This is a genomic window from Rhodococcus sp. 077-4 (assembly GCF_047782425.1).
In the GTDB taxonomy this organism is placed as follows: domain Bacteria; phylum Actinomycetota; class Actinomycetes; order Mycobacteriales; family Mycobacteriaceae; genus Rhodococcoides.
On sequence record NZ_JAJPWC010000001.1, the window covers coordinates 1,245,202 to 1,300,082 of the forward strand.

Annotated in this window: 60 protein-coding genes (1 of these 60 running past the window's edge); 38 read left to right on the forward strand and 22 right to left on the reverse strand. The window is 64.7% G+C overall.

Translation table 11 applies throughout. The annotated features are described in order from the left end of the window. Positions 1-403 carry the 3' portion of a gluconokinase gene (locus ACNEOT_RS06045; protein ID WP_415972949.1) on the forward strand. The gene continues 158 nt to the left of window position 1, outside the view, so 403 of the gene's 561 nt are visible here — the last part of the coding sequence; its start codon lies off the left edge, out of view; its stop codon occupies positions 401-403. A gap of 238 nt (positions 404-641) precedes the next feature. Continuing rightward, the gene (locus ACNEOT_RS06050; RefSeq protein ID WP_415972951.1) at positions 642-944 is read left to right on the forward strand and encodes a WhiB family transcriptional regulator; all 303 of its coding nucleotides are present in this window, start codon (positions 642-644) and stop codon (positions 942-944) included. Here the strand turns inward: ACNEOT_RS06050 and ACNEOT_RS06055 are convergent. After that, on the reverse strand, positions 917-1,498 hold the full coding sequence (locus ACNEOT_RS06055; protein WP_415972953.1) for a GNAT family N-acetyltransferase: 582 nt from the start codon (positions 1,496-1,498) through the stop codon (positions 917-919). The two genes, ACNEOT_RS06050 and ACNEOT_RS06055, sit on opposite strands and share 28 nt — an antisense overlap. Before the next feature lie 165 nt (positions 1,499-1,663). Here ACNEOT_RS06055 and ACNEOT_RS06060 point away from each other — a divergent pair, with 165 nt between their 5' ends. Further along, a complete protein-coding gene (locus ACNEOT_RS06060) occupies positions 1,664-2,398 on the forward strand; it encodes a dienelactone hydrolase family protein (protein ID WP_415972955.1) in 735 nt (244 codons plus the stop codon). Between the two features lie 34 nt (positions 2,399-2,432). Here ACNEOT_RS06060 and ACNEOT_RS06065 read toward each other — a convergent pair whose 3' ends face one another. Next, positions 2,433-2,936 carry a sugar O-acetyltransferase gene (locus ACNEOT_RS06065; protein WP_415972957.1) on the reverse strand — a complete coding sequence of 168 codons (504 nt, stop codon included), beginning with the start codon at positions 2,934-2,936 and terminating at the stop codon, positions 2,433-2,435. Between the two features lie 123 nt (positions 2,937-3,059). On the opposite strand from ACNEOT_RS06065, the gene ACNEOT_RS06070 reads away from it, so the two are divergent. From ACNEOT_RS06070 to ACNEOT_RS06080, 3 genes are all read left to right on the forward strand, one after another. Further along, positions 3,060-3,998: a LysR family transcriptional regulator gene (locus ACNEOT_RS06070; protein ID WP_415972959.1), complete on the forward strand. Its 939-nt coding sequence runs from the start codon at positions 3,060-3,062 to the stop codon at positions 3,996-3,998. A gap of 283 nt (positions 3,999-4,281) precedes the next feature. Then, on the forward strand, positions 4,282-5,019 hold the full coding sequence (locus ACNEOT_RS06075) for a DUF2637 domain-containing protein (protein WP_415972961.1): 738 nt from the start codon (positions 4,282-4,284) through the stop codon (positions 5,017-5,019). A 22-nt stretch (positions 5,020-5,041) separates the two neighbouring features. After that, positions 5,042-5,554 carry a DUF427 domain-containing protein gene (locus ACNEOT_RS06080; RefSeq protein WP_415972963.1) on the forward strand — a complete coding sequence of 171 codons (513 nt, stop codon included), beginning with the start codon at positions 5,042-5,044 and terminating at the stop codon, positions 5,552-5,554. A 3-nt stretch (positions 5,555-5,557) separates the two neighbouring features. Here the strand turns inward: ACNEOT_RS06080 and ACNEOT_RS06085 are convergent, their stop codons facing one another. From ACNEOT_RS06085 to ACNEOT_RS06095, 3 genes are read right to left on the reverse strand one after another with little or no spacing between them, the layout of a single operon-like run. Then, a complete protein-coding gene (locus ACNEOT_RS06085) occupies positions 5,558-6,607 on the reverse strand; it encodes a hypothetical protein (protein ID WP_415972964.1) in 1,050 nt (349 codons plus the stop codon). Then, positions 6,604-7,227, reverse strand: coding sequence for a 5,6-dimethylbenzimidazole synthase (gene bluB / locus ACNEOT_RS06090; protein WP_415973670.1), 624 nt, complete (start codon positions 7,225-7,227; stop codon positions 6,604-6,606). Before bluB ends, ACNEOT_RS06085 begins: the two co-directional genes overlap by 4 nt. Positions 7,228-7,238: 11 nt before the next feature. Further along, positions 7,239-9,512, reverse strand: a complete 2,274-nt coding sequence (locus ACNEOT_RS06095; protein WP_415972966.1) for a putative bifunctional diguanylate cyclase/phosphodiesterase — start codon at positions 9,510-9,512, stop codon at positions 7,239-7,241. Between the two features lie 134 nt (positions 9,513-9,646). On the opposite strand from ACNEOT_RS06095, the gene dinB reads away from it, so the two are divergent. Continuing rightward, positions 9,647-10,867, forward strand: a complete 1,221-nt coding sequence (gene dinB / locus ACNEOT_RS06100) for a DNA polymerase IV (protein WP_415972968.1) — start codon at positions 9,647-9,649, stop codon at positions 10,865-10,867. On the opposite strand, the gene ACNEOT_RS06105 is transcribed toward dinB, so the two are convergent. Further along, positions 10,868-12,265 carry a cytochrome P450 gene (locus tag ACNEOT_RS06105; RefSeq protein ID WP_415972970.1) on the reverse strand — a complete coding sequence of 466 codons (1,398 nt, stop codon included), beginning with the start codon at positions 12,263-12,265 and terminating at the stop codon, positions 10,868-10,870. Between the two features lie 96 nt (positions 12,266-12,361). On the opposite strand from ACNEOT_RS06105, the gene ACNEOT_RS06110 reads away from it, so the two are divergent. Both ACNEOT_RS06110 and ACNEOT_RS06115 read left to right on the forward strand, forming a co-directional pair. After that, positions 12,362-12,931: a TetR/AcrR family transcriptional regulator gene (locus ACNEOT_RS06110; RefSeq protein WP_415972971.1), complete on the forward strand. Its 570-nt coding sequence runs from the start codon at positions 12,362-12,364 to the stop codon at positions 12,929-12,931. A gap of 22 nt (positions 12,932-12,953) precedes the next feature. Further along, positions 12,954-13,268, forward strand: coding sequence for a DUF2277 domain-containing protein (locus ACNEOT_RS06115; RefSeq protein ID WP_415972973.1), 315 nt, complete (start codon positions 12,954-12,956; stop codon positions 13,266-13,268). Here ACNEOT_RS06115 and ACNEOT_RS06120 read toward each other — a convergent pair. Further along, positions 13,265-13,684, reverse strand: coding sequence for a helix-turn-helix domain-containing protein (locus ACNEOT_RS06120; protein ID WP_415972975.1), 420 nt, complete (start codon positions 13,682-13,684; stop codon positions 13,265-13,267). The genes ACNEOT_RS06115 and ACNEOT_RS06120 overlap by 4 nt on opposite strands. Before the next feature lie 292 nt (positions 13,685-13,976). On the opposite strand from ACNEOT_RS06120, the gene ACNEOT_RS06125 reads away from it, so the two are divergent. Further along, positions 13,977-14,648, forward strand: coding sequence for a hypothetical protein (locus ACNEOT_RS06125; protein WP_415972976.1), 672 nt, complete (start codon positions 13,977-13,979; stop codon positions 14,646-14,648). 22 nt (positions 14,649-14,670) lie between these two features. Here ACNEOT_RS06125 and ACNEOT_RS06130 read toward each other — a convergent pair whose 3' ends face one another. Beyond that, positions 14,671-15,834, reverse strand: a complete 1,164-nt coding sequence (locus ACNEOT_RS06130) for a globin domain-containing protein (protein WP_415972978.1) — start codon at positions 15,832-15,834, stop codon at positions 14,671-14,673. 230 nt (positions 15,835-16,064) lie between these two features. Between ACNEOT_RS06130 and clpB the strand changes: the two genes are divergently transcribed. From clpB to pyrE, 5 genes are all read left to right on the forward strand, one after another. After that, entirely contained in the window at positions 16,065-18,611 is a 2,547-nt protein-coding gene (clpB, locus tag ACNEOT_RS06135) for an ATP-dependent chaperone ClpB (protein ID WP_415972980.1), read from the forward strand. 81 nt (positions 18,612-18,692) lie between these two features. Continuing rightward, complete coding sequence (locus tag ACNEOT_RS06140) at positions 18,693-19,652, forward strand: DUF5666 domain-containing protein (protein ID WP_415972982.1); 960 nt, start codon at positions 18,693-18,695, stop codon at positions 19,650-19,652. Between the two features lie 243 nt (positions 19,653-19,895). Further along, positions 19,896-20,837, forward strand: coding sequence for a hypothetical protein (locus ACNEOT_RS06145; RefSeq protein WP_415973672.1), 942 nt, complete (start codon positions 19,896-19,898; stop codon positions 20,835-20,837). Between the two features lie 57 nt (positions 20,838-20,894). Continuing rightward, positions 20,895-21,479 (forward strand): LemA family protein, encoded by a 585-nt coding sequence (locus tag ACNEOT_RS06150; protein ID WP_415972984.1) that lies wholly within the window; start codon positions 20,895-20,897, stop codon positions 21,477-21,479. Positions 21,480-21,544: 65 nt separating this feature from the next. Continuing rightward, positions 21,545-22,093: an orotate phosphoribosyltransferase gene (gene pyrE / locus ACNEOT_RS06155; RefSeq protein ID WP_415972986.1), complete on the forward strand. Its 549-nt coding sequence runs from the start codon at positions 21,545-21,547 to the stop codon at positions 22,091-22,093. Between the two features lie 23 nt (positions 22,094-22,116). Here the strand turns inward: pyrE and ACNEOT_RS06160 are convergent, their stop codons facing one another. The 3 genes from ACNEOT_RS06160 to ACNEOT_RS06170 form a co-directional block, all read right to left on the reverse strand. Then, complete coding sequence (locus ACNEOT_RS06160) at positions 22,117-22,614, reverse strand: class F sortase (RefSeq protein WP_415972988.1); 498 nt, start codon at positions 22,612-22,614, stop codon at positions 22,117-22,119. A gap of 97 nt (positions 22,615-22,711) precedes the next feature. Continuing rightward, a complete protein-coding gene (locus ACNEOT_RS06165) occupies positions 22,712-24,562 on the reverse strand; it encodes a hypothetical protein (RefSeq protein WP_415972990.1) in 1,851 nt (616 codons plus the stop codon). 306 nt (positions 24,563-24,868) lie between these two features. Beyond that, on the reverse strand, positions 24,869-25,468 hold the full coding sequence (locus ACNEOT_RS06170) for a hypothetical protein (protein WP_415972991.1): 600 nt from the start codon (positions 25,466-25,468) through the stop codon (positions 24,869-24,871). Between the two features lie 134 nt (positions 25,469-25,602). Here ACNEOT_RS06170 and ACNEOT_RS06175 point away from each other — a divergent pair, with 134 nt between their 5' ends. After that, the gene (locus ACNEOT_RS06175) at positions 25,603-26,238 is read left to right on the forward strand and encodes a lysoplasmalogenase family protein (protein ID WP_415972993.1); all 636 of its coding nucleotides are present in this window, start codon (positions 25,603-25,605) and stop codon (positions 26,236-26,238) included. Here ACNEOT_RS06175 and ACNEOT_RS06180 read toward each other — a convergent pair. Further along, positions 26,209-26,661 (reverse strand): DUF3592 domain-containing protein, encoded by a 453-nt coding sequence (locus ACNEOT_RS06180; RefSeq protein ID WP_415972995.1) that lies wholly within the window; start codon positions 26,659-26,661, stop codon positions 26,209-26,211. The genes ACNEOT_RS06175 and ACNEOT_RS06180 overlap by 30 nt on opposite strands. 90 nt (positions 26,662-26,751) lie before the next feature. On the opposite strand from ACNEOT_RS06180, the gene ACNEOT_RS06185 reads away from it, so the two are divergent. The 4 genes from ACNEOT_RS06185 (at position 26,752) to ACNEOT_RS06200 (ending at position 30,147) form a co-directional block, all read left to right on the forward strand. Continuing rightward, positions 26,752-27,540: an SDR family oxidoreductase gene (locus ACNEOT_RS06185; RefSeq protein ID WP_415972996.1), complete on the forward strand. Its 789-nt coding sequence runs from the start codon at positions 26,752-26,754 to the stop codon at positions 27,538-27,540. A gap of 86 nt (positions 27,541-27,626) precedes the next feature. Next, on the forward strand, positions 27,627-28,262 hold the full coding sequence (locus tag ACNEOT_RS06190) for a DUF6636 domain-containing protein (protein ID WP_415972998.1): 636 nt from the start codon (positions 27,627-27,629) through the stop codon (positions 28,260-28,262). Positions 28,263-28,270: 8 nt separating this feature from the next. Beyond that, positions 28,271-28,948 carry a TrmH family RNA methyltransferase gene (locus ACNEOT_RS06195; protein ID WP_415973000.1) on the forward strand — a complete coding sequence of 226 codons (678 nt, stop codon included), beginning with the start codon at positions 28,271-28,273 and terminating at the stop codon, positions 28,946-28,948. A 62-nt stretch (positions 28,949-29,010) separates the two neighbouring features. Next, positions 29,011-30,147 (forward strand): glycoside hydrolase family 76 protein, encoded by a 1,137-nt coding sequence (locus tag ACNEOT_RS06200; protein ID WP_415973002.1) that lies wholly within the window; start codon positions 29,011-29,013, stop codon positions 30,145-30,147. A gap of 21 nt (positions 30,148-30,168) precedes the next feature. Here ACNEOT_RS06200 and ACNEOT_RS06205 read toward each other — a convergent pair whose 3' ends face one another. Next, positions 30,169-30,855, reverse strand: a complete 687-nt coding sequence (locus ACNEOT_RS06205) for a DedA family protein (protein WP_415973004.1) — start codon at positions 30,853-30,855, stop codon at positions 30,169-30,171. Between the two features lie 37 nt (positions 30,856-30,892). Beyond that, positions 30,893-31,597, reverse strand: coding sequence for a VTT domain-containing protein (locus ACNEOT_RS06210; RefSeq protein WP_415973674.1), 705 nt, complete (start codon positions 31,595-31,597; stop codon positions 30,893-30,895). Positions 31,598-31,898: 301 nt separating this feature from the next. Between ACNEOT_RS06210 and fbaA the strand changes: the two genes are divergently transcribed. After that, positions 31,899-32,939: a class II fructose-bisphosphate aldolase gene (gene fbaA / locus ACNEOT_RS06215; protein ID WP_415973005.1), complete on the forward strand. Its 1,041-nt coding sequence runs from the start codon at positions 31,899-31,901 to the stop codon at positions 32,937-32,939. 64 nt (positions 32,940-33,003) lie between these two features. On the opposite strand, the gene ACNEOT_RS06220 is transcribed toward fbaA, so the two are convergent. Continuing rightward, a complete protein-coding gene (locus ACNEOT_RS06220) occupies positions 33,004-33,852 on the reverse strand; it encodes a hypothetical protein (protein ID WP_415973007.1) in 849 nt (282 codons plus the stop codon). A 149-nt stretch (positions 33,853-34,001) separates the two neighbouring features. Here ACNEOT_RS06220 and ACNEOT_RS06225 point away from each other — a divergent pair, with 149 nt between their 5' ends. The 3 genes from ACNEOT_RS06225 (at position 34,002) to ACNEOT_RS06235 (ending at position 36,547) form a co-directional block, all read left to right on the forward strand. Beyond that, positions 34,002-34,418 (forward strand): DUF3151 domain-containing protein, encoded by a 417-nt coding sequence (locus ACNEOT_RS06225; protein ID WP_415973009.1) that lies wholly within the window; start codon positions 34,002-34,004, stop codon positions 34,416-34,418. Positions 34,419-34,470: 52 nt separating this feature from the next. Then, the gene (locus tag ACNEOT_RS06230; protein WP_415973676.1) at positions 34,471-35,538 is read left to right on the forward strand and encodes an FUSC family protein; all 1,068 of its coding nucleotides are present in this window, start codon (positions 34,471-34,473) and stop codon (positions 35,536-35,538) included. Between the two features lie 79 nt (positions 35,539-35,617). Then, the gene (locus ACNEOT_RS06235) at positions 35,618-36,547 is read left to right on the forward strand and encodes a cation diffusion facilitator family transporter (protein WP_415973010.1); all 930 of its coding nucleotides are present in this window, start codon (positions 35,618-35,620) and stop codon (positions 36,545-36,547) included. On the opposite strand, the gene ACNEOT_RS06240 is transcribed toward ACNEOT_RS06235, so the two are convergent. The 3 genes from ACNEOT_RS06240 to ACNEOT_RS06250 all read right to left on the reverse strand — a co-directional run bounded on the left by ACNEOT_RS06240 (position 36,537) and on the right by ACNEOT_RS06250 (position 38,557). Further along, entirely contained in the window at positions 36,537-37,004 is a 468-nt protein-coding gene (locus ACNEOT_RS06240; RefSeq protein ID WP_415973011.1) for a pyridoxamine 5'-phosphate oxidase family protein, read from the reverse strand. The genes ACNEOT_RS06235 and ACNEOT_RS06240 overlap by 11 nt on opposite strands. A gap of 117 nt (positions 37,005-37,121) precedes the next feature. Next, on the reverse strand, positions 37,122-37,895 hold the full coding sequence (locus ACNEOT_RS06245) for a site-2 protease family protein (protein ID WP_415973013.1): 774 nt from the start codon (positions 37,893-37,895) through the stop codon (positions 37,122-37,124). Continuing rightward, positions 37,892-38,557 carry a hypothetical protein gene (locus ACNEOT_RS06250; RefSeq protein ID WP_415973015.1) on the reverse strand — a complete coding sequence of 222 codons (666 nt, stop codon included), beginning with the start codon at positions 38,555-38,557 and terminating at the stop codon, positions 37,892-37,894. Before ACNEOT_RS06250 ends, ACNEOT_RS06245 begins: the two co-directional genes overlap by 4 nt. 202 nt (positions 38,558-38,759) lie before the next feature. On the opposite strand from ACNEOT_RS06250, the gene ACNEOT_RS06255 reads away from it, so the two are divergent. The 9 genes from ACNEOT_RS06255 (at position 38,760) to ACNEOT_RS06295 (ending at position 45,415) form a co-directional block, all read left to right on the forward strand. Next, on the forward strand, positions 38,760-40,049 hold the full coding sequence (locus tag ACNEOT_RS06255; protein ID WP_415973017.1) for an adenylosuccinate synthase: 1,290 nt from the start codon (positions 38,760-38,762) through the stop codon (positions 40,047-40,049). A 416-nt stretch (positions 40,050-40,465) separates the two neighbouring features. After that, positions 40,466-41,014 carry an alternate-type signal peptide domain-containing protein gene (locus ACNEOT_RS06260; RefSeq protein ID WP_415973019.1) on the forward strand — a complete coding sequence of 183 codons (549 nt, stop codon included), beginning with the start codon at positions 40,466-40,468 and terminating at the stop codon, positions 41,012-41,014. 9 nt (positions 41,015-41,023) lie between these two features. After that, positions 41,024-41,584 carry a hypothetical protein gene (locus ACNEOT_RS06265; protein ID WP_415973021.1) on the forward strand — a complete coding sequence of 187 codons (561 nt, stop codon included), beginning with the start codon at positions 41,024-41,026 and terminating at the stop codon, positions 41,582-41,584. After that, entirely contained in the window at positions 41,581-42,183 is a 603-nt protein-coding gene (locus ACNEOT_RS06270; protein ID WP_415973023.1) for a signal peptidase I, read from the forward strand. The genes ACNEOT_RS06265 and ACNEOT_RS06270 overlap by 4 nt, the downstream gene beginning before the upstream one ends. Then, on the forward strand, positions 42,180-42,422 hold the full coding sequence (locus tag ACNEOT_RS06275; protein ID WP_415973024.1) for a hypothetical protein: 243 nt from the start codon (positions 42,180-42,182) through the stop codon (positions 42,420-42,422). Before ACNEOT_RS06270 ends, ACNEOT_RS06275 begins: the two co-directional genes overlap by 4 nt. Continuing rightward, the gene (locus ACNEOT_RS06280) at positions 42,419-42,688 is read left to right on the forward strand and encodes a hypothetical protein (protein ID WP_415973026.1); all 270 of its coding nucleotides are present in this window, start codon (positions 42,419-42,421) and stop codon (positions 42,686-42,688) included. Before ACNEOT_RS06275 ends, ACNEOT_RS06280 begins: the two co-directional genes overlap by 4 nt. Further along, positions 42,685-43,281 (forward strand): SipW-dependent-type signal peptide-containing protein, encoded by a 597-nt coding sequence (locus ACNEOT_RS06285; protein WP_415973028.1) that lies wholly within the window; start codon positions 42,685-42,687, stop codon positions 43,279-43,281. The genes ACNEOT_RS06280 and ACNEOT_RS06285 overlap by 4 nt, the downstream gene beginning before the upstream one ends. Before the next feature lie 83 nt (positions 43,282-43,364). After that, positions 43,365-44,885 carry a S24/S26 family peptidase gene (locus tag ACNEOT_RS06290; RefSeq protein WP_415973030.1) on the forward strand — a complete coding sequence of 507 codons (1,521 nt, stop codon included), beginning with the start codon at positions 43,365-43,367 and terminating at the stop codon, positions 44,883-44,885. A gap of 89 nt (positions 44,886-44,974) precedes the next feature. After that, positions 44,975-45,415, forward strand: coding sequence for an LGFP repeat-containing protein (locus tag ACNEOT_RS06295; protein WP_415973032.1), 441 nt, complete (start codon positions 44,975-44,977; stop codon positions 45,413-45,415). A 67-nt stretch (positions 45,416-45,482) separates the two neighbouring features. Here the strand turns inward: ACNEOT_RS06295 and ACNEOT_RS06300 are convergent, their stop codons facing one another. Then, complete coding sequence (locus ACNEOT_RS06300; protein ID WP_415973033.1) at positions 45,483-46,118, reverse strand: methylated-DNA--[protein]-cysteine S-methyltransferase; 636 nt, start codon at positions 46,116-46,118, stop codon at positions 45,483-45,485. Between ACNEOT_RS06300 and ACNEOT_RS06305 the strand changes: the two genes are divergently transcribed. Then, positions 46,099-47,580: a PLP-dependent aminotransferase family protein gene (locus ACNEOT_RS06305; RefSeq protein WP_415973035.1), complete on the forward strand. Its 1,482-nt coding sequence runs from the start codon at positions 46,099-46,101 to the stop codon at positions 47,578-47,580. The two genes, ACNEOT_RS06300 and ACNEOT_RS06305, sit on opposite strands and share 20 nt — an antisense overlap. Before the next feature lie 83 nt (positions 47,581-47,663). On the opposite strand, the gene ACNEOT_RS06310 is transcribed toward ACNEOT_RS06305, so the two are convergent. Further along, positions 47,664-48,740 (reverse strand): CaiB/BaiF CoA transferase family protein, encoded by a 1,077-nt coding sequence (locus ACNEOT_RS06310; RefSeq protein WP_415973037.1) that lies wholly within the window; start codon positions 48,738-48,740, stop codon positions 47,664-47,666. Positions 48,741-48,836: 96 nt separating this feature from the next. On the opposite strand from ACNEOT_RS06310, the gene purT reads away from it, so the two are divergent. Further along, positions 48,837-50,033, forward strand: a complete 1,197-nt coding sequence (purT, locus tag ACNEOT_RS06315) for a formate-dependent phosphoribosylglycinamide formyltransferase (RefSeq protein WP_415973039.1) — start codon at positions 48,837-48,839, stop codon at positions 50,031-50,033. Between the two features lie 37 nt (positions 50,034-50,070). After that, on the forward strand, positions 50,071-50,553 hold the full coding sequence (locus ACNEOT_RS06320; protein WP_415973040.1) for a DUF456 domain-containing protein: 483 nt from the start codon (positions 50,071-50,073) through the stop codon (positions 50,551-50,553). A gap of 15 nt (positions 50,554-50,568) precedes the next feature. Here the strand turns inward: ACNEOT_RS06320 and ACNEOT_RS06325 are convergent, their stop codons facing one another. Next, positions 50,569-51,315 (reverse strand): amidohydrolase family protein, encoded by a 747-nt coding sequence (locus tag ACNEOT_RS06325; protein ID WP_415973042.1) that lies wholly within the window; start codon positions 51,313-51,315, stop codon positions 50,569-50,571. A gap of 54 nt (positions 51,316-51,369) precedes the next feature. Between ACNEOT_RS06325 and ACNEOT_RS06330 the strand changes: the two genes are divergently transcribed. Further along, on the forward strand, positions 51,370-52,239 hold the full coding sequence (locus ACNEOT_RS06330; protein ID WP_415973044.1) for an SMP-30/gluconolactonase/LRE family protein: 870 nt from the start codon (positions 51,370-51,372) through the stop codon (positions 52,237-52,239). 67 nt (positions 52,240-52,306) lie between these two features. On the opposite strand, the gene ACNEOT_RS06335 is transcribed toward ACNEOT_RS06330, so the two are convergent. Further along, a complete protein-coding gene (locus ACNEOT_RS06335) occupies positions 52,307-53,692 on the reverse strand; it encodes an FAD-dependent oxidoreductase (RefSeq protein WP_415973046.1) in 1,386 nt (461 codons plus the stop codon). A 295-nt stretch (positions 53,693-53,987) separates the two neighbouring features. On the opposite strand from ACNEOT_RS06335, the gene ACNEOT_RS06340 reads away from it, so the two are divergent. Then, positions 53,988-54,848, forward strand: coding sequence for a TauD/TfdA dioxygenase family protein (locus ACNEOT_RS06340; protein WP_415973048.1), 861 nt, complete (start codon positions 53,988-53,990; stop codon positions 54,846-54,848). The last annotated feature ends 33 nt before the right edge of the window (positions 54,849-54,881 follow it).

Genomic DNA, 54,881 nt, shown 5'->3' on the forward strand with positions numbered 1-54,881 from the left:
GATGGCGTCGGGTCAGCCGTTGACCGACGAGGACCGCTGGCCGTGGCTGGACGTCATCGCCGAGTGGATCACCGATCACACCACCGCGGGTCGATCGGGGATCGTGACGTGCTCGGCACTGAAACGGTCGTACCGAGACGTGCTGAGCGCGGCATCGAGGGAGGGCTCGGAGGTGATTTTCGTGCATCTGGCGGGAACCAAGGATCGAATCAGCGGTCGACTCAACGCTCGGATGGACCATTTCATGCCGTCCTCGCTGCTCGACACGCAGATCTCGACCCTCGAACCATTGGGCGACGACGAAAACGCCATCGTCGTCGACATCGGTCCGCCGCCGACCAAGATCGCCGAGCACATTCTCCTCGAACTCGAAAAACGGGCAGGGATGTCCGAGAGTCACTGAGTCGAGGCTCCGGCAGGACGGGATCGATGTGGATTTCAGTCGCTCGTAGTGCGGCAATGGGCCATTCATCCGCACCGAGGGTCGAAACGGGGCGGGCATCTGCGATCGGATGCCGAGTAAGTGCAAGTTTCAAGCAAGCACGCTTGCTTTTAAGTACTACGAATGGACGAAAGGGCTTGTAAAAGTATGACGAATGCGAGAGGGTGAGCTTGTTCACTTTCCAGTGAGGAGACAGCTCATGGTGCGAGGCGCACCCGCCAGGCCGGTTCAACTTCCCGTCCCGAACGCCGACGTCTGGGACTGGCAACTCGACGGACTGTGTCGCGGATTGGACTCGTCGGTGTTCTTCCACCCCGAAGGTGAACGAGGCCGCGCCCGCACCTCGCGAGAGAAGACCGCCAAGCAGGTCTGCGGCCGCTGCCCAGTACTGGAACAATGCCGCCAGCACGCCCTCGAAGCGAACGAGCCCTACGGCGTGTGGGGCGGAATGTCGGCACACGATCGCGCCGACTTCTACCGCGGAGCGATCCGGACCGCTTGATCGCGATGCGGAGTCGATGTGGAGATCTCGTAGATGATCTCCAGGCCGTCTTCGTCATCCCATTGTTCACCCATCTCGACGAATCCGAAGCTCTTGACGAGAGTCGACGAAGGCGCGTTGCCCGGTGCGACGGTGGCGCGAACGGTAGTCACTTCGTGGCGGCTTTGCGCAACGGCGAGAAGGGTTTCCACGGAACGCCGGGCATAGCCTCGGCGACGAAGCTCCGGGTCGACTCGATACCCGATCTCCACCATCCCCCGCTCGTCGGGCGCGCCGTGGAAGCCGGCCACACCGACCGGCAGCATGACGTCCGGATCGACCATCAGCCGCGTGATCCACGGTGCATCAGCAGGGGTGTCGTCGATCTGCTTGCTTCTCATCCGGCACAAGCTGCGGCATTCGATCCCCGCGATGTACGGCGAAATACCCTGCGCTGCAAGTGCACTCGGCCGGTCCGATGCCAGCTCGTGAACAACGATCGACGGCACCACGTCCAGATGCAGTCGTGACTGCTCGGGCCGGGGATGATGCCATGGAGTGCTCGTCATCGTCATTGCCGAAAGCCTGCCACGATGAAACTCGTTCTTGCTCGATCTCCGCAGCACTGGTGTCGGTCACCCGGGAGGCATTAGCCTTCGGTCATGCTCACCGGGATGGCATCGCGCCACGCACGGATCGGTGACCCGGCGCTCTTTTGAAACAATCGCGCAGGAGAGTTGATGCTCACCAGGACCTTCGACATTCCCACGGCGGATGGTCGTGCCGACGTCTTTGCTGCATTTCCCGAACACGACGGGCCGCTTCCAGGTGTCCTCATGTATCCCGACGCCTTCGGTATACGGCCCGCGCTGCGAGCCATGGCGGAAAAACTGGCCGACCATGGTTACTACGTGCTCGTCCCCAATCTCTTCTACCGACACGGTCGAGCCCCATTGGCCGAGCTCCCGGACCATATCGGGGAGGAAACCAGGCCCGCAATCGTCGACCGATTGATGCCTTTGATTCGTCAGCACACAGCCGAGCGCGTCGTGAGCGACGCCGATGCCTTCCTTCGATTCCTCGCGGCGCAACCCGAAGTGAGCGACGGCTCAGTCGGGGTGATCGGCTATTGCATAGGCGGCTTGGTCGCCACGCGAACAGCTGCCGCCTACCCCGACCGGGTAGCCGCGACGGCCGCGTTTCACGGCCCGGTGGGGGCAGACGGAACCGACGAGCTCGCGAAGATCACCGGCCGAATGCACTTCGGCCACGCCGCAAGTGACCTGACACCGGACGAGTTGAGCAAGCTGAACGACGCGCTCGATGCCGCGCATTTGGATTACACCTCGGAGATCTACCCGGGCACGGTTCACGGCTTCACGATGTCCGATACCGACGCTTTCGACGAAGCCGGGTCTCGGAGACATTGGAAGCGGCTGCTCGCCCTGTTGAACAGCACGCTCACGCCCGTCTGACTCTCGTCGGTGGGGTGCCGGTCCCAGCGCGCCTTCACTCGATTATCTTGACCACAGTCGCCGGAACCCCGGCCACCAGTGTTCGTGGGGGAACGTCGCGAGTGACAACAGCACCCGCACCGACTATGGCATCGGCACCTACGGTGACGCCTTGCATGATCAGTGCTGACGTTCCGATCCAGACGTTCCGCCCGATAATGATCGGTGCCGAGGTGATCCCCGACCGTCGTCCGACGGGTTCTGTCGGATGCCCTGAGGTAATCAGGCTGACGTTGGGGCCCAGCATCACGTCGTCGCCGATGTCGATCCCACCGAGGTCGTTGAAGCGGCAGTTCTGATTCACGAACACATTTCTGCCGATACGTATGTTGGTCCCGTGGTCCGAAAAGACCGGTGGAATGAGGTGAAAGGCGTCGTCGACGGTCTGTCCGGTCAGTTCCCGCCATCCCTCACGAATGGCCTGTTGATCTGTGTACGGGAGGGTGCTGAGTCTTCCTGTGAGCAGGATTGCGCGCTGCACTCTTTCGGCGAAGTTCATGGAGGTCCTGTCATCGAACATCTTTCGGATGGGCAAGTCGAGCAAACTGCACTCGTCGGTGCTCGACAAACAACCTCGGTGGCGGCGAGCCACAACCGATGGTTGTCCGTATAGGGTGCGAACGTGGATACGGAGGCTGTACGGACGTTCGTGGCAGCCGCGGACGGAGGTCAGTTCCAGGCGGCTGCCGACGAGTTGGGGCTGACTCAACAAGCTGTATCCAAACGTATTGCGGCACTGGAAAGAAGCCTCGGTGTCTCGCTCTTCGTTCGGTCCGGAAGAGGCGCCCAGTTGAGTGTGGACGGACAATCTTTCCTGCCCCACGCGCGCGAGTTGGTGAGAGGCGCACAGCGGGCCGCCGATTCGGTGGCGTTGGGCAACAGGGCATTACGGGTTGATGTCCTCAACCGCCGCACGGCTCCTGCGGCTTCACTGCAGGCATTCCACAGAATTCACCCGCACATCGATCTGGACGTCGTCACGCTTCCCGACGCGAACACCGACGTTGCCCTCGCCGCCGTTACCGCGGGCAGTGTCGACGCTACCTTTCGCGCTCTCGGTCACGTTCGTAAACAACAGCTTTCGGCTGATCTGCGATCCGCGCGCGTCATCGACGATCGCCACCAACTGCTCACGGGACCGAAGCATCCACTCGCGCACGCTGCGACCGTGACCCTTGCCGACCTGTGCGCACATCGGATCTGGATGCCTGGCATGCGCGCCGACTCCCAATGGAGTGCGTACTACGACGAGCTCGGCCGCACGTTCGGTATCCGAATCGACACGATCGGACCCAGTTTCGGGGTCGACGTATTACTCGAAGAACTCGCGACCTCCGCCGATTTGTCCACCCTGGTCGGGGAAGGGTCTCGATATCTATGGCCCGAATCTTACGATTTGCGCAGGATCCCGATCGTCGACCCCAGCCCGATCTATCCGCATTCGATTGTTTGGCGCGATGACAACCGGCAACCCGCACTACGTGCATTCCTCGAATATCTACGCAGCACGCAGGACAATACTGCCGTCGGCCCGACCTGGACGCCGCCTTCTTGGGCTTGAGGGCCCGCAAGGTCGCCGAGGCATGCACGTATTGGCCAGACAGGCACATTCGGCATTTGCGACTCGTAGTCGGAGTGCGCAGATGTGTTCCATTTTTTGGACCGTGCTCAGCACATCACTGGGCAAACACTCCGTATCAACGGTGGCGCATTCACGACGCGATAGCCCGGTGCATCGGGGAGTGGTCTGTCGTTCGTTCCGCCCTGGGTCGTTCCGCCCTGGGTCGTTCCGCAGGCTCCACTCCATGCGAACTTGTCGGTGGGCTCGTGTTTCATGACGTTCCATGAACAAGGTCCTGCGTGCGACGCTCGTCAGTGCGGTCGTCATCACCACCGTCATCGGAATCGCGTCTTTCGTGCTGAGTTTCGCTGCTCTGTGGGATCTCGCCACGATGGCAGGTGTCCCGCGCTCGTTGTCGTGGTTGTGGCCGGTGATCGTCGACGGCACCATTCTGCAGGCCACGATCTCCGTCATCGCGCTGGCCCAATTCGAGGACCAACGCAGTGGACGACGCTTCTTCTGGGGTGTGTTGATCACTGCAGCTCTGGTGAGTATCGGCGCAAATGCCATGCACGCCTTCATCTCCGACGCCGGAACACTGCATCCGGCATTGTCGGCGGCCATCGCGACCGTCGCCCCGGTTAGCCTGTTGGCTGCGACCCACGGACTCGGCATCCTCGTTCGCGTACCAGCGGAGCTGCCGAAAACCACGAACATCTCCGACGCCGACGAACTTATCGCCGACAAACCTGCTGCCAATGAGCCCGCCTCCAGTGAACCTGCCGAGGAGCCGACAGTCGCCGTCCAGAGAGCTGAACCGGCCAGACTCGCAGCCACGCCGCCCACACCCGAGATACCTGCGCCCGCTCCCGAGGAACGCGTCGAACCGGTCCGCACCGAGGACTTCGCCCCCGAATCGCGGCTCACGACGGTGCGTACTGTCGAACCTCTCGACGAGGTCGATCGCTGGATTCTCGACGAGGAACGGGTGGACGATCTCTATCCCGTCGACGCCCCATGACATCCGGTGGCACCATCGAAGTATGAGTTCACACCTGCCGAGATCCGTCGTTCCGGAGAAGCCGAAGCCAGGCCAGGAATCGGTCTGGGATTACCCCCGTCCGCCGCGGCTCGAGTCCTCCAATCGCTCCCTCGTCGTCCGGCTCGGCGGCGAGGTGGTCGCCCGCACCACCGCCGCGTACCGAGTGCTCGAGACGAGCCACCCACCGACCTGGTACATCTCACCCGCAGACGTCGTCCCGGGCGCGTTGACAGCGTCGGAGGCCCGGTCGACGCACTGCGAATGGAAGGGCGCGGCGACGTACTGGGACGTCCACGGTGGGGATGCCGTCGCGCCCGCCGCGGGGTGGAGTTACGAGAACCCGACCCCACAGTTCGCCGCCATCGCCGGATACCTCGCCTTCTCTCCGAGCCGCCTCGACTGCGAGATCGACGGCGAGGCGGTCCGGCCCCAGGAAGGCGGGTTCTACGAGGGCTGGATCACCGACGACGTCGTCGGTCCGTTCAAAGGGATCCCCGGCTCCTACGGCTGGTGACGTCTAACCGCCTGGCAGCTCTGCGCGGGTGATGATCTGAATCGAACTGGTCGCGCCCGGGTCGCTGCCGGTCACCACCACGTTTCCGGTTCGCGGATCGACCGCAACGGAATTGGCCTGCGTCACCGTCGGAACATCGCCGAGGGGGCGCGGGGCCGCAGGATTCGAGACGTCGACCACCCTCAGAAGATTCGATGCGGTCAGCGTCACGAACAGCAACCGGCGGTCGCGGTCCACGGCCAGCCCGTACGGGTTTCCGGGCGCGTCGATCGAGGAGATCTGCCGAATCTGCACGTTGCCCCCAGCCGACTCGACCGAGGCAACAAGCACCGTCCCACCGTCGGTGTCGGCGAATCCGGCCGTCATCTCGTCCACCGTCACGGCATGGGTGAGCTTGACGCCGATCGGGGCCCGTGCCACCTCGCGTTGCGCCATGCCGTCGTAGACCCACACCCCGTTGCCCTGCACATCCGCGACGGCAGCATAGGGCCCGACAGCAGCGACACCACCGGGTTGGACAGGCCCCGGGGGTAGCTCCGACAGCACCAAACCGTCTCGTAGGAAGATCACTCCGCCACCCATTTCGTTGGTGGCCACGATGGTTCCGTCGGAGGTCGAGACCGCGTCGTGTGGTTGCCGGCCGACGCCGGTGGCGGTCGACAGGATTGCGCCGTCGGCGAGTGAGACCTCGAGCAGTTCGTCACTGCCCTCGAGGGGAACCAGTACCGGGCCGTCGGGACCGCCGAGCGAGAGGTGCCGCGGCGCACCGGTTGTCGGGACCATCTGCCGGACGACGCCGGTGGCCGCGTCGAACAGCACCACGCCGTCGGGTTCGCGGACTCCGGCGGCTGCGATTCCGGACGTTCCCACCACGACACCCTCGGGGGCGCCGGGAAGGGGAACGACGGTCCCGATCGGGTCCTTCGATTCCGGGGCCTGCGCGGGTTCGGCAGCGGGAGTCGTTGCGGGAGAGGCCGGCTCGTCGACGGTATCCGTCGAACATCCGACCAGCAGCACGCAGGCCGTGAGCGCCGCAGCGAGGCGAACCCTCATGATCGACGGTACTGCTCGAAGTGCAGGGCATCGTCGAGTGGTCGTCGGGTGCGCCAGCCGAAACGCTCCAGATCGGGTACTTCCTGGAACGACTCGACCGGGCCCACGCACAGCCACGCGATCGGCCGGACCGGTGCGGGGATGTCGAGTAGTTCGGTGAGGTATGCCTCGTCGTAGAACGAAACCCACCCGACGCCGACGTTCTCCGCTATCGCTGCGAGCCACAGGTTCTCGATGGCGAGCACGGCGGAGAACAGTCCGGTGTCGTCGACGGTGTCGCGGCCGAGGACGTGCCGTCCGCCGCGGTTCGGATCGTAGGTGACCACCACTCCGGTTCCGCTGGTCTCGATTCCCTCGATACGTATGGGATCGAACGTCTTTCGTCGTTCCTCGTCGAGCTTGTCGGCGAAGTCCTGGCGACATCCGGCCACGTGTGCTGCGAATGTGGCCAGCGTGTCGGGCTTGCGAACCACCACGAAGTCCCAGGGCTGGGTGTTGCCGACGCTCGGGGCCTGATGCGCTGCCCCAAGAATGCGGCGCAGTGTCTCGTCGTCGACGACGGTTCCGTCGAACTCGGCGCGGACGTCGCGGCGTGATCGAATCGCTGCGTACACCGACAGGGCTGCCTCGGTCATGATATCCGTTCTCCTGTAGCAGTTTTCAGACGATCGTTGAGATCGGCGACAAGGGCGGGCAGTCGGTCTGCCGAGGTGGGTCGGCCGAGGTGGTAGCCCTGTGCTCGCCCGCACCGTAGCTCGCGTAGTTCTCTCATCGTCACTTCGTCCTCCACGCCCTCTGCCGTCACCGACAGACCCAGCGTACGGGCGAGTTCGACGGTCGAGCGCACGATGGCGGCGTGCGCGGGATTGTGGGCCATGCCGGCGATGAACGTGCGGTCGATCTTGAGCTCCTGCACCGGCAAACGCTCCATGTAGGCCAACGAGCTGTAGCCCGTGCCGTAGTCGTCGATGGCGAGTTGCACACCCATCGAATGCAGAATCGACAGCGTCTGCGTTGCGCCCACCGGGTCGGTCATCGCCGACGTCTCGGTCACCTCCAGTGTCAATTGATCGGCAGGGCAGTCGAACTCGGTCAGCGCTGCGCGCACCTGCTCGATCAGGGTGTCGTCGAACAGGTTGCGGGTGGAAATGTTGACCGCGGTGCTCAACTGCAAGCCGTTCGCCGTCCACTCCTTGCGCTGCGCCAGAGCGCGGCTGAGGACGTAGCTCGTCAGCGGCCGGATCAGCCCGGTGCGTTCGGCGGTGGGCAGGAACGCGCTGGGGGACAGGACGGAACCGTTCGGGTGGTGCCACCGCAGAAGTGCCTCGACGCCGACGACGGTCATCGAGGCGAGATCGATCTGGGGCTGATAGTGCAGTCGCAGCTGATCGGATTCGAGCGCTGTGCTCAGCTCACCGAGCATGATGAGTTGCTCGCTCTTGTCCCGGTCCATCGACCGGTCGTAGAACGCGACGCGCGACTGAGCCGCCTTTGCGGCCTGAACGGCGAGGTCGGCGCGCTGCACGAGGCGATCCGGTGTGGTCTCGTCTTCCCCGTCGGCTGCCGGTGAGTTCGATGCGACGCCGACACTCGCTTCGATGAGCAGTGTCATGTTTCCGACCTCGAAAGGTGTGGCGAACTGGAGTTGGATCTCCTGGGCCAAGGCAATCGGGTCCATCGATTCCGACTCCCCGCACAGGGCGAACTCGTCGCCGGCCAAGCGCGCCAACAGAATCGAGTCGTCGACGACGCCTCGCAGTCGCTCGGCGACCACCACGAGCACACGGTCGCCGAGGCCGCGTCCGAATGTGTCGTTGATCTCCTTGAACCGATCGATATCGACTGTCAGCAGGGTCGATTCACCGGAATTGCCCCAGATTCGGTGGTCGAGGGCGCGCAGATTGGCCAGGCCGGTGAGGTGGTCGGTGTCGGCGACGGCACGTAGTTGGACGGTCTGCGTGTGCAACAACCGGAGCAGGTCGGTGATGCGAAGCATCACCAGGATCACCAACGTGCCCGCGCAGAGCAGCACCGCCCAGCCCCACTGGGCGATCGGCTCGTCGCGAACGACCTCGATGAACATCACTATCGGTGCGGTCAGGGTGGCCGCGGTCAGCACGACGACGGTGGGAGTGGTGAACGACGCCATCAAGTGGGCGTCGGATTCGATGGTCGGGTTGGTGATGCGCCGCATCGACGGGTGCAGCGCGGCGACGCCTATGAGGACGTACGACATGGTCCATCCGAGGTCGATCAGCGACCGATCCGACGAGGACTCCGACATGATCTCGAAATTGTTGACGGTGTCGGTGACGACGAGCAGCGCAACGGCCACCGTCAGCAACCGGTACGAGAGCGCTCGCCACTGCCGTGAGCCGACGAAGTGGGCGAGCAGTCCCAGCAGGAAGATGTCCATCGCGGGATACGCGACGTCGACGAGACCTGCGATTCCGGAAATGCCTGCACCGCCGAGCGACGGCTGTACGGCGAACACCCAGGTGAGCAGCCCGAACGCCACCATGATGATGGCGCTGTTCGCGACATGGCCGCGTTCGCTCGGCCGCCATTTGTGGCGGGCCAGCAGGAACAGACCGAATCCGTACACCGGATAGCCGACGAGATAGACGGCGTCGGCGAGCGACGGATACGGGACGCTGTCGCGAGTGACGTAATACCACTCGAAGACGATGTCGCCGAGCACCCACAGGGCAGTACCCACCGCGATGGCCAGCCATGCTGTGCGATTTCGCGGCCGGTGCATCCTGGTGCCGATCACGGTTGCGGCAACGGCAGAGGCTCCGACGAGGACGAAGATCGAGTGGGCCCAGAACACACTCGGGACAGCGAAATAGGCCACGCAGCCGAACACACCGAGCGCTGCGTACCACCGCCACCAGGCCGTCACGATTTTCTCCAGCCGTTCACGCCGATCCGACGGCTTCAACAATGGCACACTCGGTGATCTGGGTCACTTCGTCCACCCTGATTGCTCGGGTTGTGCATCGAGGGAGTGTCGGTAGCACGTGCGAGCATAGATTCGTGGAGTCGAACAACCGAAATGCGGCGAGCATCATGCACGCCGACCTCGACTCCTTCTATGCCTCGGTGGAACAGCGCGACGACCCTCGGCTGCGGGGTAAGCCGGTCATCGTCGGCGGCGGAGTGGTGCTCGCCGCCAGCTACGAGGCCAAGGCATTCGGAGTACGCACGGCGATGAGCGGCGGCCAGGCCCGCTCGGTGTGCCCACAGGCCATCGTGGTTCCGCCGCGTATGGAGGCGTACTCGCAGGCGAGCAAGGACGTGTTCGACGTCTTTCACGACACCACGCCGCTGGTGGAGGGGATTTCCATCGACGAGGCGTTTCTCGATGTCGGCGGACTCCGCAAGATCGCGGGCAGCGCCTCGGAGATCGGGGAGCAACTGCGACGCGACGTCGCCGAGCAGGTGGGGCTGCCCATCACCGTCGGGATCGCCACCACCAAGTTCCTGGCCAAGGTGGCGAGCGCTTTCGCCAAGCCCGACGGTCTGCTTCTCGTTCCGCCCGGCGGCGAACTCGAGTTCCTGCATCCGTTGAACATCGAAAGGCTCTGGGGCGTAGGCAAAGTGACCGCCGAGAAGCTACACGTCCTCGACATCAGGACGGTAGGCGACATCGCGGCCTACGGCGAGCGGTCGTTGGCCTCGGTGTTGGGCAAGGGTGCGGGTGCCCATCTGTACGCGCTGTCCATGGGCCGGGACCCACGACGCGTCCAACCCGGAAAGTCGCGCAGTTCCATCGGCGCGCAGCGAGCTCTCGGTCGCGGTAGGCACGACGCGTCAGAGGTGGAGGCATCGTTGATCGGCCTCGTCGATCGAGTGACGCACCGGATGCGAGGCGCGCAGCGAACGGGTCGAACAGTCATGCTGCGCTTGCGTTTTGCCGATTTCACCCGTGCCACGCGGTCGCAGACACTCGATCGTGCGACCGCCGACACCCGAGACATCCTCGACGCCGCACTCGAACTGCTGCACGACGCGGCCCCGCTGATCGCGGAGAAGGGCATCACCCTCGTCGGTGTCACCGTCTCGAGCATCGACAAGGGCGGAGCCGAGCAACTCGAGCTGCAGTTCGACGCACCGTCGGTGCGCACGCCGCCGGAGGCGTCGGCTCTCGACCGGGCGCTCGACGGGGTGCACAAGAAGTTCGGATCGACCTCACTGACCCGCGGGGTACTGCTCGGACGTGATCCGGGAATGTCGGTACCGCTGTTGCCGGACTGACTATCGTCGAATCGTCGGTCGTACCTCGAAGCCGTCGGGCATCATCGTCAGGCGTTCGGTGACTTTCAGCCGGTACGACGGGTCGGCCTGCAGATCGAAGCGCTGCAGAATTGTGCCGAGTACCAGTACTGCCTCGTGAATGGCGAATTGTCTCCCGATGCAGGCACGTTCGCCGGTCCCGAAAGGTTTGTAGACGTGAGCGGGGCGGGACTTGATGCGCGCGGGCAGAAAGTTGTCGGGGTCGAACTCGTCGGGGCGTTCACCCCATACCGGATCCCGGTGCAGTGCTGTCACCAGCACGATCGCCCAGTCCCCGGCCGCCATGCGGTAACCGTCGCCGACGACTGTCTGCGCGCGTGCTCCACGTCCGAACGCGGGAACCGTCGGCCACAGGCGTAGTGATTCGTCCAGGACTCGGCGGACGTACCGCAGTTTGGGGACCTGGCCGAACTCGGGCTTGCCTGCGCCCCAGACTTCGTCGACCTCGGCGCGGGCCCGCTCGAACACCTCCGGATGCGTCGAGAGGTAGTAGAGCGCGAACGACAGTGCGCCGGAGGTGGTTTCGTGCCCGGCGATCAAGAACGTCAGGATCTGGTATCCGATGTTGGCCTCGCTCAACGCATTCGGATTGTCGGCCTCGCGGGCCGCGTCCATCATGATCTGCAGCAGGTCGGTGAACTCTTCGGTGGATCGGCGTCGGGTGCGGACCACATCTGCGAGGACGTCGGCCAGGTACTGCTTGTTGTGCGCGTACTCGCGGTCCGATCGGGCGAAGAAGGGCTTGGCGAACGCGGGAATTTTCAACAACGCCCGCCGTTGGTTGTACGTCAGTGCGCCGACCATGGCGGAGACGAAGGGGTGCGGCTCGGCTCGCTCGAACGAGCCGAAACTGTAACTGAATCCGGTGCGGCCGATGGTCTCGAGCGTCAGCTTCGTCATGTCCGAGGACACGTCGGTCGTGGCACCGGTGCGGGCGCGGCCCTCCCAGTGCTCGATCAGATCGTCGGCGACATCGACCATGATGTCGTGGTAGCCGCGCATGGCACCGGCAGTGAACGCCGGGCGCAACAGATCGTGTGCGCGTTGCCAATTCGGCTCGTGGTTGTAGGCGGTGAACAGCCCGTCGGCACCGATGTCGCGCAGATTCTCGACGCCGGGGGGCAGGAACTTCTCGAATCGCTTCTCGTCGCACAGTTCGCCCACGACGTCGGCACCCGCGGCGAACACGAAGCGTCGGCCGAGGACGTTTCGCTCGAACATCGGGCCGAGTCGGCCGGCCATGGCAGTCGAGTCCTGGACAGGGGTGCGCGGGTCGACGCCGAAGATGTCGCCGAGCACGGGGACTCGGTACGGGGGATGGGGTAGCACGCCGTCTCGTACCGCGAACTCTGTAGACATCGCCACTCCATCGTCTCGAGACCGGCTCTTGTTGAATCGGTGTCAAATAGTGACCGTACTCACTGTTGAACTCGTGTCAAGTAGCATTCGAGGCCCATGACCCGTAAGCGGATGACCCCAGCACAACGGCGTGCGCAGTTGATCGACATCGGATCTGCACTGTTCGCCGAGCGGCCATACGAGGACGTGTGGATCGAGGAGGTTGCCGATCTCGCCGGCGTCTCGCGCGGGCTCATGTATCACTACTTTCCTTCGAAGCGAGAATTCTTCGTCGAGATCGTGCGCGTCGAATCCGAGCGCAACCTCGACCTCACCGCGCCGGACACCTCGCTGCCGGTCCTCGAACAGATCGCCGCCGGACTCGACGCCTACATCGCCTACACCGACGAGCATGCGCACGGCATACGGGCGGTCAACCGCGGATCGTTGCTCGGGGACCACCGAATCGACGACATTCTGACGCGAGAGTTCGAGATCCAGCAGGAGCGGATCCTGGCCGCCCTGCCCGCGAGATTGCACGACGACGAGATGGTGCGCACTGCGCTGCGAGGCTGGGTGGCCTTCGTGCGTGCGGTGTGTCTGGACTGGGTCGAACGCAGAACCCTGGACCGCGAGCAGGTCCGTGAACTGTGTCTTCGCGCTGTGGCAGGCCTTCTCGAGGTGTGAGCTGCGGGGTTATCGTCGACGTATGTGCCGAAACATCACCACCCTGCGCGGGTTGGAACCACACGCAACCGACGAGGAGATCGAAGCGGCCGCGCGTCAGTACGTCCGCAAGATCAGTGGCGTCCAGAAGACGTCCGACGCCACCCGTGACGCGTTCGAGCTGGCCGTCGCCGAGGTGACAGCCACGACGCATCGGCTCCTCGACGCGCTACCGGAGCGGCGCCAGCCACCGCCGACGGTGCCGCCGCTGAGACGTCCTGAAGTTCAGGCGAGAATAGCGGCGGCGGGAGTGGAGCCTGCGGAACGACCCAAGGTGGCGGCGAAAGCGGGGTCCTAGAGAGTGCTGTCCGGCGGCACTGCGGGGAGGCCCTCGCTCACGCGCAACTTCTCGGCCATCGAGCTGAGCAGGTTCTGCGATTCCTCGGACAGATCGAATGCTCTGGCAGAGAGGCGGCGTAGGCCGTAGCCCTGCAGCTGAGTGAGCAGATCGAGGTCGTGATCGACCTTGGATGCGTAGATGTTGTCGAAGAAGTAGTCGGGCTTGACCTTGAAGAACGCCGCCAGTGCCGTCACGGTGTCCGCGGATGGATTGGCCCGCTGCCCCGATCGCAGTTGCGAGATGTACGGCTTGGAGATCTGGTGCCCGCGCAGGGCGAGGGCGTCGGCGACCTCGGCGTTGGTGTGTGGCTTGCGTCCGGGCGGGTGGATCGTGGAGAACAGATGATTCAGACGTGCGGCGAAATCAGCGGACATCGGGGATGTGTGTGCCTTCCTGATACAGCCGCTGCCCACCCGGGCAGATCGGCCCGCCCCGGACCGAACCGGCTCATACTAGCCGCTGCTGAGGCTCCGACGAACCATGGCTGACCTGCAGAAACTCATCCGAAAATCGTACTGATCGGTTTCATGCAGGCGTCGGACGCGCAGGGCGGGTGCGCACAGGGCGACACCTCGGCGGTTGGTTCGAACGAATGGTTTTCCGCAGATTCGGACGCGTGATTCGAGCCCCGGTGGCAGACTGTATTGCCAGGCGAAGGGGGTGGAGATGACCGATCGTCGACGACGAACGTTCGATTCACGAGACGGTGACGCGGAGGTGGTCGAGCCGCTGCTCCGCGCTGTGCTGTCCTATGCGCCGCGCGACGAAACGCCCATGCCGCACCCCTCCGAGGGCATCACCCTGCGGGCCGAGAACGGCTCCGGCATCGTTCGGCTCGAACTCGCCATCGCGGGCGATCTGGGCGCGGGCATCCCCGGACCGTTCGGGTCCAGGTTCTACGAATGTGGTTCGTACGAAGTCGTTGTCCCGCAACGTGATCCCCGAGACGGTGCGCTGCTGATGATCCACCTGCTCGACGCGCGGGCACCGCACCGGTTCGAATTCGCAACGTCGATGCCGCCCCGGTGGAGCCTGCGGCTCGAACGTGACGGTTCTGTATCGGTACTCGACGAACGCGGCGATGCAGTGGTGTTCATCGGCCGCCCATGGGCTTTCGACGCCGATCTGCATTCGGTTCGCGTGCACTACACCATCGAGAACGGCCTCCTGGTACAGAACATTCGCGCAACCGCAGACACTGCATATCCCATCCTGGTCGATCCCGACCCCGACGCGATCATCACCGGAGACGGCCGGCTCATCACCGAGACCTGGACTCCGCGACTGGTGACCGGCGGGGTCGTCGAAGACATGCCACCGAAATCGCTGTCCACCTGATTGCCCTGCAGCGCAGAGTGATTCAGAACGGATCGTGCTGAATGTGCTCCAATGGCGTCCCCACCTTGCGGAGGGCGTAGACCGTCGTGCGAACCATCGACGGCGACCCGCAGATCTGAATCTGTCGATCGGCCCATGAGCCGAATCGGGTCACCACCTTGCCCACCGCACCGTGCAGACGGTGGTGCATGCCCCACGGAAGCTCGCGCGGCTGACCGGAATACCACCACGGGTTCTCGAGTTCCTCGGTCACCGGAACGACCGTGAGCCACGGGTTCGACAGCGACAACTGCCAGAGGGTGTCCAAATCGTAGAGGTCGCAGGGATACGTCCCGCTGACGAACAGATGCACTCGCGGATTGTTGCTGCGCTGCGCCATCTCCATGACCTGTGCCCGCAGTGGGGCCAATCCGGTGCCTCCAGCGATCATCAGCACGTCCTCGCGAATTGCGCGATCGACATGCATTCCGCCCAGCGGCGGACTGATGGACCAGCGATCACCGACCGCGGTCTCGGTCACCATCGCCGGCGACACCCAGCCCCCGGAGACGCGTCGAACATGGAACTCGATCTCCCCGTATGGGTTGCTCGGGATGGCCGGGGACAGATATCGCCACAGCTTGGGTCGCTGCGGAATCTGCACGCTGACGTACTGCCCGGGAAAGTACGGGATCTCGCCGTCGGTCTTGAGTCGCACCACCGCGAGATCGTCGAGAACCCGCTGATGTTCGACGACGGTGGCGCTCCAGAACGGCGGTAGTTCGTCGTTGTCCGCTGCGGTGGCCATTGCATCGCTGACCACCGTGAGAGCGTCGGTCCAGGCCTTCTCGACCTCGTCGGTCCACACCTCGTTACCGGCGAAGGCCCGGAACGCGCTGATCAAAGCCGAGCTACCTGCGCGGAAGTGTGCGCCCGAGATTCCGTGCTTGCGGTGGTCCCGGCCGAGTTGCTCGAGGAACGGCTCGACGCGGTCGGTGTCGTCGAGATGCTCGAAGACGTAGCCGAGTGCCAGGACGAAGTGCTCGCGCAACGCGTCCATCGACGCGGGGAACAGGGCGCGGAAGTCCGGATACTCGGCGAAGAGGTGGGCGTAGAAAGACCTGGACAGCCGTGCCGGACCGAATTCGGCGGCCACGACAGACTTGAATCCGGTGCGAACCAGGGAGATCGTGCGTGCGTCGAGCATCGATCCACCTCCGCCCACCGATTGCCCCCACCGTTCACTGCTGTCGACCGTCACCAAAGTAGACCGATCGAGGGTATCGCGCACGTGGGGCTTCGCCCCCGTGCGCGTTTTGCGTACTTCTGGCTACGCAAAACGCGCACGACGAAATCAGGGTTGAGCGGAACAGACTCAACTTGTCTATGGTTGTACCCAGCGACAAGCAAGAACCGATCCGAGAAAGAAGGTGACCGGTGGACAGTTTCACTCCCACCACGAAGTCGCAGGCAGCACTGTCGTCTGCTCTGCAGGCCGCATCCGCGGCCGGCAACCCGGATATCCGTCCGGCACATTTGTTGGTGGCGTTGCTCGATCAGACCGACGGCATCGCCACACCCTTGCTGAAGGCCGTCGGCGTCGACCCAGCAACGGTGCGTCGAGAAGCGCAGAACCTGGTCGACCGCCTGCCCTCGGCATCCGGCTCGACCACCACTCCGCAACTCGGCCGTGAAACCCTCGCCGCGATCACAACAGCACAGCACCTGGCCACCGAACTTGACGACGAGTTCGTCTCCACCGAACACATCATGGTGGGCCTGGCGACAGGAAGCGACGACGTCGCCAAGCTGTTGAGCGGCCACGGAGCCGGACCCAACGAGCTGCGCGACGCCTTCCAGGCCGTTCGTGGCAGCGCCCGGGTCACCAGCGCAGATCCCGAGAACACCTACCAGGCGTTGGAGAAGTACAGCACCGACCTGACCGCGCTGGCCCGAGAGGGCAAGCTCGATCCCGTCATCGGCCGCGACACCGAGATCAGGCGCGTCGTGCAGGTTCTGTCGCGACGCACCAAGAACAACCCGGTGCTCATCGGCGAACCCGGCGTCGGCAAGACGGCCATCGTCGAAGGGCTTGCGCAGCGCGTCATCGCTGGCGATGTTCCCGAGAGCCTGCGGGGGAAGACCGTCGTCTCCCTCGACCTCGGTTCGATGGTCGCGGGCGCGAAGTTCCGTGGTGAATTCGAGGAGCGGCTCAAGGCCGTACTCGACGACATCAAGAACTCCGCGGGCCAGGTCATCACGTTCATCGACGAGCTGCACACGATTGTCGGAGCAGGTGCAACCGGTGAATCGGCGATGGACGCGGGCAACATGATCAAGCCGATGCTCGCCCGCGGCGAACTGCGACTCGTCGGTGCGACGACTCTCGAGGAGTACCGCAAGTACATCGAGAAGGACGCCGCCCTCGAACGCCGCTTCCAGCAGGTCTACGTCGGTGAGCCGTCGGTCGAGGACACCGTCGGCATCCTGCGCGGACTCAAGGAACGCTACGAGGTGCACCACGGCGTCCGGATCACGGACTCTGCTCTGGTCGCCGCGGCAACCCTGAGTGACCGGTACATCACGGCCCGGTTCCTGCCCGACAAGGCGATCGACCTCGTCGACGAGGCTGCATCGCGTCTGCGTATGGAGATCGACTCGCGCCCCGTCGAGATCGACGAGGTCGAACGCGCCGTGCGTCGCCTCGAGATCGAGGAGATGGCCCTGGCGAAGGAGACCGACGACGCGTCGAAGGCCCGGCTCGACAAGCTTCGCCAGGAACTGGCCGATCTACAGGAGAAGCTGGCCGGACTGAGCACGCGCTGGCAGAACGAGAAGAACGCCATCGACTCGGTGCGGGTACTGAAGGAGGAGCTCGAGAACCTGCGCGGTGAGTCCGACCGCGCCGAACGCGACGGCGATCTGGGCAAGGCCGCAGAGCTTCGCTACGGACGCATCCCGACTCTGGAAAAGGAGCTCGCCGCCAAGACGGAGGCCTCACCCGCCCAGGGCGACGTGATGCTCAAGGAAGAGGTGGGCCCGGACGACGTCGCCGACGTCGTTGCAGCCTGGACCGGAATTCCCGCGGGCCGAATGCTCGAGGGCGAAACCGCCAAACTGCTCCGCATGGAAGACGAACTGGGTAAGCGAGTCGTCGGGCAGAAGGACGCAGTACAAGCGGTGTCCGACGCCGTCCGACGCTCCCGCGCCGGGGTGGCCGACCCAAACCGTCCGACGGGCTCGTTCCTGTTCCTCGGACCCACCGGTGTCGGCAAGACCGAGCTGGCAAAAGCGTTGGCGGAGTTCCTCTTCGACGACGAACGCGCGATGGTGCGCATCGACATGAGCGAGTACAGCGAGAAGCACGCTGTCGCCAGGCTCGTCGGTGCACCTCCGGGCTACGTCGGCTACGAGGCCGGTGGGCAGTTGACCGAGGCGGTGCGCAGGCGTCCGTACACGGTGGTGCTCTTCGACGAGGTGGAGAAAGCGCACCCCGACGTGTTCGACATCCTGCTCGCAGTGCTCGACGAAGGTCGGCTCACCGACGGCCAGGGACGGACGGTCGATTTCCGCAACACGATCCTGATCCTCACCTCCAACCTCGGTGCCGGCGGCACCAAGGAGCAGGTGATGGACGCGGTGCGGCGTTCGTTCAAGCCCGAGTTCGTCAACCGCCTCGACGACGTCGTGGTGTTCGACGCGTTGTCCGAGGATCAGCTCGAGTCGATCGTCGACATCCAGCTCGGCTTCCTCGCCAAGCGTCTCGCTACTCGACGCCTGACGCTGAACGTGTCCTCGCCGGCGAAGATGTGGCTCGCGGTGCGCGGCTACGACCCGCTCTACGGTGCGCGGCCGTTGCGGCGACTGATCCAGCAGGCGATCGGTGATCAACTGGCGAAGCTGCTGCTCGCGGGGGACGTCCACGACGGCGATGTGGTGTCGGTCAACGTCACCCCGGACGGTGAACGCCTGATCCTGGGCTAGTTGCGGAGTTCCGAATCAGGCCCGCACGAGTACTGCTCGTGCGGGCCTGATTCGCCTGTCACCTGTAGGTACCCTCGTGGAATGACGAATCCGGACGACCCGCGGTCACCTCGAGAGCGCGATCAGGACGCGGCACCCCAGCCGGACTCATCCGAGCCGACCCAGAGTTATCCCGGCTCCCAGCAGTACCCCGGCGGTGCGAATCCGACCGAGGCCTATCCAACCCAGGCCCAGCAGAATCCGGCCTATCAGAATCCGGCTTATCAGAACCCGGACCCGCAGGCCTATCCGCCGGGCTATCAGCCCACACAGGCATTTCCGCCGTACGACCCCGATCAGCAGGCGGCAGCGAACCAGGCCTACGGCCAGACCGAGCAATACGGCCAACCGCAATACGGCCAACCGCAGTACGGCCAGGCACCGGGCTACGACACCCAGCAATACGGCCACACCCAGCAGTTCGGCCACACGCAGCAATTCGGGCAGCCCCCGCAGTACGGCGCTCCGCCGCCCCCCGAGGAACCGAATGCCGCCGATTCCGGAAGCAAGGGGCCCCGCCCGTGGCTTCTGGCGCTGATCGGGCTCGCTGTCCTTGCGATCGTCGTGGTGTTCGGAATTTCCTTCCTGAGCGGGGGATCGGACGAGCCCAGCACCACGGCAACCGGCCCGTCGACGTCGATTCGACCGTCCACGACGAGTGCCCCCACGTCGAGTGCTGCCCCGTCGACCCCGCGGCCCACCGAATCGGGCACGTCCACCACCCCGGAGCTCATTCCGGGAGGAATCCCCGAGATTCTCGGTCAGCTCGGATCGACGGTGGGGACGATCACTGCCAACGACGGCTCGACGCTGACGGTCAACGGACTCGACGGTGCGCCCGTGACGGTGCAGACCACTCCGCAGACGCAGATCATCTCGCTGAGCGGCAGCGATCTCGCCTCCTTGACCGTAGGTGCGGGAGTCGTGGTGCAGGGCGAGGCCGTTCAGGACGGGACGATTCGCGCGAACGTCATCATCGAGACGCCGAATCTCGGTGGCTGAGTAGCGCGGGGGTGGTTCGCGTGGGCCTGGCCGGCTCGGGCCAGGTGCTGTCGGTGTCCACAATTCGGATCGAGGAGCGGGATTCCGTCGTTCCAGGGAAATAGTGGACGCTCAGGTCAGTAGGTTCGAGGTATCGATCACCTGGCCGGCCGACCCCGGCCGTCGTAGGGACCGTTCACAGGACCTGGCGGTGGTGGGAGTCGATGGTGTCGATGTCGATTAAGGTGGTTCGCGATGACGGCAATGTGGTTCGGTCTGGCGGCGATTGCACTGATGGGTGCAGTGGCGCTGCTCTACATCGACAGGTCCAAGCGAGATCAGTCCGGGCGACTGCGGCAGATGTGGGCCAAGGCGCAGGGGTACGAGTATCGACCCCACGATCGGGAACTGGTCACTCGGTTCTCGCGCGCGGCGCTGTCCAAGCCCGAATTCGACGTGGCTCTCGGCGTGGTGACCGGTGTTCGACGCGGTGAGGAGTTCGTCCTCTTCGACGTCGAGGAGACGGGCACCATCGTTGCCGTGCAGCGCTCGGTCGGTTCCGACGTCGATATCGATCTGCGGCCCAGGTCGACGCCACCGCCGCGCGACGAGGACATGGATTTGCTCGGCTCCATCGGCCCGCGCGTGGTGTTCGCCACCGACGTCGATATCGCTCGCCGCGTCTGCGACCAGCGGATGGCCGCGTTCACCGAGTCCATCCCGGAAAATCTTCAGCTGCTGTGGAGCGAGAAGGACTGGACGCTCGGATCGCTGCCGCTGAACAGTTCCGGTCGCGATTGGGATGCCGCCATCGATGCTGTCGCGCGATTGTCCGGGATGCTTCACGTTCTGCCTCCGGTTCGCGGAAGCGCGGTCTACGGCGCGCGCCCAGGCGATGCCGGCCGGGATCGAAGCGACCCAGGTAGGCCGTTGGTTCAGGAACCGCGTATTCAGCCCCCGCGCGCCGTCCCGCCTCGTAGCGCCGATCCTCGTCCCCCCGAGCCGCGCAGTGTCGAGCCGAGGAGCCCCGAGCCCCGTCCTGTGGATTCTCGTCCGCAGGAGGTGCCTCGACGGCCGCGTCCGCCGAGGCCCGATCAGGCCGGTCCGCAGAGCACGCGATCGGCAAACCCGGTTCGATCGGTACCGCGTCCGCCTGCGTCGCGTCCGATTCCGTTCGATGCCGATCGTCGACGCAATCAACCCTGATCGTTTTCGGGCGTGCCTAACGCCGTCGGTGGTCCGGCACCGATAAATTCGTACCTCGTGACGGTTTTCTGGAGTGTTGCGGTCTTCGTGCTGGTACTCGTCGTGGTCGGCTACGTCGTGAGCGTGGTGCGTCGGCTCGACCGGTTCAGCGTGCAGACGGAGCAGAGTCTGCGGTTGGTCGACGTCGAGCTCGAGCGACGGCACGAGCAGCTGGGCCGGTTTCTGACGGCAGCGGAGGCCACCGGGCTGTCCAACGAGCTGCTGCGTCAGCTCGGCGGCGCACGTTCGTGGTCCAGGGCCGTGCGCGATCGCGGTCTGGGGCTACAGGCGCAGGCCGCCGCCGAGAACGCGCTGTCCGCCGCGTTTCACGCCGTTCTCGCCGAGGCCGAGGCGCGTCGGACCGCAGTGGGCGATTGGGCATTCCAGGGCCCGGCAGGGGAATTGAACGTCACCGAGCGTCGCATCGCAGGCGCGGTGCGCGTGTACAACGACAACGCGTACCGCCTGTCGCAGGCTGTCGGCACCTTCCCGTCCTCGCTCGTCGCCAAGTCTCGCTCGCTGACCGCACCGGAACCGTTCGTGGAGACGAAGGAACTGCTCGACGAGCAGCGGTCGGCAGTGGAGGCGGCAGGAGCACGCTGACGGGGCGGTGGGTAAGTTCGTACCGACCCATCGACGATCGGTGGTGCGACGAGAGGAATCCGAACATGGCCCAGAGCGCCGCGAATTCGGATCGGCAGGAACTGGCCGATTTGGTGAAAGAGCTTGCCGTCGTACACGGGAAGGTCACGTTGTCCTCCGGCAAGGAAGCCGACTACTACGTGGATCTGCGTCGCGCGACTCTGCATCATCGGGCGGGAGCGCTGATCGGATCTCTGATGCGTGATCTGGTTGCCGATTGGGATTTCGTGTCGGTCGGCGGTCTGACCATGGGTGCAGATCCGGTGGCGATGGCGATCATGCATGCCGAGGGACGTCCGATCGATGCGTTCGTGGTGCGTAAGGCCGCGAAGACACACGGCATGCAGCGTCAGATCGAGGGGCCGGACATCGTCGGCAAACATGTTCTGGTGGTGGAGGATACGACGACGACCGGTAATTCGCCGCTCACTGCCGTGCAGGCTCTGCGTGACGCGGGCGCCACGGTCGTCGGAGTGGCCACCGTGGTCGACCGGGCGACCGGGGCGGACGAGGTCATCGCCGCAGAGGGTCTGGAATATCGATCCCTGCTGGGCTTGGCAGACCTCGGCCTGTAATCCCCCGGCCACGAAAGAGCTTGTCAGCGAACCAATTGCGCGACGACGACGAAATTGTCGTCCGTGGGTTCGCCGCCTTGGACGTCGCAGTTGGCGAGGATCAATCGGCCCGCCACCGAGCGTCGGAGCTCGTTGTCCGCCAGCAGGGATCCCTTCGGTAGGGGCCCCACCGATTCGACCGCGTACTGCAGAGTCCCGCTGGCTGTGCGCAACACGACGGTGTCGCCCGGCGTCACCACGCGCAATGCCTTGAACGGGGCGTCACGCTTCGAATAGTTGTGTCCGGCAACGACAACCGTTTGCTCGGTGTCGGTCCCCGGCATGCCGCTCTCGGCCCACCAGGCGGGCAGTTCGTCGACGGGGTTGAGCACCTGTCCGCTCTCCCCGCCGCGGTAGAGCGGTTCGGGATGGATGGGACTGCTCAGATAGGTCGACCCGTCCGAGGATCGCAGTTCGATGTACTCGGGTTGGGACGGTGCGACGTCGCCCGCCGGTGCAGCCCCCGAGATCTGCGACTGCACCGGCGAACGATCGGGTGCGGCGATCCCGACTTCGTCACTCGCACAGCCTGATACGAGTAGAACGAAGGTCAGGATCGCCGTCCGGAGCCAGCGAATACTACGAGGTGGCATCGGTGGAACTGCGGCGACGCAGGTAGAACGCTCCACCTGCAGCTGCGACGACGACCACGCCGACTCCGGCGAGAATCACTGGGGTGTTGGACGAGCTGTCCGATCCGCCCGACGCCTCGTTCGAGGAGTCACCGAGGGCCAGATCGACCGGCGGCAGATCGCCGGCAACGGTGACGACACCGTTCTCGTCGGTGGTGAAGTAATCCGCGACGGTGAACGATCCGTCCTCGTTCTTCACACCGACCAGTGAGACTCCGGTCTTGTCGACGACGACGGTGGTGTCGTCGACCTCGGTGACCGGGACGTCCTTCTTGACGACGTCGCCGAGGTTGATGGTCCACGTGAACTTGGGTCCGCTGGCGGCAAGTGCGGCTGCTGCCGCTTTGAGATCGGTCTCGACCTTCGCCTTGGCGTCGGCCTCGGACTTGGCAGCCGTCGCGGCGTCCTGAGCGATCTTCAGGCCGGCCGCGGCTTCTGTGGCCTTGGTCTTGGCTGCAGCGGCTGCATCGGTCTTGGTCTGCAAGTCGGCGTTTGCCGTCTCGACTGCCGCATTTGCCGTCACCAGTGCGGCTGCGGCCGCGTCGGCTTTGACCTGCAACTCTGCGACGTCCGCGTCGGACGGGGCGGCGTCGAGTGCAGCTTGGGCATCCGCAGCAGCCTTTGCCTTGGTGTCTGCTTCGACCTTGGCTGCGTCCGCTGCAGTCCTGGCATCGGCCGCCGCCTTCTCGGATGCGGTTTCCTCACCTGTGGCGGCTTCGGCTGCGGCTTCGAGGTTCTTGGCGTTCTGCTCGGCCACTGCGGCCAGTGCGGCAGCCGTCTGAGCTTCCACGTGCAGAGCGAGCGACTTCGCTGCGGTTGCTGCTGCGGCCCTGGTGGCAGCGAGCACCTTCGCGAGGTTGAAGTTCTTGAACGAGTCCTGCAGTGCTTGGACCGAGTCCTCTACTGCCTTGGTCGACGCATCGGCCTCGACCTTGGCGCTGGCGGCAAGTTCGGCCTTGGCATCTGCATCGGCGCGGGCTGCCTCGGCCTTTTCGGTGGCGACGGGGTCGCCCGAGACGGCTTCTGCCTCCAGCTTGACGGCCAACTCTTCGGCAGTCTTGGCATCGGCTGCAGCTTTGTCCGATGCAGCCTTGGTCTCGTCGGCCTTGGTCTTGAGCTCGGCAGCGTCGTTCTTGGCCGCGGTGACGGCGGCACTGGCAGCTTCGCTCTGGACCTTGGCGGTGGTGGCAGCAGTCACTGCCGCTTTCGCCTTGACGTCTGCCTCGGCCGCGGCAACCTCTGCCTTGGTGGCGTCGGTGCTCGCGGCGGCCTCGGCGGCCTTGGCGGTATCGAGCCGCACCTGGGCCGCTGCGGACGCTGCAGCTGCCTCTTTGCTGGCTGCTTCGGCGTCGGCGATGGCCTTCTTCGCGGCGTCGGACAACTGTGGGATGACGTCGAGGTTGACCGTCGCGGTGCCGTCTTCGTTGAAGACGACCCCACCGGTGACCTGGGGGAGAGGAGGAATGATCGAGGGAGCTGCGGGAGCCGGGACGGCCGCGGCAGCGGCCGCGTCGCCTGTTCCCGGGGCGGGAATCACCGCGGCGGGCAACTGCAGCTCCGCGCCGCCCTCGGCGGTTGCGGTACCGGATCCATCGACGGTGACGCCTGCCTCGCCGGTGGACGTTCCGGGTTCGGTTCCCTCGCCGGTTGCAGGTTCCTCGACAGCGGAGCTCTCCGGTGTCGTGGGCTCCTGAGCGCTGGCGATTCCGGGTGCGGCGATGGAAAGAGACAGAGCCATTGCGGCCCCGGCAGCGGCGAGGCGCGCCTTCTTGGACCTGGCGATCGACTTGTGCGACATAGAGATTGTGGCCCTTCGGTCAGTGGCAGCATCGAGCTGCGCGCACCCGCCCTCCCACGCGGAACGGGTGTTGTTGGTGAGTCACACGAACAACCGTGATGCAGCGACCGTAAACCAACCGGCCGGTCTCGGGAACCGAAAAGCGCTTTACTCGTGGTTTGGTTATGAAAGTGTTACGGATGGGACGTATGTGACGAGTGGGATTCTCGACATGAAACGGCGGTCGAGACGTCATCGTCTCGACCGCCGTGAAAACCCTGTTGGACGAACGTGATTCGGTCGCCGACCGGGACAAACAGGTTCGTGTCAGTGCCGGCTCAGCAGATCGGCGATATCGCGATCCCACTCGTCGTCTCGTCGACCGTCGTAGCGGAACCGCATCGCGAAGTAGAAGCCGATGAGAACGGTCGCGACGAGCACCCAGCTACCGATGGTGTCGAAGATGGCCGCTGCGGCGACGTCCGAGGAGGTCAGTGGCCGCAGACTCTGTTTTCCGCTGGCGTCGACCCAGATCTGCGCGGTGGTACCGACCGGAGATCCGGTGTCGACGCTGACGCGTCCGGTGTGTTCGACGCCCCGATAGACCCAGCGGGAGTCGACGGCGGTGACCGCTGGGGCACCGGACGAACCGAATTCGGTCGACGCGACGGGTGCAGTGTCCGCGACGGCCGTGGTGGTCGCGGTGACCTGGTGGATGGAAGTTCTCTGGTCCTCGAGGCGCTGTTCGTTCTCGGCGTGGGAGTCGACACCGATCCAGAGGGACACCGGAATCATGAGAACGAGCAGTGCGGTCACCCAGGTCTTGACGCGGGCCTGACGTACGTCGCAATCGCGGATCAGCGGGTTGGGCCGGTCGGCGAAGTCGACGCGTCCTGAACGGTCCTGCCCGGTGAGTTTGCGGCGCATGATGGTCCCCACTGCTTCGTAATGATCCGACCGACCTTTCCACGATGACGACGGGGCCTGGGAGTATCAAGCGATAGGGGCCAGCGTCACATGTGACTTCCACTGTGACGAGATTTCATGGTGGAGGTCAGGTTGTGAACGTCGGTCGGGTTCGGTGGGCTCGCGCGGGAGCGCTGGTCGCAGGTGCAGTGACGGTCCTCGCGGCGTCGACGGGCTCGGCCGCGTTGCAACGGATGGCCAAACCGTTGATCGTCCCGGCGCTGGCGACCGGGCTGAACCCGGCGCGAGATCGAGTGCTCCTGGCGGGTCTCGCGGCGGCAACGGTGGGCGACATCCTGCTGATCGATCCCGACGACGATTCGGCCCTGGAATGGGGCGCGCGTGCGTTCGCGGTGATGCAGGGCAGTTATACGTATCTGCTGCTGCGTGGGGGTGCCCGTCCGGCGGTGGTCGACGCGATTCCGCGGTACGCCGGTTGGGCGGCCGCGACGGCGCTGCTTGCCCGGCGGCAGCCCGCGGTGGCGTCGACCCTGTCCTTGTACGGGGCGATCCTGGCCACCACCTCGACGCTCTCCGCTCGATCCCCCTCGCGCGGCGGCGACAGGCGGCTGGTGATCGGCGGCGTCCTGTTCACCGTCTCCGATGCGCTGATCGTGTCGAGGCGACTGTTCCTGACCGAGGAGGGTCATCGCCGCGCTGCGGAGGCAGTGATCCTCTCGACCTACGTAGCGGCGCAAGTCCTACTCGTCGAGGCCCTGGCGTCGGGGTAGGAGTAGTACCCGCTCGCGATGGGCGGGGTCGACGCGGACGGCGATGACCGTGCCCGGCTCGAACCGCGAGGTGTCGGAGCTGGGAATCTCGTAGACGATCTTGCCGAAGTAGCTGCCCGAGCCGGGGACCGTGAATTCGAGATCCAGCTCGGCGGTGTCGTCGTCGATTCGGCGGAGGGCTTCCACCGTCGCCCAGCCTTCGACGCCGTGCTCGATCAGTTGTTTCTGCTCACGCGTCGGTCGTCCGGCCACCATCATGGCCAGTCCGAGAGCTGCGCCGAATCCGGCGACCAGGGCCGCCAGCTGGTAGGGGAGGGTGCCGGGTGGAGTGCGGTCTCGCAACCAGCCGATCCAGATCGCCAACACAACGGCGTAGACGATCGTCACGACGACGACGGCCCGCACGATTCTCGAGTTGTTCACTTCGGTGCTCCTGAGCCGCCGGGGACGGCTGTTTCGATATTCGACGATAGGGGGTTACCGGTAAGTAGGGTTACATGTACGGTGTTCGATGTGACTCGACCAACTGTCTTCATCTCAGGCGCTGCAGCCGGTATCGGCCGCGCGACGGCACTCAAGTTCGCAGCCAACGGCTACCTCGTCGGTGCGTACGACATCGACGAGACCGGTTTGGCTTCGCTCGGCAAGGAAGCTGCCTCGCTCAGCGGTCGGGTGATCACCGGCATCTTGGATGTAACCAACTCCGACCAGTGGGAAACCCGGTTCAAGGAGTTCGCCGCCGAAGGCGACGGTCGACTCGACATTCTGATCAACAACGCCGGAATCCTCGCGGCGGGTGCCTTCGAGGACATGCCGCTCGCGGTGCATCGCCGTCAGATCGACATCAACTTCAACGGCGTCGTCTACGGCACGCTCGCCGCATTCCCTTATCTGAAGGACACCCCGGGCGCACAGGTCGTCAACCTGTGCTCCGCGTCCGCCATCTACGGTCAGCCGGAGTTGGCGACGTACGGCGCATCCAAGTTCGCGGTGCGCGGTATCACCGAGGCGTTGGACCTCGAGTGGAGCAAGTACGACATCGCGGTCAAGGCGATGTGGCCGCTGTTCGTCCAGACGGCCATGACACAGGGTGTTTCGACGGGAACCACGAGTTCTCTGGGCGTCAAGCTCACCGTGAAAGATGTCTCCGACGCGATCTTCGCGGCGACGCGTCCGGTGAAGCGTCGGTTGCACAAGGTTCATTTCCCGGTCGGATTGCCCTCCAAGGCACTCTCGCTCGGCTCACGCTTCTCGCCCGCATGGCTCACTCGCGAGGTCAACCGGCGCCTGAGCCACACCTAGAAGTCCCTGCCCGACGATGCCGGCGCTTCGCCGGTATCGTCGGTCTTTCGAGCGATCGGTGTCGAAAGGTGGGTCGGGGTTTCTTCATGCTGAGTACGTTGTGGTCAAGCAGGACAAGGCAAATCGGCAAGGTGTGGGTAGCGGGGGCCGGTGTGGCCCTCGTACTCAGCGGTTGTAGCGGCGAGTCCGCCGCCCAGCCTCCGTCGCCGACCACCACACTTGCCCCGCCGACGACGACGATCGCGACCACGACGCCCGATGCCGTGACGACCACGGCGGAAGCGCCGCCGCCTCCGCCGCCCCCGCCTCCGGTCGAGCCGCCGCCCATCGCCGAACCGCAGACGACGTACGCGGCCATCGGCGGTGCGTACTACTTCACGTCTCCCGACGGTCTGTTCCAATGCGGCATCGTGCCACTGTCGACCCGTACCGAGGCCGGGTGCCAGGGCACGACCACTCCGGTCCCGCCGCGGCCCGAGAGCTGCATGATCAACTGGGGCAACGGTATTCGGGTGACCAATGACGGACCGGCCGCATTCATGTGCTCCGGCGGAGTGGTCTACACCTCGGGTGGGGAATCGATCGACCCGCCGCTCGCGGTCGGTGCAACCATTGCCGCCGGCGGATTCACCTGCACGTCCGCCGTTAACGGCATCTCGTGCGTCGACGACGCGACCGGCCACGGATTCCGCATCGCTCCTGACAGCAACGAAGTCTATTGAGCGAGAACATGATCGGCAGCGAACCGCCCTCGGACGACGTCGGCCCCACCGAGTGGGGTGAGAACCCCAACGGCGTCGGACCCTGGGCCGAGACACACACCGAACCGCCACCCGACGATCCCCGGTTGGATCCGGAACTGCTCGTCGGCGGTGACCGCCGCAATGTTGTCGACGCGTACCGCTACTGGCGGCGCGAGGCGATCGTCGCCGATATCGATACCCGACGGCATTGCCTACACGTCGCCATCGAGAACTTCACCAACGACGCCAACATCGGCACCGTGGTGCGCACCGCGAATGCCTTTGCTGCGCAGGCGGTGCACATCGTCGGACGGCGTCGGTGGAACCGTCGCGGTGCCATGGTCACCGACCGCTACCAGCACATCCATCACCACGATTCGGTGGAGACATTGATGGCGTTCGCCGCGGAGCAGGGTCTCGTCGTCGTTGCCGTCGACAACACCCCCGGTTCGGTACCGATCGAGACGGCGGAGTTGCCGCGAGAGTGCCTGTTGCTCTTCGGTCAGGAAGGACCGGGCGTCACCGCCAGTGCCCGCGAATCGGCGTCGATGACGGTATCGATCGCCCAGTTCGGGTCCACGCGCAGCATCAACGCAGGTGTCGCCGCCGGAATTGCCATGCACTCGTGGATCCGTCGTCATGCCGACCTCGACGCTGCGTGGTGAGCTGCGCACCGTTCCGGGGCGTGATGTAACGAATCAGCAACGCTAGTGGCAGGATTGCGGGCATGCAGGAGTTGTGGTCGCAGCGTGCGGACGCCGCGGAGGGGGCCGTCGTCGCACGGCACATGCGTCGGCTGTGGGGGCTGCCGGGCTCGGCATTGGGAGTCGTCGCCTGGCCTCCGGTTCGTCGTGAACGGTTGTTCCTGCGCTGGCACTACTGGTGGCAGGCCCACCTGCTCGATTGCGCGGTCGATGCTGCCGACCGTGATCCGACCGCCAAACGCCGTCGGCGATTGAACAAGATCACTCGGGCGCATCGCACCCGCAACATCAGCGGGTGGACCAACAACTACTACGACGACATGGCGTGGCTCGGGTTGGCGCTCGAGCGCGCGCAACGACAGCACTTCGTCGACAATCGCGGCGGCATCCAGCAGATCGAGATGGAATTGTTCGACGCCTGGGCTCCGGCCGAGGGCGGCGGCATCCCGTGGCGGAAGAAGTCGGACTTCTACAACGCTCCGGCGAACGGACCGGCCGCAATCCTGCTCGCGCGCACGGGTCGGCTGTGGCGAGCGCAGGAAATGTCCGACTGGATGGACCGCACCCTGAAGGACTCCCGCACGGGATTGATTCTCGACGGAATGCACTCCACCCGCGCACTGGTCGACGCGGGCAAACCCGGCGAAATGGAGCGCGCCGTCTACAGCTACTGCCAGGGCGTCACCTTGGGACTCGAGACCGAGCTCGCTGTTCTCCTGGGCGAACCACGGCATGCGAAGCGAGTGCACGAGCTGGTCGACGCCGTCGACAACCACCTGACCCGCAACCTCGTCATCACCGGCGGCGGTGGGGGCGACGGCGGCCTGTTCAACCCCATCCTCGCCCGCTACCTGGCCATGGTCGCGGTGGAGCTACCAGGTGACTCCGACGCCGACGACCGAGCGCGCGAACTCGCTGCCGCGATCGTGCTGAACTCGGCCGAGGCCGCGTGGGAGAACCGGCTGGAAGTGGAAGACAATCCACTGTTCGGAGCCGACTGGACACGCGAAGCGCGATTCCCGGGCCAAGGCCTGCACATCGCTACCTTCGCCGAAGGCACTGTTCGTCCGTCCGACGTGCCGGAGCGCGATCTCTCGGTCCAACTCGGCGGCTGGATGCTCATGGAAGCGGCCTACCGCGTCGCGGTTGCAGGCTTCTGACCGACTGCCGACCCTGACCGCCTAATCGACTACTTCGTCTACCTCGATGGTCTCCGCGGGGCGTGCCATCTCCTTGCGGTATTGCCAGATGCCCAGTCCGGTTCCGACGACGAGCAGCACGATCATGCTGATGAGCACCACGGGCATCAACCACGGTATGCCTTCGATGAAGGAGCCGAAGTAGAACCCGATCAACAGCAGCACCGGTGCCCAGATGATTGCGCCGAGTGTGCTGGCGATGGTGTAGCGGCGGTGGTCCATCTTCGCAGCACCTGCGACCAGCGGGCACAGGGTGCGGACCCAGGGGATCCAGCGTGCGACGAGCACCGCCCAGAAGCCGTGCTTCTCGAGCAGCAGATTCACCTTGTGCAGGTTCTTGGTGTTGAGGTACTTGCCGTTCTTGCGGGCCACCAGCGTCGAGCCGGTCCGATGGCCGATCATGTATCCCACCTGGTTGCCTGCGATGGCGGCGACCATCGCGCCGACCGAGAGTGCCCAGATGTGACCGGTGCCCGACGCATGTGTCGCCATCACGATTCCGGCCGTGATCAGCATCGAATCCCCGGGTAGGAAGAGGCCGATGATCACCGCGCATTCGATGAACACGAAGGTCATGACGACGATCCACACGACGAGGGGGCCCGCCGTCTGCAGCGGGCCGAAGCTGCCGACAGCCTGAGTGGACACGGCCTGCAGTGCTGTGTTCATCGAGTACACGGGCTGGATCTCTTTCGGAGGATCTCGATCAGGACTTGGTGTCCGGGGCGTCGACCTCGATCGCGTCGGCTGCCTCCCCGAGCGGAGTCCTACGGGCTTTGATCATGCGCTTGCCGACCTCGAAGACGATGGGCAGGACGGACACGGCAACGATGATCAAGAAGATGATGTCGACGTGATCGCGGATGAACGCGATCTGCCCGAGCAGGTACCCGAGCAGCGTCACGCCCGCGCCCCAGAGGATGCCGCCGACGACGTTGTAGGTGAGGAACAGCGAGTACTTCATGTGCGACGCACCGGCGACGACGGGCGCGAACGTGCGCACGATCGGCACGAAGCGCGCCAGGATGATCGTGATGGGACCGTGCTTCTCGAAGAATGCGTGCGATTCGTCGATGTACTTCTTCTTGAAGAAGCGCGAGTCGTTGCTCTTGAACAGGGCAGCGCCGCCCTTGGTGCCGATGAGGAAGCCGACCTGATCGCCGAGGATGGCCGCGATGGGGATCAGGATGACGAGCGTCCAGATGGACGCGAACGGCTCGATCTCGGTGGACTTCGATGCCGCGATCAGACCTGCCGTGAAGAGCAGGGAGTCTCCGGGGAGCAGCGGGAATAGCAGCCCCGACTCGATGAACACCACCAGTAGAAGCCCGACCAACACCCAGGTACCGAAGGAGTTGAGCAGGTTCACGGGGTCGAGGAAACCGGGCAGCAGGGCCAGGTTCGTCGTCATCGTTTCCGAGGCAGCAAGAAGACTCACCGCGCCCACACTACCGGCCGAAACTGGTAAGTCCTGAACACTCGGTGTCGTCCGACTGTGTTCCCGATGGCCTGTTCGTCGCCCTCGACGGGCGACGATGCGAGGCGAACGCGGGCGGGAGTGGAGCCTGCGGAATGACCGAGGGGTGCGGGCGGGAGTGGAGCCTGCGGAATGACCTGGGATGTGGGTACGCACGACACCGCGCCCGGAGGTTGCCATACTGCACAGGACACAATCGAGCTTCACTATCGAACTTCCATTGGAGGAATGACGCGTGCCTATCGCAACTCCCGAGGTCTACGCCGAGATGCTGGGCCGGGCGAAGGAACACAAGTTCGCCTTTCCGGCAATCAACTGTGTGGGTTCCGAGTCCATCAATGCCGCCATCAAAGGCTTCGCCGACGCGGGTAGCGACGGCATCATCCAGTTCTCGACCGGCGGTGCCGAGTTCGGCTCCGGCCTGGGCATCAAGGACATGGTCGTCGGCGCTGTTGCGCTCGCCGAGTTCGCTCACGTGATCGCCGCCAAGTACGACGTCACCATCGCTCTGCACACCGACCACTGCCCCAAGGACAAGCTGGACACGTACGTGCGTCCGCTGATCGCGATCTCGCAGGAGCGCGTCGACGCCGGCAAGAACCCGCTGTTCCAGTCGCACATGTGGGACGGCTCGGCCATCCCGATCGACGAGAACCTCGAGATCGCCAAGGACCTGCTGGCGCGCGCTGCGGCCGCGAACATCATTCTCGAGGTCGAGATCGGTGTCGTCGGCGGCGAGGAAGACGGCGTCGAGGCCGAGATCAACGACAAGCTCTACACCTCGAACGAGGACTTCCTCAAGACCGTCGAGGCGTTGGGCGCAGGCGACGCCGGCTCGCGTTACCTGCTGGCGGCGACGTTCGGCAACGTGCACGGCGTCTACAAGCCGGGCAACGTCAAGCTCAAGCCGTCGGTGCTGGCAGACGGTCAGCAGGTCGCGTCGGAGAAGCTTGGCCTGGCATCGGGCTCCAAGCCGTTCGACTTCGTCTTCCACGGCGGATCGGGATCGGCGAAGAGCGAGATCGAAGAGGCACTCGAGTACGGCGTCGTGAAGATGAACGTCGACACCGACACCCAGTACGCATTCAGCCGTCCCATCGCCGGACACTTCTTCTCCAACTACGACGGTGTGCTCAAGGTCGACGGAGAGGTCGGCAACAAGAAGGCCTACGACCCGCGCAGCTACCTCAAGAAGGCCGAGGCCGGCATGACCGCCCGCGTCGTCGAGGCCTGCAACGACCTCAAGTCCGCAGGTCGCAGCGTATCCGCAGGATAGAGCGGCTTCGCCGCATGTGAGCGGAACTTCGTAGTGGGCCACGAAGTTCCGCTCACATGGGTGCTCAGCTGCACACCTTCCACTGATCGCCCTCGAGGCGCAGGTCGAAGGTGCGCGGCGACCGATCGTTCGGGTTCGCGTCGGTGTGCGCGATCACCTGAGCGATGGCAGTGGAATCGTCGGAAACCTGAATGGCGTCGATGCTGTCGACGGTTGGGATGTTGCCCTGCTCCGACGAGACGCGGTGGACATCGGCGAATTCCGCGTCCGGGATGTCTCGGTAGAACGTCGCGAGGTCACCACACGAGGTACTGCGCAGCGTGGCGAGGTCGCCGCCGGCCAATGCTCGGGTGAACGATTCGACGGTCGTTCTGATCCGGGCCTCCGGTGACTCGTCGACGCTCGTCCGGTCGTTCAGCAAATACGCACCTGTTGCCACGGCCGCGATCACGACAACCGCCGCCACCAACGCCGCCCACCACTTCTTGTGACTCGGCTTGTCGGTTGCCGTCGGTGCGGGTCCGATTCGCTGAGGACCGACCTGCTTGGGTGCGGGCTGCTGCGGCTCGATCTTCCGAGGACCGATCGGCGGCGGGAGGGCTGCCGGCGATTTCTTCTCTGCCGCAACATCTTTCGCCGGAGAATTCGACGGGACTCGCGGCGGGATGCGACGCGGGGCCGCAATGGGCTTTGCGACCGGCTTCGCTTCCGACGTAACCGGCATCGCTTCCGACGTGACCGGCTCAGCTTCCGAGGCGGCCGGCTTCTCGACCGAGGTTGCCGGCTTCTCTGGAACGGTGACGATCTTCTCGGTCGGGGAATCGACGCGCTCGTCGGTCCGCTTCTTGCTCAGGTCGATCTTCTCGGTGGCTGCGTCGGCCTCGGAGGGCGCCTTCTTCTTCTCGTCCGGCATACATTCTCCCTCGTTCACCGAATTCTTCCGAAAACCCAGATGTTCTCGATTTCGTCAGCTGGCAGCCTATCGACCGTGTCTGCTGCTCAGCACGAGCGATGCGGGGGTGTTCGGACACGATTCGGTGACGTAGGGGCACAATGAGCGCCATGACTTCTTTCGGTGATCTGCTCGGACCCCAACCCACACTGTTGCCAGGCGACGACGAGGCCGAATCTGCCCTGCTGAACCACCAGGCTCCCGAGACGGTCGCGGCCGCACACCCGACGGCGTCCATCGCCTGGGCTTACCTTGCCGAGGCCGCGCTCGAATCGGGTGCCACCATCACCGCGTACGCCTACGCTCGTACCGGCTATCACCGAGGACTCGACCAGTTGCGTCGTAACGGATGGAAGGGATTCGGGCCGGTCCCGTACAGCCATGAGCCCAACCGCGGATTCCTCCGATGCGTCGCAGTCCTCGCCAAAGCTGCCCGCGACATCAGCGAGCACGACGAGTACGCCCGGTGCCTCGACCTCCTCGAAGACTGTGACCCCAAGGCAGCAGAAGCGCTCGGCCTGGGCTGATCGAGCCCGCGCCGGTCGAAAGCGGCTGAAATCGGGTAGCGCGCGTCTGAAGTTGTCGCTGCTGCCGATCATCCAGTGCGCGTTGGCCGCAGGGGTGGCGTGGTTCGTGGCGACGGACATCGTCGGTCACGACAGCCCGTTCTTCGCGCCGATCGCCGCGGTCGTCTCGCTCGGCGTTTCACTCGGTGCGCGCTTGCGTCGGTCGGCGGAGCTCGTCGTCGGGGTGACGGTGGGCATCGGCGTCGGAGATCTGCTGATATCGCTGATCGGCAGTGGGCCGTGGCAGATCGCGTTGGTCGTGGTGTTGGCGATGTCGGCGGCGGTGTTCCTCGACGGCGGGCCGATCATCGCGATGCAGGCCGGATCGTCCGCGGTGCTGGTGGCGACGCTCATTCCTCCGGGCAACATGGGTGGCCCCAACCGCATGGTCGACGCGTTGGTCGGTGGTCTGGTCGGCATCGCGATCGTGGCGTTGATCCCGACGCATCCGGTGTGGCGGGCCCGCAAGGACGCGGCGAACGTGTTGGCGACGGCTGCGACTGTGTTGCAGAAGGTGGCCGACGGGTTGATGGCCAACGATCCCAAGCCCATCGCGGAGGCATTGCAGAAGGCCCGCGCGACGCAGTCCGGTATCGATGCTCTGCGGACCGATCTCAAGGGCGGCCGGGAGATCGCGCGGATTTCTCCGATGTACTGGAATCACCGCAATCGTCTGGCTGCGCTCGCGGCAACGGCCGATCCCATCGACAACGCCGTTCGCAATATCCGGGTGCTCGCGCGACGGTCGTTGACGCTGGTGCGCGACGACGAGATCCTCGATCCCCGCGTCGTCGACGAGGTGGAGAAGTTGGCGCACGCCGTGGAGGTGTTGCGACAGATGGTCCTCGCCGATCCCGGGCAGAAGCCGGACGCGGCAGAAGCGGCGCGAGTGTTGCGGTCGGTCGCAGCCGGTGCCAAGCCGGAGTTGATCTCGAACGCCGGTCTTTCGGCGACGGTGGTGCTGGCGCAACTGCGGTCGATCATCGTCGACCTGCTTCAGGTCGCCGGGCTCAAGCGCATTTCCGCGTTGGCGACACTTCCGCCGACGGTGAAGCACCCGCACGTCCCGCCGGAGTTGTGACCCCAGCACGCCGTTGCATATATGCGCATGTACGCATATGGTGACTCCCTGAAGTCGAATTCGATCGCGAGGGGGAGCCATGGGTGCGGGTCACGGGCACAGTCACGGCGTGGGCGGGCACTCGCCCGCAGGTGCGGGGCCGCCGAGGTCTCGCGTGCGCAAGATGGTCATCGCGCTGGCGATTCTGGCGGTATTCCTCGTGGTCGAGGCCGCTGTCGCCCTGGCGATCGGGTCGCTGGGTCTGCTCGCCGATGCGGGCCACATGCTCACCGACGTGATCGGCATGTCGATGGGTCTGATCGCCCTGGTGCTGGCCCGTAAGGGAAGTGCCGCAGCGGCAAGGACTTTCGGCTGGCATCGAGCAGAGGTGCTGACGGCCATTGCGAATGCCGTTCTGCTACTGGGTGTTGCGGTGTTCATCATGTACGAGGCCATCTCGCGTATCGGCGATGCTCCCGAGATTCCCGGCTTGCCACTGATCCTCACTGCGTCGGCGGGTCTTGCGGCCAACGTCGTTGTCATGCTGCTCATTCGCGGTGACGCAAAGGATTCCCTGGCCGTGCGCGGTGCATACATGGAAGTGCTGGCTGATGCGGTCGGCAGCGTCGGAGTTCTCGTAGGCGGCGTGCTGATGGTCGTGTTCGGGTGGACCTGGGTGGATATCGTCGTCGGCGTACTCATCTCACTGTGGGTGGTTCCGCGGGCCATCACGTTGGCCGGGTCCGCCTTGCGCATTCTCACGCAGGCGAGTCCCGCCGACGTCGATGTGGACGCGCTGACCGAAGACCTGGGCGCTCTACCGGGAGTGACCGGAGTTCACGATCTGCACGTGTGGACGCTGACGACCGGTATGGACGTGGCCACAGTGCATCTCGAGTGCGAGGGGTCGTCGTCGATGGTTCTCGACCGTGCCCGGTCGTTGCTGTCGACGTACGGTCTCGACCACGCCACCGTGCAGGTCGAACCCACCGCGCACGGTCGAACCTGCAAGGAAGAGCTCACCTGGTGACGGTGCGCACCTCGGAACCGGGGCGCCACACATCGATCTGCATGTGATCGTCCACCAGCGACGTCAGCACGACCTCGGTGATATCGAGGTCGAACACGTGGTACGGAACCAGTTCGTCCGGGGCAGCGTCGAATATCGGTTGCAGCACAGCGGGATCGGTGATTTCGACAGCTCTGCCGCCGATCTTCGCGTCCCCACCCTCCATCGAATGGTGACCCGGATTGCTGTGGATGGCGAACCGTCCGTCGCGCTGCAGGTCTCGCGCTTTGACGGCACCGAGCATCGAACCGAGACGCAGTACACCACTCTCATCGAACTCGACCTCGGTTCCGCTCACACGCGGTGAGCCGTCCGCGCGAAGCGTCGCGAGGACATGGTGCTTGTGAGCGGTGAATCTGGCCCGCACAGCCGAGGCCAGGGTCGGTGCGGCTGTCGAGAAGTCGTTCCACGTCGTCATGGGAGAAGTATGCGACCCACTACCGACACTGTCGGGAAGGTCTGCACGCTACTTCCCGACAGCGGCGGAATCCCGTCGATCGCGTTCGATATCGGGCAGTCTTTCCCGGCGCTCGAGCTACAGCCAGAAACGCATCAGGTAGTTGCCGTTGCCGGCGAAGAACTCGGGAACTCCGGACAGTCCGAACAGGGTGTAGATCAACCCGAAGAATGCGGAGTTGACTGCGGGCACGAACAGCAACGCCACGAGGACGAGGATTCCGTAGCCCTTGAACTGGTTCAACGATGCCCGCGTGGCGTGCGAGAGCGAGGGCTCCAGTGCGGCGTACCCGTCGAGGCCCGGGACCGGAATCAAGTTCAGGATCGTGGCCATGATCTGCAGGAACGCCAGGAAGCTGAGCCCGTACCAGAATGCCTGATGGGTGCCTTCGGTTCCGAACAGCCTGATGACGATCAGGAGTGCCACGGCGACAACGGCATTGGCGAACGGTCCCGCGAGGGCGATGCGGCGTTGTATCGCCGCCGAGAACTGGCCGGTGCGCAGGTACACGGCACCGCCCGGCAGACCGATTCCCCCGATCGCGATGAACACCACCGGCAACACGATCGAGAGCAGCGGGTGGGTGTACTTCAGCGGGTTCAGCGTCAAGTACCCGCGCAGTTCGACTTCGCGGTCGCCGGCGCGGAAAGCGGTGTACGCGTGACCGAATTCGTGCAGGCACACCGAGGCGATCCACCCGGCGAGTACCAGAACGAACACCCCGAGACGTGCGGTGAAGGACGTGACGTCCTCGGCCGTCCAGGCGAGGGCGCCGCCCACGCCTGCCACGGCAAGAACGGCCACGAACACCGGGCTCGGTAGAACGGGACTGCGGCGCAAGGGAACCGTCATCGGACCAGCAACCACTCCTGATGGTGGCGGTAGAACGTCGACCTCTTCACCGTTCTGTCGCCGGCGATGCCGTCGCGCATCAGGTTCGCGGCGGGGGAGCCGAGCTGCATCGCGCGTCCGCTCACCCAGCGGCGGGGCAGAAGGCGATGCCGGCTGATCACTCGCGCACGCAGACCCGGCAGATCCGGAGTGGGTGCCACCTCTATGCCCGGTACGACGCCGGAGAACAACCGGGTGTCGTCGACGTAGGCCTCACCCTCGAGTTCTGCGCCGCCTGCACCGCCGAGGAGCGCACGACCGACGACGGCCTTGCCTGCGTCGTCGCGAATGAGGGGCATGCTCGACGCCGTCCCGGTCAACGCAACTTTCGCAGCGCGGGATCCGGTACCGAGTTTGTAGATGTGGGCGGCGTCGGTCGCGGTCTCCGGCACGAAGGCGACCTCGACGTGCAGGCGGTCGGTGCGCATCAGTCTGGTCAGCACGGCGGCCAGCGAGGCGTCGTCGCCCAGCACGACGATGCGTGGTGAAGGGGCGGATTCGATGTCGGCGAACAGCGCGTTGCAGTCGTCGTCGGTCGGGACGGCGTCGGCGTTGCGCAGTGGGACGTCGGTCAGCGTGATCGGCAGCAGCGGATTTCCGCAGTGCAGAACGAACGGTGTCACGGCGCTCCTTGATCTTCGGTCAACCCTCCAGCGACCATAGTGCCCTCGTTGGGTCTCCACCGTAGCGGCATGCGTGCCAGCTCACCGGCTCGGCTAGACTGTTCTCCCGGCCACTGTCGCGCCTGCGACAAATGGTGACGGCTGCGTTCGATCGAGCAAAACTTTGCAGCGCGTCCTCGCAAAAAGCAACGTAGGAGAGCACATGCCGGCGATAGTCCTGATCGGCGCCCAGTGGGGCGACGAGGGCAAAGGCAAAGCCACCGACCTTTTCGGCGAACGCCTCCAGTGGGTCGTTCGCTACCAGGGCGGCAACAACGCCGGCCACACCGTGGTCCTTCCCAACGGCGACAAGTTCGCGCTGCACCTGATCCCGTCGGGAATCCTCACCCCGGGCGTGAAGAACGTGATCGGTAACGGCGTCGTCGTAGATCCGGGTGTGCTGCTCACCGAGCTCGACGGCCTCGAGAAGCGTGACGTCGACACCACGAACCTGCTGCTCAGCGCCGATGCGCACCTGATCATGCCGTACCACGTGGCCATCGACAAGGTGACCGAGCGCTTCCTCGGTGCCAAGAAGATCGGCACCACCGGGCGCGGTATCGGACCCTGCTATCAGGACAAGCTCGCGCGCGTGGGCGTCCGCGCCGCCGATGTGCTCGACGAGAAGATCCTGACCCAAAAGGTCGAGGCCGCACTGGAATTCAAGAACCAGGTGCTCTCGAAGATCTACAACCGCCGGGCGCTGGATCCGCAGCAGGTGGTCGACGAGGTGCTCGAGCAGGCCGAGGGCTTCAAGCACCGCATCACCGACACCAGGTTGCAGCTCAACCTGGCGCTCGAGCGCGGCGACACGATTCTGCTCGAGGGGTCGCAGGGCACCCTGCTCGACGTCGATCACGGCACGTACCCGTACGTCACGTCCTCGAACCCGACGGCGGGTGGCGCATCGGTCGGTTCCGGTATCGGCCCCAACAAGATCGGGACCGTGCTCGGCATCCTCAAGGCGTACACGACGCGTGTCGGCTCGGGCCCGTTCCCGACGGAGCTGTTCGACAATCACGGTGCGTATTTGGCGAAGCAGGGCGGCGAGGTGGGCGTCACCACCGGGCGTGCACGTCGCACCGGATGGTTCGACGCCGTCATCGCGCGTTACGCCACTCGCGTCAACGGCATCACCGATTACTTCCTGACCAAGCTGGACGTGCTCTCCAGCCTGGACACCGTGCCGATCTGCGTTGCATACGACGTCGACGGCGTCCGGCACGACGAGATGCCGATGACGCAGACCGGGTTCCATCACGCGAAGCCGATCTACGAAGAGATGCCCGGTTGGTGGGAAGACATTTCCGGCGCGCGTACGTTCGAGGAACTGCCGATCAACGCGCAGAACTACGTCCTGCGACTCGAAGAGCTCTCGGGTGCATACATGTCGTGCATCGGCGTCGGACCGGGCCGCGACGAGACCATCGTGCGCCGCGACATTCTGCGGTAGACGAGTTCAGCTGTACCGAAGCCCCGAGGCGTACTGCCTCGGGGTTTTTTGGTGTCCGGACACGGGCGTCGAACGTCGGTTGTCTGCATCGCATCGAAACAGCGGATCGAGTAGGAAAAGTCAGCAGAAAAGTGGATTGTCGGCTGTAATGGTCCGAGTTGTCTCGATAATCTGTTGCAGGACAACAGTTTTCGAAATGCAGATGAGCTTTACATACGACTTTTGTGTGTAAACTTAAGGCACGAAAAGTAGAGCCTAAAGACTCTTCGGACCTTTGCGTTCTCTGAGTAACGTACCGGGAGGTTGGTGCGAAATAGCGATCTTCGTACCAGTTGCGAAGGCATCCTCGGATGGCCGACGATCCGCTCAGATCTCCCCCTCGGCCTTATGAACAGGCCACCGAAGAAAGCAGAAAAATGAACAAGGCAACCAAAGGTGCCATAGCTGCAGGGGCGGCAGCCGTACTGCTGCTCGGTGGTTTGGGATCCTATGCGCTCTGGCAGGACACCGAAACCGTAACCGGCGGTGCAATCAACTCCGGCGAGCTGAACTTCGCCCCGGTCGTCGGAACGGCGGCCTGGACCGAAACCTCGGTCACGCCCAACGCCGCACTTGGAGCTGATCCTTCCGGTTTCCTCATCGTGCCGGGCGACGTTCTCGAATACTCGACCCAGTACACCGTCGACTGGGCAGGAGACAATCTCCGCGCCTCGATCACGGCGGACTTCACCGCTGTGGGTGGCGACCCTGCACTGGCGGCTGCCCTCGATACCGAGGTGTCGGTGAACGGTGGAACATCGTTGCCCAACGGCTCGGCCGTCGCCCTTCCGCTGACGACGTCTCCGCAGACCATCTCCGTCGAGGTGACGATCACGTTCGACGAGACCACTGCCGGTCTCATTGCGCAGAACGAGAGCGTCGATCTCAACGCCTTCACCCTGACGCTCGACCAGGTTCGTCCCTGACCTGTAGCAGTGACGAACAAGTACGGCCGGTACTGGGCGTCGGCAGCCGCGTCCGTCGCTGTGGTGGTCTTCGGGTCAGCGCAGGCGACGGGCGCGCTGTGGCATGACGAGCAGATCGTTGCCGGCGGGACCATCAACTCCGGCACCTTGGACATCAAGGTCGGACCGAACGGAGCAGAAGTGAACGATTACGTTCTCGCTGCTCTCGGGTCGGCAAATCTCGGACCGAACGGGTTTTCCCAAGCGCCGCTCTCGATTCGGAACTCCGGCAACGTACCGTTCGACTTCCGGCTGCAAGGGACCACGTCGACCGGAACTGTCCCACTCGTCTTGACTGCAACAGCGGTTGCGGCCGAGGTGAATTGCCCGGCGGCAGGCGCACCGACGGGTCCGACGACACTGCTGTACAACGGAAATGCCAGTGGTGCGCAGGCTCCCGTCCCACCGGCGGCCAGACTGTTGGTGGCAGGTGCCCGCGAAGTGTGGTGCTTCCGGCTTGCAGTCGACGGCACCCCGCCGCAAAGCGCGTCGTCGACGGTGACATTTTCGTTCAGGGCGGATCAGGCATGACGGCCGACGACGACACGGACGTCATCGACACTGCAGCAATCGTTTCCGAGAAGGCGCGGACCGGTGTGCGGTGGTGGGTGAGCCGGGTCGTGTCGTACGCGCTGCTCGCGGCGATGCTGTCGGTTCTCGCTGTGACCGTTGTGGTTCCGAGGGTCACCGGTTCGACGCCGTACACGATTCTCACCAGCTCGATGAAGCCGACGTACCCACCGGGAAGTTTGGTGGTGGTCAAGCCCGCCGACGCGGCCGAACTCGAGGTAGGCACGCCGATCACTTATCAAATCCGCTCGGGCGAGCCCGAAGTGGTGACCCACCGCATCGTGGCGACTCGGCAAAGTGGCCAAGGTATCACCACCTACGTCACCCGCGGGGACAACAACAATTCTGACGACCAGAACCCGTTGCAGATAGGGCAGATTCGCGGCAAGGTCTGGTACTCGGTGCCGTACATGGGCTACGTCAACAACTGGCTCAACGGTGAACAGCGAACGATCACTGTGACGGTCATCGTCATCGGATTGGCCGGCTACGCGCTGTTCATGTTCGGCGGTGCAGCCGTCGATCACCGAAGGAAGCGGAAGGAGTCCACAGCGTCATGACCTACAACGTGTCCGTGGTCATCGCCGCCGGATGTGTGGTGCTGGCTATCGTCGTGCTCATCGGTGCTGGGACCGCGCGACCGGTCCAAGCCGTCAGCTACAGCAGCGACGGCAGAACCTGGACGCCGAGCTTGGCGGAGCCGTTGATGGACAGCAACATCCGATGGGTCCCTGGGACAGTCGGGTATCGCAGTTCCACATCCACAACGGCACCGACGCAGACGGCCGCGTGCAAGTGATTCTCGACAGTGACAATCCGGCGTTCACCCGTGCGCTGAGTGTGTCGATTGCCGGGCAATCGTTCGGCACGTGCGCACAGGCGGATGTCGCGGCCGGGGAGGAGAGACGCATCGACGCCACGATCACGATGGCCGACTCAGCCGCAAACGACACCCGAGCGTCCTCTGCAGCCATCGATCTCGTGGTGGAGTGGGACGACCGCACCACCCCCGCGTGCTCGGAATTTCTGGGCCGAGGACTCGAACAGGAAGGGGCGCAGCCGTGAAGTCTCGTTCGAGAGACACAGAAGGACCGAGGGCGGTACTCCGCCGAGTCGGTGCTGCGCTCATCAGCGCGCGCGCCCGGGCCATCATGTCCATCGGCATCGTGCTCGGCCTCGGAGCGGTGGGAACCCTTGCTGCATGGTCGGATACGGCCACAGCCACGTCGGGCGTGTTCACGACCGGACGGATCGATATCAAAGTGGGCAACCCTGCCGAGGACAACAATCCGGCGGCATTCAGTACGGCTCTGACGAACACTGCCATCATTCCCGGTAATGCCGTCTCGGCCCCGCTGTTGGTCAGCAACTCCGGAACCGTCCCGTTCTCTTACACGCTGTCCGTCGTCGCGAGCAACAACGGAATCGGCACCCTGCTCAACTCCTCGGTGTTCGCGGCAGCCACCTGTGGTGGAACCGCATTGAGCACCGTCACTGGACTCGGAACCTCCAAGTCGTTCACCAGTTTCCCTCGGTCGATCGCGGTCGGTTCAACCGATCAGCTGTGCATCAGCGTGACGATGCCCTCGGGTACCGTAGTCCCCGCGCTGGGCGCAACCGGAACGGTCACCTACACGTTGCAAGCGAGTTCGAGCTGACCATGTCGGAATCGAATCTTCGGCCCGCGCAGGAGTTGCCTCCCACAAGGCAACGAAACGTTTTTCGCGAGGTTGCACTCACGATGGGCGCGCTCGCTGGTCTGCTGTGCGTATCGATCGCTGCCTGCGCGCTGCTGTTCGGCGTGACGCCCCTCGTGTTCCGGTCGGGTTCCATGGCTCCCGCGATCGATACCGGGGCGTTGGCAATCAGCAAGGAGACCGCGGCGACCGAGGTACGGGTCGGCGACATCGTCAACGTCACCAACGCAGCCGGCAGCCGTATCACGCACCGGGTCGTGGAGATCGGCGCAGTCGGCACCGACAGCGCCCAGTTGTTCCTCCAGGGCGACGCCAACGCCGAGCGAGACTCGGAGTCGTACATCGTCTCGGAGGTCGGACGGGTGGTCGCCAGCGTGCCGAAACTCGGCTACGCGGTCAGTTGGCTGAGCGGTCCCGTCGCCGTGTTCGCCGGTGGCGTTCTGGTGGGCGTGCTGCTGATGGTCGCGTGGTCTCCCAGAAGGGGCCGCACGATCACAGCGGAACCCGAAGGTGGAGAACAGGATCGACCCAGGGGTAGACACAGTAGAACTCCGCTCACGGTGTTGATCGCGGTGGCTACGTTGGGCGCAGTGGGCCTGTCCTCGGCGCAAACCCCCACCACGCTTGCGCAACTGGGCGATTCGGCGGTTGCAACCAGTGGGGTGTTCAGAACCGTACTGCTGAGGCCGGCGTCGTTCAACTGCACCAACGTCTTTCTGGTCGGTGCTCGGTTGAGTTGGCCGAACGTCAACACCGCCTACAGCTATCAACTCGACTTCACACCTGCAGCAACCGGTGTGACCAATCCGATCATCCTGGGTCCGTCGGCCGCTGCGACGAGAACGTATGACGTCGGGTCGCTTTTCACTTCAGGGATGATCGGCGACAGGACGTTTACTCTTCGCGCCAGACTGGGAGATTTTCGTTCGGCGTCGGCAGGTACGTGGACAGTCAACTTTTTCACGGGTGCGATCACGACCTGCATTTCCAGCACGCCGGCACCTGCCAGCGCTCCGGCCGGTGCAGCCGCCCGAAGCGCCCCGCAGGCGCTGGCACCGTCGACGTCCTCGACCGTGCTCTCGACGATGGCCCCTCCGCCGACGACCACGACCGTGCCTTCGACGACGGCCCCTTCGCCGATGACCACCACCGTCCCGCCGACTACGACCACCACCGTCCCGCCGACTACGACCACCACCGTCCCGCCGACTACGACCACCACCGTCCCGCCGACTACGACCACCGCTTTCCCGCCGGCTCCTGCGGCTTTGACGGCACCGGTGACCTCGCCGTCGGGCGCGTCCACTGCGCGGGTGGTCGATGTGGCCGGCACCCCGACTCTGCAGATCGTCGACGCCATAGGAACGGTCGAGTACAGCGCTCCGGTCACCTCCAGCGAGGCGTATGGCTACGGCGTGCACTGGTCGGCGGGGGATGTGCTGTGGTTGCTCGGACCTGATCAGCTCGTTCGGTTGGCCGGCACGGGTGGCTCGTGGTCGCGGTCGGTGATCGATCCGACGGCGACCGATCGGATTCCATCCGACATTGCCGTGCTCCTGAAATAGCCCGAGTTCAGATATATGTCCGAATCGGAGTGCGTCTTTGCTCGCCTGGTGGATAATCGAGCCAGGTAAAGCGACGGAGGGTCGGAGCGATGACTGAAAATTACAACGGATTGGAAGTTTTCAGTTACCAATTCGATCGCTTCGCTTACGAACATCCCTGGATCGGCGCACAGGCCGGTGAATTCATGCTCGGCCCCGAGGGCGGGGGGATGCTCGAATTCGCACACGCGACGGTGTTCGCTCTTCCCGAAGGTGGCGCGCACGAAGTGCACGGTCCTATTCTCGACTGGTACCTCGGTCACGGGGGACCCTATGGCGCACTTGGCTATCCGATCAGCAACGAGCGTCCGACGCCCACAGGCTCCGGCAGGTACAACCTCTTTCAGCGAGGGGCTATCGGGTGGTTGCCCGATGTCGGTGCGTTCACCATCGGTGGTCGGCGCGAGGAATCCGATGTCAGTCCGGGTCCGGACGCTGTATTGGTATCGGCGGTCGACAGCCCTGTTTCGGCCTTCGGTGTTTCCGCCTGAAGCCAATCCTTCTCGCTGTTTCGGACGGTTTATTCGGTCGAACAGTTCGATCGATCATTCTGGCAATTCAGAACAATGTCGGCTCGTCGAATCCCGACACTCCTTCGATGCCGAGAATTCGCTGTTTGGTATTCGCCCCACCCGGTGCCGAGAAGCCGCCGACTTCCGTGCCGGCGCCGAGCACCCGATGGCACGGCACGATGATCGGCACGGGATTGCGGCCGAGCGCGCCACCCACTGCCTGGGTTGCGCCGGGTTGGCCGAGTCGGCGGGCGATGTCACCGTACGTGAGCGTCGCGCCCCGGCGAATCGAGCTGCATATCGTGTACACCGAGGCGTCGAACTCGGAGACTTTCAGGACCAGTGGGATCGGACTCATGTCGACCGGACGTCCGTCGAGGATGGCAACGATTCGCTCGATCGCGTCGGCGGCGAGTGCATCGATCGGTCCGTCCGTCGCGCCGAAGCCGGCCAGGTAGTCCATCATCGCCTCGTCCGAAGGTTCGGGTAGCGCGACCGCGACCACTCCGTCCTCGGTCCAGGCGATGCCGCAGCGGCCGATGGCGGTGTCGAAGAGTGCGCAGCTCGGCATGGGACCAGTATCCACCTGACCCTCGGCAGCAGTCCAGTAGATCGCCCAATGGACTTGAATGTCGGAGGCCAGTGGGCGAATACTGGTGTGTATGGCTTCGAGAGTGCTCAATGCAACGTCACTGGCCCGCGATCTCGGCAGCTGGCGCGGCGACGCGTCCTCGGATGGATCCGGTAGGCGCAAGGCGTCCCGACCGACGTATCGCGCGCTGGCCGACGGCGTGCGTCTGCTCATCCACGACGGCCGCATTCCGCTCGGCGTGGGCCTGCCGAGTGAACGCGATCTCTCCGCGGCTCTCGATCTCAGCCGCACCACCATCACCTCCTCGTACTCGGTGCTGCGCGACGAGGGATATCTGATCAGCAAGCAAGGATCGCGCAGTACTGTAGCGCTGCCTGCCGCACCCACCCCCAACGGACTACTGGTCCATTCGACGTCACCCTCGGGTCCGGTGGTGGACATGTCTCATGCCGCGATGGCGGCGGCGGACGGCACCATGACCGCGGCGTACGAGTCTGCGCTGCAAGCACTTCCGGCCTATCTGCCGACGCACGGCATGGAGCCCATCGGTCTGGCGGTGCTGCGGGAGGCCATCGCGCAACGCTTCGTCGAACGTGGCCTGCCGACGACAGCAGATCAGATCATGGTGACTTCCGGTGCGCAGCAAGCAGTCCGGTTGCTGCTGGGTACGTTGACCTCGCCGGGGGATCGGGTCCTGATCGACCACCCGACCTATCCCAATGCCCTCGAGGCCATCAGGCGGGTGGGTGCCAGGCCGGTGCCGGTTCCGGTGCGTCCTGCGGACGGTGACTGGGATCTCGACGGAATTCGCAGTGCGGCACGGCAAACGGCCGCCAAGGTGGCCTATCTGATCCCGGATTTTCACAACCCCACCGGGCAGGTACTGGACGCCGAGGGTCGGGCCGAACTCGCACGCATCACCCGCGACACTCGCATGACGCTCATCGTCGACGAGACCATGGTGGATCTGTGGCTCGACGCCCCGCCGCCCCCGCCGGTAGCGTCGTTCGGGCGGGTGTCGGGGTCGGACATCGTCACGATCGGTTCGGCATCCAAATCGTTCTGGGGTGGCCTGCGCATCGGGTGGATCAGGGCGCATCCGTCACTCGTCTCGCAGCTTGCAGGCTCGCGCGCAGCGCACGACCTCGGGACGTCGATCATGGACCAGTTGGCGTCGTCGTTCCTGCTGCAGGATGCGGAACCGGCGCTCGAGCTTCGCCGGTCGCAACTGCGTGAACGACGCGATGTGCTGGAAGACGCTCTGGCCGAACACCTTCCGAATTGGCGTTATCGGCGGTCCGAGGGCGGCATGTCGCTGTGGTTGCAGCTGCCCGCACCGGTGTCGAGTGCGCTCGCCGCTACCGCTCCTGCGTTCGGAGCGGTACTGGCGGCGGGCCCACGATTCGGCGTCGAGGGCGCGTTCGAGCGATACCTCCGATTGCCGTACACCCGTGAGCCGCAAGAACTGCGGGCCGCAGTGATGGCTACGGCCGGTGCGTACCGAGCCCTGGCCCCGAGTGCAGAGGCGGAGCAGCCGGCGCTGGTGTTCTGAGCGGCCGTGTTCTGACGGCGAACTCGAAGCTGAGGACGGAAATCAGCCGAAATCCATCCCTGACTTCGAGTTCGCGCACATGATCAGGCCCAGACCGACGCGATGTCGGTGGCGGTCGCCGGCGGTGGCGTCGGGACTCCGTTTGCGGTGCGGGAGAACCGCGGTGCCGGGCGGTGTTGCGTGACCCCGCCGATGTCGATGAGTGAGTCGCGATCTTTCATGTGCGGGTGGTCAGGGGCTTCGGCGAAGGTGAGGACCGGCGATACGCAGGCGTCGGTGCCGTCGAAGATCGCGGCCCATTCGTCGCGGGTCTTGGTCAGGAATGTGGCGGTGAACTTCTCGCGCAAGTCGGGCCAGCGTGACTTGTCCATCTGCGGCGGCAGGTCCGCATCGGCGAGGCCGAGTCCGGTGAGCAGCTGGGCGTAGAACTGCGGCTCGAGCGACCCGACTGCCATGTACAGGCCGTCGGAGGTTTCGTACGTGTCGTAGAACGGTGCTCCGGTGTCGAGCAGGTTGACCCCGCGGTCGTCGCTCCAGGCTCCGACGCCTCGCCAGGCCCAGATCATGTGGGACAGTGCGGCGGTGCCGTCGACCATGGCCGCGTCGACCACCTGGCCCTGTCCGGAATTCTGCCGCTCGTAGAGCGCTGCCATGATGCCGAAGACGAGGAACATCGAGCCGCCGCCGAAGTCGCCGACCATGTTCATCGGCGGAACGGGCCGCTCACCTTCACGGCCGATCGCATTGAGCACGCCCGTGACCGAGATGTAGTTGATGTCGTGGCCTGCGGTCTGGGCCCATGGACCTTCCTGGCCCCAGCCGGTCATGCGGCCGTAGACCAGGCGCGGGTTGCGAGCGAGAGCGTCGTCGGGTCCGAGGCCGAGACGTTCGGTGACGCCGGGGCGGAAGCCCTCGATCAGCACGTCGGCGCGCTCGATCAGTCCCAGCACCTTCTCGATATCGGCGGGGTCCTTGAGGTTTGCCTCGACGATGGTGCGGCTACGGAGCTGGTGGTCGTGCGGAGAGACCTGCCCGGCGCGCTGGACCCGAACGACGTCTGCGCCGAGGTCGGCCAGCAGCAGCGCGGCATGCGGGCCGGGCCCGATGCCCGCGAGTTCGAGAACGCGAAGTCCTGCGAGCGGTCCACCAGTGTTCGACACGTTGTTTGCCCCGTTTCGACGTCATCAGCTGCGAGTGTGAATGGAGACTAACTTGTACTAGGGCGTCCAACTGATCGGGGTGTGGATAATGGGGCTGTGACTGCCCCCGAACCCGTCCGTATCGGTACACCACTGACTCCCGGGGCCACCCGGGTCATGTTGCTCGGAGCAGGTGAACTGGGCAAAGAGGTGATCATCGCGTTCCAACGCCTCGGTGTCGAGGTGATTGCCGTCGACCGCTACGACAACGCCCCCGGGCACCAGGTGGCGCACCACGCGTTCACCATCGACATGAGCAACCCCGAAGAGCTACTGGCGCTGATCGATTCGCAGCAGCCGGACTTCGTCGTACCGGAGATCGAGGCCATCGCCACCGACGCTTTGGCCGAGGTGGAAGCCCGAGGCCGGACGGTGGTCATACCGACAGCCCGCGCGACGCAGCTGACGATGAACCGCGAGGGCATCAGGCGTCTCGCCGCCGAGGAGCTGGGGCTGCCGACCTCTCCGTACGCGTTCGCCGATTCGCTCGACGACGTACGAGAAGCACTGTCCACCATCGGCTTTCCTGCCGTCATCAAGCCCGTCATGTCGTCTTCGGGCAAGGGGCAGTCCGTCGTTCGCAGCGAAGCCGACGTCGAGGCTGCGTGGGACTACGCCCTGAAGGGTGGCCGCGTCGATCTCGGTCGCGTCATCGTCGAGGGGTTCATCGACTTCGATTACGAGATAACACTTCTCACTGTCCGGGCAGCAGACGGAACGTCGTTCTGTGAACCGATCGGGCATCTGCAGGAGTCCGGTGACTACATCGAGTCCTGGCAGCCACAACCGATGTCCGACGCGGCCCTGGCGGGTGCGCGTGATGTGGCCGAGCGAATCACGACGGCGCTCGGCGGCCGCGGGTTGTTCGGCGTGGAACTGTTCGTGCAGGGCGACAACGTGTATTTCTCCGAGGTCAGTCCGCGTCCGCACGACACGGGCCTGGTAACGCTTCGTACGCAACGCTTCTCGGAGTTCGAGCTGCATGCCCGCGCGGTTCTGGGGCTGCCGGTCGATACGACTGCGCTGTCGCCGGGTGCGTCGGCGGTGATTTACGGCGGCGTCGACGCGGACGGTGTTCACTTCGACGGAGTCGCCGACGCGTTGTCCGTCCCCGAGACCGATCTACGTCTGTTCGGCAAACCGACGAGTTTCGTCAGGCGTCGGATGGGTGTCGCGGTTTCGACGGCCTCGGATGTCGAGACGGCTCGGAGCAGAGCGCGAGAGGCAGCGGGCAAGGTCCGCCCCACCGTCTGACGCAGCGTTCGATGTGGGGACAGGGCACACTGTGCCCATGAGCATGCTCGGAGAGGTCCTGGTCGGCCTGGTGATTCTGGTCGGCCTCGTCGGTATCGTCGTTCCGATTCTGCCCGGCACCATCGCGATCTTCGCGGCTGTCGCGGTGTGGGCGTGGCTCACCGGTGGAGTAGGAGCGTGGACGGTGTTCGCGATCGCGACGGTGCTGCTGGTGATCAGCGGCGTCGTGAAGTACACCTGGCCCGGACGTCGCATGCGGGAGGCAGGCGTGCCGATGCGATCGCTGATGGTCGGCGGTCTGCTCGGCATCGTCGGGTTCTTCGTCATCCCTGTCGTCGGACTGTTCATCGGCTTCATCGCAGGCGTCTACGTGGCCGAAGTACCCAGGCACCGCAACCATTCCGAGGCCTGGCGATCGACTGTGCACGCCACCAAGGCTGCCGGGCTGTCGATTCTGGTAGAGCTGTTCGGCGCATTGCTCGCGTCTGCGGTGTGGCTCGGCGGAGCTCTTCTCCTCTAGGCCGCGCGAGAAGAATCAGGGAACGCGGTACCAAGCCCGGGCATTACCGTCGAGCACGGCCGGAAGGTCGCCGCCGACAGCGTGAGAAATGATGTCGATGTCGTTCTCCGAGAACGGACGCGGGGCTCGGGTGCCCGGTAGATCGGTGCCGAACATCAACGCCGCTGGATTCACGCGATGGATCTTCTGCAGCGTGTCGATGATGTCGAGGTCCACTCGGCCGAATCCTGTTGCCTTGACGCGTACTCCGCGATCGACGAGGTTCAGCAGGTACGGCAGGCCCTGCGTCGAGAGGCCCAGGTGGTCGATGCTCACCGCCGGTAGTTTCGCGAGTATCGGTTCGAGCGAGAGCAGCAGAGACGCATCGACGTACAGCTCGGCGTGCCACCCCACCAGGTCGTGGACACGACGCGCCTGCTCGGTGAGCATTCGGACGTCGGTCTCGCCGCGTTTGAGGTTGAACCGCATTCCCCGCACGCCTGCGTCGTTCAGCGCGACGATGTCCTCGTCGGAGCAGCCCGGGTCGATCTGAGTGACGCCCACCCAACCGCGTCCGAGAGTCTCCAGTGCAGCCAGCAGGTAGGTCTGATCGGTGCCCTGGAACGATCCCGTGACCACCGCACCACCGGTGATACCGAGCCCGTCGACGTCGTAGAGGTAGCTCGAGACGGTGTAGGGATCGGGCAGGAAACCGTGGTTCTCGATCAGCGGAAATCGGGGATCGATGATGTGTAGGTGGGCGTCGAACACGGGCCCCAGCATGCCAGCTCACTCGTTCGCCGTCGCGACCACCGTGCACGGTGTTGAATTCGAAACATGAAACCGGAGACCACCATAGTTCTCGACGGATACACCTATTTCGAATGTCCACGCTGGCACGAGGGGAGGATCTGGGTATCGGACTTCTACTCTCATCGCGTCGTGTCCGCCCTCGAGGACGGATCCGACGTACGGGTCGAAGCCGAGGTGCCCAATCAGCCGTCGGGACTGGGGTGGTTGCCCGACGGCCGGCTGCTGATCGTGTCGATGCGCGACTACAAGCTGCTGTTGCGCGAGCACGACGGCTCACTGACCGTGCACGCGGATCTGTCGACGTATGTCTCCGCGAATCTCAACGACATGATGGTCGACGCACAGGGCCGCGCGTACATCGGGAACTTCGGGTTCGATCTGATGAACTTCGCTCCCGTCGAGACGGCCGACCTGATTCGCGTCGACCCGGACGGTTCCGCGCACGTCGTGGCGTCGGACCTGTACTTCCCCAACGGGATGGCGTTCACCGACTCGGGCCAACTGCTGGTGGACGAGACGGTCGGCAATCGGATCAGTGCCTTCGATATCGCCGAGGACGGATCGCTGGGGGAGCGGCGCGACTGGGCGACGTTCGGCCAGCCGCCGTCGTCGACGGACATGGCGACGGCCATGAGCGAGCTGAAGGTGGCTGCCGACGGATGCTGCATCGACACCGACGGCACGATGTGGATCGCCGACGCGCTGGGTCAGCGGGTGTTGCACGTTGCGCCGGGCGGGGAGATTCTCGGACAGCTCGATTTCGATCTCGGGGTTTTCGCCTGCGGACTCGGCGGATCAGACGGCAGAACGCTGTTCGTCTGCGCTGCACCGGATTTCAACGAGCATCAACGCAAAATCGAAACCGAGGGCAAGCTGTTGGCCGTTCGCGTGTAGAGCGCTCCGCGCAGTGGTGTGGTTATGTGCCGCAGAGGGCACTTAACCACACCACTGCCGCAGGCACTCAGGCCTTGTCGGGCTCGGAAGCCTTCAGCATGTCCTCGCGCTCGACGACCTTCACGCGCTCGCGGCCCTCGGGCTCACCGAGGGAACGCTCGTGGGCATCGAGGCGGTACCAGCCGTCCCAGGTGGTGAAGGGGACCTGCTTGCCTTCGAGGAACGAGGTCACGGCGTCCAGATCCGGCTCGGCTGCACCGACGAAGCTCGGCGCATCCTCGAGCAGGTTCGCGACGGTCTCGTTGGCGTCGCCCTTGGTGTGACCGATGAGGCCGACGGGTCCGCGCTTGATCCAGCCGGTGACGTAGGTGGCCGGGACGGGCGTGGTCGAGGACGGGGATTCGACGACGCGTCCGGCCTCGTTGGGGATGGTGCCTGCCTGCTCGTCGAACGGGAGCGCGCTGATGTTCTGGCTGAGGTAGCCGACGGCGCGGTAGACGGCTTGGACGTCCCAGTCGTTGTACTTGCCTGTGCCCTTGACGTTGCCGGTGCCGTCGAGTTCGGTGCGTTCGGTGCGCAGACCGACGACCTTGCCGTTCTCGCCGAGTACCTCGTGTGGGGACTCGAAGAAGTGCAGGAACAGCTTGTGCGGGCGAGCGCCGACGTCGCGGATGGCCCAGTCCTGCAGAGTGTTGGCAACCATGTCGATCTGCTTGGAGCTGCGGCGGGCCTGCTCGGAACCCTCGTCGTAGTCGATGTCCTCGGGGGAGACGATCACCTCGATGTTGGGTGAGTGGTCGAGTTCGCGCAGCTCGAGCGGGGTGAACTTGGCCTGAGCCGGTCCGCGGCGGCCGAAGACGTGCACCTCGATGGCCTTGTTGGCCTTGAGGCCCTCGTAGACGTTGGCCGGGATCTCGGTGGGGAGCAGTTCGTCGCCGGTCTTGGCCAGGACGCGTGCGACGTCGAGGGCGACGTTACCGACGCCGAGGACGGCGACCTTCTCGGCGTCGAGCGGCCAGGTGCGCGGCACATCGGGGTGGCCGTCGTACCAGGAGACGAAGTCGGCGGCGCCGTAGCTGCCCTCGAGGTCGATGCCGGGGATGTTGAGTGCGCGGTCTGCATTGGCGCCGGTGGAGAAGATGACGGCGTCGTAGAAGCGGCGCAGGTCGTCGAGGTTGATGTCGGTGCCGTAGTCGATGTTGCCGAGCAGGCGAACCTGGGGCTTGTCGAGCACCTTGTGCAGGGCGGTGATGATGCCCTTGATGCGTGGGTGATCGGGGGCCACGCCGTAGCGAATCAGCCCGAACGGTGCAGGCATCCGCTCGAAGAGGTCGATGCTCACGCCCGGTCCGCTGACATTGTGGTCGGACTTCATGAGCGCGTCGGCGGCGTAGATGCCTGCCGGTCCGGCACCGACGATGGCGACGCGGAGTGGACGAGTCTGATCGGTCATGTGCAGCGAGCTACCTTCTTCGAGGGAAGTGCGGACACCCCAGCATAAATTAACCAGTACCTGAGCAGGGGCAGTGGGCAACTTGCCGGATTTCCCGGTTTCCGGTAGGAATTGCACTGTGCAAACGACATACCTGGTCCGACGGTTCACCGTCGACTTCTGTCGTACCTGCACCAACATGTGTTGTCGGTGACAAGACCCGACGCCCTTCCCCTCCTTGCGCAGGACGGGACCCCTCTCTCGACGGCAGCGTTGCCGAAGATCAACGCTCGGCCGTGCACAGATTCGAGGACACATGACAACCCTGGAACAGACCACCACGCTCACCCTCGACAAGCTCGGACCCTCGTTCGGAGCAGAGGTCATCGGCCTCGATGTTGCTTCGGCGTCCGACTCGCAGATCCGTGCGGTGCGTCGAGCCCTCGTCGAACACAAGGTTCTGGTGCTGCGCGGGCAATCGCTCGACGATGCCGAACACATCGAATTCGGCCGCAGGCTCGGTGATCTCACCGCAGGCCACCCGGTGCACGACAGCGGTCACGTCGCCCCCGAGGTCTACGCCCTCGACAGTCAGGACAACGGTTTCGCCGACGTCTGGCACACCGACGTCACGTTCATGGCGCGCCCGCCGATGGGCTCGATCCTGCGACCCGTCGTCCTGCCACCGCACGGCGGCGACACCAACTGGGCCGACAGTCAACTCGCCTACGAATCGCTGTCCGCGCCGGTCCGCCGAATGATCGACGGGCTCACCGCAATTCACGACGGCAACCGTGAATTCGGCTACTACCTCGCGCAGAAGCGCGGCGGAAAAGGCAACGTGTGGGACGGCAAGGAAGTGACCGCGTTGGTCCCCGTCGAACATCCCGTCGTGCGGGTCCATCCGGAAACCGGGTGCAAGGGGCTGTTCGTCAATCCGGGTTTCACCTCCCACATCGTGGGGGTGTCCGAGGCCGAGAGTCGCGGGATTCTGGATTTGCTGTACGCGCACCTCACCAAGCCCGAACACATCGTGCGGCACCGCTGGCGGTTGGGCGATCTGGTGTTGTGGGACAACCGCAGCACCTCGCACTACGCCAATCGCGACTACGGCACCGAGCACCGCAAGATGCACCGCATCACGTTGCGAGGAGACATTCCCGTCGGACCCCGATAGCGCCGAGCCCGTTCGATCGAGGAAGATTGCCGT

Bases quoted from the DNA above. Each gene is read 5' to 3' on its own strand.
- ACNEOT_RS06330 (WP_415973044.1), top strand. From the start codon at position 51,370: ATGAAACCGGAGACCACCATAGTTCTCGACGGATACACCTATTTCGAA.
- ACNEOT_RS06340 (WP_415973048.1), top strand. From the start codon at position 53,988: ATGACAACCCTGGAACAGACCACCACGCTCACCCTCGACAAGCTCGGA.
- ACNEOT_RS06320 (WP_415973040.1), top strand. From the start codon at position 50,071: ATGAGCATGCTCGGAGAGGTCCTGGTCGGCCTGGTGATTCTGGTCGGC.
- ACNEOT_RS06245 (WP_415973013.1), bottom strand. From the start codon at position 37,895: ATGACGGTTCCCTTGCGCCGCAGTCCCGTTCTACCGAGCCCGGTGTTC.
- ACNEOT_RS06240 (WP_415973011.1), bottom strand. From the start codon at position 37,004: ATGACGACGTGGAACGACTTCTCGACAGCCGCACCGACCCTGGCCTCG.
- ACNEOT_RS06105 (WP_415972970.1), bottom strand. From the start codon at position 12,265: ATGTCTACAGAGTTCGCGGTACGAGACGGCGTGCTACCCCATCCCCCG.
- ACNEOT_RS06190 (WP_415972998.1), top strand. From the start codon at position 27,627: ATGCTGAGTACGTTGTGGTCAAGCAGGACAAGGCAAATCGGCAAGGTG.
- ACNEOT_RS06235 (WP_415973010.1), top strand. From the start codon at position 35,618: ATGGGTGCGGGTCACGGGCACAGTCACGGCGTGGGCGGGCACTCGCCC.
- ACNEOT_RS06200 (WP_415973002.1), top strand. From the start codon at position 29,011: ATGCAGGAGTTGTGGTCGCAGCGTGCGGACGCCGCGGAGGGGGCCGTC.
- ACNEOT_RS06130 (WP_415972978.1), bottom strand. From the start codon at position 15,834: ATGCTCGACGCACGCACGATCTCCCTGGTTCGCACCGGATTCAAGTCT.
- ACNEOT_RS06210 (WP_415973674.1), bottom strand. From the start codon at position 31,597: ATGACGACGAACCTGGCCCTGCTGCCCGGTTTCCTCGACCCCGTGAAC.
- ACNEOT_RS06085 (WP_415972964.1), bottom strand. From the start codon at position 6,607: ATGAGGGTTCGCCTCGCTGCGGCGCTCACGGCCTGCGTGCTGCTGGTC.
- pyrE (WP_415972986.1), top strand. From the start codon at position 21,545: ATGGCCCAGAGCGCCGCGAATTCGGATCGGCAGGAACTGGCCGATTTG.
- ACNEOT_RS06165 (WP_415972990.1), bottom strand. From the start codon at position 24,562: ATGTCGCACAAGTCGATCGCCAGGTCCAAGAAGGCGCGCCTCGCCGCT.
- ACNEOT_RS06110 (WP_415972971.1), top strand. From the start codon at position 12,362: ATGACCCGTAAGCGGATGACCCCAGCACAACGGCGTGCGCAGTTGATC.
- ACNEOT_RS06220 (WP_415973007.1), bottom strand. From the start codon at position 33,852: ATGCCGGACGAGAAGAAGAAGGCGCCCTCCGAGGCCGACGCAGCCACC.
- ACNEOT_RS06080 (WP_415972963.1), top strand. From the start codon at position 5,042: ATGAGTTCACACCTGCCGAGATCCGTCGTTCCGGAGAAGCCGAAGCCA.
- ACNEOT_RS06050 (WP_415972951.1), top strand. From the start codon at position 642: ATGGTGCGAGGCGCACCCGCCAGGCCGGTTCAACTTCCCGTCCCGAAC.
- ACNEOT_RS06055 (WP_415972953.1), bottom strand. From the start codon at position 1,498: ATGACGATGACGAGCACTCCATGGCATCATCCCCGGCCCGAGCAGTCA.
- ACNEOT_RS06205 (WP_415973004.1), bottom strand. From the start codon at position 30,855: ATGAACACAGCACTGCAGGCCGTGTCCACTCAGGCTGTCGGCAGCTTC.
- ACNEOT_RS06305 (WP_415973035.1), top strand. From the start codon at position 46,099: ATGGCTTCGAGAGTGCTCAATGCAACGTCACTGGCCCGCGATCTCGGC.
- ACNEOT_RS06335 (WP_415973046.1), bottom strand. From the start codon at position 53,692: ATGACCGATCAGACTCGTCCACTCCGCGTCGCCATCGTCGGTGCCGGA.
- ACNEOT_RS06290 (WP_415973030.1), top strand. From the start codon at position 43,365: ATGGGCGCGCTCGCTGGTCTGCTGTGCGTATCGATCGCTGCCTGCGCG.
- ACNEOT_RS06275 (WP_415973024.1), top strand. From the start codon at position 42,180: ATGACCTACAACGTGTCCGTGGTCATCGCCGCCGGATGTGTGGTGCTG.
- ACNEOT_RS06060 (WP_415972955.1), top strand. From the start codon at position 1,664: ATGCTCACCAGGACCTTCGACATTCCCACGGCGGATGGTCGTGCCGAC.
- ACNEOT_RS06145 (WP_415973672.1), top strand. From the start codon at position 19,896: ATGTGGTTCGGTCTGGCGGCGATTGCACTGATGGGTGCAGTGGCGCTG.
- ACNEOT_RS06270 (WP_415973023.1), top strand. From the start codon at position 41,581: ATGACGGCCGACGACGACACGGACGTCATCGACACTGCAGCAATCGTT.
- ACNEOT_RS06115 (WP_415972973.1), top strand. From the start codon at position 12,954: ATGTGCCGAAACATCACCACCCTGCGCGGGTTGGAACCACACGCAACC.
- ACNEOT_RS06260 (WP_415973019.1), top strand. From the start codon at position 40,466: ATGAACAAGGCAACCAAAGGTGCCATAGCTGCAGGGGCGGCAGCCGTA.
- ACNEOT_RS06325 (WP_415973042.1), bottom strand. From the start codon at position 51,315: ATGCTGGGGCCCGTGTTCGACGCCCACCTACACATCATCGATCCCCGA.
- ACNEOT_RS06295 (WP_415973032.1), top strand. From the start codon at position 44,975: ATGACTGAAAATTACAACGGATTGGAAGTTTTCAGTTACCAATTCGAT.
- ACNEOT_RS06065 (WP_415972957.1), bottom strand. From the start codon at position 2,936: ATGAACTTCGCCGAAAGAGTGCAGCGCGCAATCCTGCTCACAGGAAGA.
- ACNEOT_RS06140 (WP_415972982.1), top strand. From the start codon at position 18,693: ATGACGAATCCGGACGACCCGCGGTCACCTCGAGAGCGCGATCAGGAC.
- ACNEOT_RS06120 (WP_415972975.1), bottom strand. From the start codon at position 13,684: ATGTCCGCTGATTTCGCCGCACGTCTGAATCATCTGTTCTCCACGATC.
- ACNEOT_RS06225 (WP_415973009.1), top strand. From the start codon at position 34,002: ATGACTTCTTTCGGTGATCTGCTCGGACCCCAACCCACACTGTTGCCA.
- ACNEOT_RS06195 (WP_415973000.1), top strand. From the start codon at position 28,271: ATGATCGGCAGCGAACCGCCCTCGGACGACGTCGGCCCCACCGAGTGG.
- ACNEOT_RS06125 (WP_415972976.1), top strand. From the start codon at position 13,977: ATGACCGATCGTCGACGACGAACGTTCGATTCACGAGACGGTGACGCG.
- ACNEOT_RS06255 (WP_415973017.1), top strand. From the start codon at position 38,760: ATGCCGGCGATAGTCCTGATCGGCGCCCAGTGGGGCGACGAGGGCAAA.
- ACNEOT_RS06170 (WP_415972991.1), bottom strand. From the start codon at position 25,468: ATGCGCCGCAAACTCACCGGGCAGGACCGTTCAGGACGCGTCGACTTC.
- ACNEOT_RS06075 (WP_415972961.1), top strand. From the start codon at position 4,282: ATGAACAAGGTCCTGCGTGCGACGCTCGTCAGTGCGGTCGTCATCACC.